This is a genomic window from Cronobacter sp. JZ38, from assembly GCF_008932145.1.
Lineage (GTDB): Bacteria > Pseudomonadota > Gammaproteobacteria > Enterobacterales > Enterobacteriaceae > Cronobacter > Cronobacter muytjensii.
Genome location: NZ_CP017662.1, coordinates 2,748,042 through 2,803,224, shown reverse-complemented (window position 1 = coordinate 2,803,224; position 55,183 = coordinate 2,748,042). Strand labels below are relative to the sequence as shown.

Sequence of the window (55,183 nt, the reverse complement as noted above, 5' to 3'; positions counted from 1 at the left end):
ATGAGCCACCACCCACGTACCTTTGAGGCAAATATGGATAACTTCCAGAAAGATATTGATGAGAGGGCGAATCTCGCTTTATCGAATAAATTCGAACTGCTGCTCTTCCGGCTGGGCTCTGCGAGCGACGAGGAAAAACCTGAGCTGTACGGTATTAACGTTTTTAAACTGCGCGAAATTGTGCCGATGCCGACCATTACCAAAGCGGCAGGTATGCAGGCGCCGCTGCTCGGCATGGCGAATATTCGCGGTCAGATCATTCCAGTGGTCGATCTTCCGGCGGTCACTGGCTGCAAACCCTCCACCGGGCTTAACCTGCTGCTGGTGACAGAATATGCGCGCAGTACTCAGGCCTTCGCGGTGGAGTCGGTAGAGAACATTATTCGCCTCGACTGGAGCCAGGTGCATACGGCGGAATCGGGCGTCAGTTCCCGTAATATCACCAGCATCGCGCGTCTCGACAGCGACAACCAGAGCAACGAACTGGCGCTGGTGCTTGATGTCGAACAGATCCTGTATGACATCATCCCGTCGGTGCGCGACGGCCAGCCAAACACGGTGGTCAAGGAGCGCAGCTTTAAACTCAAGCCGGGCGCGGTCGCCATTGTCGCAGAAGATTCCAAAGTGGCGCGCTCGATGCTGGAGCATGGTCTCAAGAGCATGGGTATTCCGGCCATCATGCACACGACGGGCCTTGAAGCCTGGGAAAAAATCAAGCTGATGGCGAAAGAGGCGCAGGCGGAAGGGCAGTCGATCACCGATAAAATCGCGATGGTACTGACCGACCTCGAAATGCCGGAGATGGACGGCTTTACCCTGACACGTAATATCAAAATGGACGCCACGCTGAAGAAAATTCCGGTTGTGATCCACTCGTCGCTCTCAGGCAGCGCTAACGAAGATCACGTGCGTAAAGTGGGCGCCGATGGTTACGTGGCGAAGTTTGAAATCAACGAACTCTCGTCGGCTATCGAGCGCGTGCTCGACAAAGCGGCAGGCTGACGGTCAGGCTCCGGCGCCGCCGGGGTCTGCATTTTTCAGACAGACGGTAAGCATACCGCGCCTGCGAAGGCTTTCTGGTCAGCTACACTTAATGTGTTAACTCTGATGGATACAGGAGGTCATCATGTTTTTTGGTTTCGGATACTTCGGTGAATCGCAAAAAGAGCAGGCTTTTCGCTTACAGGCTGAAGAGCAGGGGGGCGGCACGCCGGGCCCGGAAGGGGAAGTGACGCGCAAGCGTGACGACAGCGATGACGACGAAAAAGGGCCGTACCGCTCGGAAGATGACGCCAAATAAAAAAGCCGCCGCCAGGCGGTTTTTTAATGCGCGCAGTATTGCCGCCCGCACGGAGCGGCATACAAAGGCAGCCTGAAGGCCACCTGAGCATTACTGCGCGTTCAGCTCGCGCCACTGCTCTGCCAGCGAATCCAGCAGCTCGTAACGCTTGCGGTATTCGGAGCGTTTTTTACTGGCGACCTCTTCCAGCGGTTTGCGCGCGGCCACAAGCGGCAGGGCGAAACAGCGCGCGCCGCGACGCTCGCCGCCAATCGATTCCCAGAACTCATCGTAACTGGCAAAAAAGTGCCGCCCTTTGCTGAAGCGGTAGCGCAGCCCGCGGAAGACGTGGCCGTCGTTGCTCACCGCCTCGAAGTGGGTCATGCCGAACTGGCCTGTCATCAGCCACAGCACTTCCATCAAAAGACGTTTCGGGAAGACGCCGTAGCAGGCTTTGGTGGCATCGCGGATGGCGTCGTGCGGCACGCTGCGGCGCGGGCCCTGCAGGCCGCCGATGGCGATGCCGTAGCCCGTGGCGTCGCGCACAACGCTAAACGTCAGGCTCGCCAGCAGCACGTCATCGCAGTGCAGCCACAGCGTGCTTTCGCCTTCGCGCTCGGCTTTGTGGGCCGAGGAAACGCTGATAACCACCTGTTTGTCTTTCGCCGCCAGCCGGAACAGCGGCTGCGGGCGCGTAGCGCAAAGCGCGTCTGCCAGACGCGGCGAAGCCTGCTCGCTCACGAACTGATAGTGATTGATGATAGCGCTGGCGCGCTCGCCGGCGCTTAATCCGAGACGCAAATAGTGGCGATGAATTTTTCCCGGCAGCGTGTTCTGCACGCTCAACAGTTGCTCAAAGCGCGGGTTCGTCGCCAGCGAATCCATAAAACGCAGCGTGGCGGGCAGATAAAGACAGCTGCGCAGCGCGAATTTGAGCCGATAGCTTTTTTTCGCCCATAACCCGCCGGGCATCAGCGCGCCGGTGGAGAGAGCTTTAATAAGATCCATGCCGCTACGCGAGGGTTCGGCAGCGTGAGAGGTGATGACCGACATAAGAAAAACCTGAGATACCGCGAATTGACGAAGTATATCGATACGGCGAAACGGCTTTCTAAACGGCACCTCAATGCGACGTCATCAGGCAAATTCCAGGGTGGGGAGGCGCACAGAAGGAAAACACCCCGCCGATGCGAAGGAGTGCGGAAAGTACGACGATGCGTCGCGATACAGGCAGGGCAATTGCCGGTAGTGCGCTCAGCGAGCCGTGAGCCGCTCCTGCTGCGGGGTAAAGATGAGGCAAAAATGGCAGTTCTTCGGACAATCACGAGAACGACGGCAGCTTAACAAACAAGCGTGGCGGGATAATGAAGAAAATAAGGCGATTTGTGCGGGCGTCTGCCGATTTTTTGATTCAGAAATCTTTACATCGCGACATAAGAATGTTCTGATCTACACGTTTCATTTACTGTATTGCGAACGCGGAAAGACCCCATGCAACAACTCAAACCAGGCGCTCTCGCCATTATCATCGGCGCCCGTACCGCTGCCGGTCGGGGAAATATTGGTAAATCTGTTGAGCTTTTCAGCCTCTGCCAGCCTGGCGAGCGCTTTATCAACCCGGTGACCGGGTTTATGACCGAGCTGCCGACGGCCTGCGCCCGCCCGCTCTGGCTGGTGACCGGTAATGTCGTCGCCGCCGATGGCCAGACCGGCTTTGCGTTTGTGCGCGCCGAACACCTTATGCCGCTTGACGGCGAACTGCTGCCGCTCGAAGAGACGGCGCTGCTGCTCGACTGACGATTTAACGCCCGCCAGCCATTATCTCCCGGAGCCACGCGGCAAGCACCTGTGCGTGGTTCTGCTGCCTGTCTTTTGCGCCGTACAACAACGTCAGCGTCCCGTTACGGGCGATGGCCGCGAGACGTGCGCCTTCTTCCTGCTGCGCGGCTAACTCCTCACGGTAGCGCTCGCTGAAGTGCGCGAAGTCAATTACCTCGCCATGCAACGCTTTGCGAAGCGCGGTCGAGGGCGCGAGCGTTTTATTCCACTCATCCAGCGGCAGATCCGTTTTCTTAATGCCGCGTGGCCAGAGTCTGTCCACCAGCACCCGGTAGCCGTCCTGCGCGTCCGGCTCGTCGTAAACGCGTTTTAACGCAATCATCATTGCCTCCTGCATATGGTTATGACCGGAGGGATTATCTGCCTGCAACGGACGCCAGGCAAACGGCAAGACACCTTTGTCCGGGACGTCTCGCAAAATAGCAGGCAACAGGTTCCCTGCTGATTTTGGGTGTTGTTCGCGAGCGCGCCTGTCGGTATGCTGATGTTCCTTATGTTATGCTCAATCCGTTCATGCATAAGGAAAACCTCATGGAAACCTCTCCGCTCTCATCCACACTCCGTATCGCCCTGGTCGGCGACTATAATGCCGAAACCGTCGCGCATCAGGCTATTCCGCTTGCGATTGACGACGCTGCCGCCGTGCTGGAACTCACTGCCGATTACGACTGGCTCCCGACCAAAGAGATCGCAAGCGCGGAAGATCTTGTCGGCTATGATGCCGTCTGGGTCGTGCCCGGCAGCCCTTACGACAATGAAGATGGCGCGTTTATCGCCATTCGTTACGCGCGTGAAAATGCGATCCCGTTTCTCGGCACCTGCGGCGGTTTTCAGCATGCGGTCATAGAATACGCCCGCAACGTGCTGGGCTGGGAAGACGCCAGCCACGGCGAAACGGCGCAGGGCGGCAGGCTGGTGATTTCGCCGCTCAGCTGTTCACTGGTGGAGCAAACCGGCGAGATTGAACTGCGCCCGCATACGCTTATCGCGCGCGCTTACGGGCGAATGGAAATAGAAGAGGCGTATCGCTGTCGCTTCGGCGTAGCACCGGAATTCGTTGAGGCGCTGAACGGCGACGCGCTGAAAGTCACCGGCTGGGATAACGACGGCGACGTGCGCGCCGTCGAACTCACCACCCATCCGTTCTTCGTGGCGACGCTGTTCCAGCATGAGCGCGGCGCGCTTGACGGGCGTCCGGTACCGCTGGTGCGTGAATTCCTGCGCGCTGCCCGTCGCTAATCATTAAGGCGCGCCGATTTCCCGTGCGCGTCCGGCGAACCCGCCCGCGATGGCCATAACCACCGCCAGCGCGGCGCACAGCAGCAGCGGCAGGCTCCAGCTCTGCGTCAGATCGTGGAGCCTGCCAATAACCGGCGGCCCGCACGCCGCCAGCAGATATCCCACCGATTGCGCCATGCCGGAGAGCGCCGCCGCCTGATGCGCCGAGCTGGCGCGCAGGCCGATAAACGTCAGGCCGAGGATCATGGTCGCCCCCGAGCCGAACCCAAAAATTACTACCCAGCAGGCCGCCTGCCCAGGGAAAAGCCACAGCCCGATCGGGCTTAGCGCACAGAGCAGCGCCGTCAGTACGGCGATGGCGCGCTGATCCCGTAATTTTGCCAGCAACAGCGGCACCGCGATGCCCGGCACGGCGGTGGCGAGCTGCATCAGCCCGTGCAGCGAACCGGCCTGCGCCTCGCTATAACCGCGGCTTAGCAGAATCGACGGCAGCCAGCCGATGACGATGTAATAAATAAGCGAATTGACGCCGAGAAAGAGGGTGACCTGCCAGGCCAGAGCCGAGCGCCAGATGCCACGGTTATGCAGCGCCGCGCCGCCGACGGCATCGCCGCGCGCCGCGCGCAGCTGCGGCAGCCAGAGCAGCAGCGCGAGGAGCGGAAAGACCATGAGCGCCAGCAGCGCGCCGCGCCAGCCGCCGCTGAAGGCCGCTACCGGCACTACCAGCGCCGAGCCCGCCGCCGCCGCAAGCCCCATCGTCAGGGAATACGCGCCGGTGAGTTTCGCCACCTGGCCTGGAAAATCACGTTTGATCATGCCGGGCAGCAGGACGTTGCCAAAGGCAATGCCACAGCCGATAAGCGCGGTGCCGGTAAAGAGCGCCGCCGCGCCGCCCGACGAGCGCAGGGCAATACCGGCGCAGATAAAGAGCAGCGCGCCGCAGAGGCTGCGCTCCATACCGAAGCGCCTCGCGCTCCCCGCCGCCAGCGGAGATACCAGCGCGAAGGCGAGCAGCGGCAACGTGGTTAACAGACCTGTCGCGGCGGTGGAGAGGGTAAAGTCAAGGCGGATAGCGTCCAGCAGGGGAGCGGCACCGGTAAAAGTGACGCGAAGCGTAGTGGCAATCATCAGAATGCCTGCCAGCAGCAGCCAGCCGCCGCGACGCGAAGAAGTCAGGTTAGTCATGGGTTCCTCATGGGCGCGCGGCGTGGGGATACCGCGCGAATACTGCGGATGAAAAGATCAAAAACAAAACGCACGGCTACTGGCGGCCAATCAGCAGCGACACCAGGCCCGCGGCGATAAGCGGCCCGACCGGCACGCCGCGAAAGAGCGCCACGCCGAGCACCGTGCCAACCAGCAGACCGGCCACAATCGACGGCTGGCTGCCCATTAGCGCCACGCCCTTGCCGCCAAGCCAGGAAACAAAAATGCCGACGGCGATAGCCACCAGCGATTTCCAGTTAAGAAAAGCATGAAACAGCGTGGAGGTGGGCAGGGTGCCGCTGGCGATGGGGGCCATCACGCTGATGGTCAGAATGATGATGCCAGCGGTGACGCCCTGTTTTTCAACCCACGGAAACCAGGCGCTGAGCGGCGTCATCCGGATAACGATCAGTACAAGAACCGAGACCGTCACCGCCATGTTATGGCTGACAAATCCCAGACCGGCCAGCGCCAGCAGGATAAGCAGCGTAATATCGAACATCTTGAGTTCCTTGCCAAAAAGGGCCTGTCGGCCTGTCGTCATTATTTTGCAATCAAAAGCCGGTATCTGTGGAGCCTGCTTCCTGACAGGCGAGAGACCCGGAGAGACGATGAACGACTTGCTATCGCCCGACACACTCTGGATAACCACCTTCTTTTTCGCCGTCGCCGCTACGCTGATTGTTGCGGTGCGGTTTCTGGAGAAGCGCTGGTAGACGCCGCGCGGTGAAACGCAATCTGCGTGGGTTTCGCCAGGCGCAGATAGTCAGCAGTGTCCATGATAATCGATTTTTCAAGCAGACCGGCGTTAAAGGCGATCTCATCGTGACGCTCAAAGAGTAACGGGTCGGCGACGAGCCGGAGCGACGGGTGAAAACTGAACGGCGGGATAGCCCCGAAAACACAGCGGGTGAGTTCATCGACTTCCGCAGGGCTCGCAAGCGACGCTTTGGTGCCGCCAAGATGTTGCGCTAACTGCGTCAGGTCGGCCTGCAAATCGGCCCCGAGTACCGCCAGCACCACCTGTTTTACGCCGTTGCCTTTGATTTTGCATACCAGCGCTTTGGCCCCCTGGCTGAGTTGCGTGCCGCGAATTTCCGATACCGCCTCGCATTTGCCCATCGCCTCATGTTCCACCACGCGAAACCGCGCCTGGCCTGTGGTCAGTAAGTCCACCAGCATTTGATGAATATCCATGCCTTTCATTATCTCGCCTCGCTTATATTATGACGTTTCCACCATACTGACGGCTCGCTTATTTTGCAACGCCAGCAAATGTACACAAAATAAAATCCAGTAAAATAAAGGCCCTGGGGTTATTACCTGAAAAAAAGGCGGCGTGTCGTTTGGCTTACTCTGGAATGCTGTATTAGGATCATAAGAGTGCCTTATGAAAGCGGTGGTCGTAATAGCGCGAATGAAGGTTTCCGCACGGCGGATAAATAATCGCGGCACTGGATGGGAGTAATAATTTCGTCTTCGTGGTGCTGGTGGGAATATTCTCAGGCACGACATTTACGAAATGAGATACACACCAGTGCGCTCCGGCCGAACAACGTCATACTGCTTTCAGCAGGCGAACAGGTTTTAATGTAGTACTTTTTTTCTGGTAACACTAACCCAAACCCGGAGGTTGTTATGGCAGAGCATCGTGGTGGTTCCGGCAATTTTGCCGAAGATCGTGAAAAAGCATCTGAAGCGGGTAAAAAAGGCGGACAGCAGAGCGGCGGGAATTTTAAAAATGACCCGGAGCGTGCGTCTGAAGCAGGTAAAAAAGGCGGCCAGAACAGCCACGGCGGCGGACGTAAATAATTCGCCTCGCTGAATTTATCTGTGATACAGCAGCCTCAGGGCTGCTGTTTTTATTTTGCCTGCATGGTTAGTAATAAGCGCAGCGCCTGGCTGTCCACGGGGCGTGAAAACCACCAGCCCTGCCCATAACAGCCCGGAAAATTATCCTGTAAATAATCGACCTGCAACCGCTGTTCGAGCCCTTCAAAGACAATCTGCTGTGGCATCGCTTTGAGCATCAGAATTAAATTTACCAGCAGGGTTTTATTCAGCGAAGGCGTACCGATCGCATCGGTAATGCTTTTATCCACTTTTACTTCATCAATCGGCAGACGCGACAGCCAGGAGATAGTGGAATAACCGGTGCCGAAATCATCAAGCGCTATCAAAAAACCGTGCCGCTTAAAGAGTAATATCGCGGCTTCCATATGCGCAAGCGTAGCATTTTCCCGCTCGGTGATTTCGAGCATAATTCGGCTGGGTGGCAGCCCGATTTTTTGTGTCAGTTTCGTCAAAAAATCCAGATAATGATGAGAGAAAAGGTCGGCGAGGCTGATATTGATACTGAGCGTGAGGTCATACCGGTTTAATAACTCCGCCATTTCACCCACGGCCTGCGTCGTCACAAATTCTGTGATTTTTGCCATCAGCCCTTCTTTTTCCGCAAGTGGAATAAACAGATCCGGCGAAATAGCGTCCCCGTTATTATCATGCCAGCGCAGCAGCGCCTCCATGCCTTTCATCCGGCCGGTTTCTATTTCATAAATTGGCTGATAAACCACCCGCATCTCGCCGTTTTTTAAGGCATTTTCCAGCCGGGTCGGCAGCGAGGTTTTTTTCCTGCGATAAAAGACGAGGCTTGTACAGATCAAAATGCCGAGCCCCAGGCCCAGCGCGGTAAGTAGCGCGAGGGTATACCAGCGCGCCTGCAATAATCCATAAGGATGTGTGCCAGCAATTACGCAGAGATCGTATTGGCGGTTGCACTGTTCGCGGGTAATAAAATACCAGGCGTAATGGGTGGTGGCATCCGCTTCGGTTAATAGCGCCTGGGTTGGGCCGAGGGTAAACCAGCGGTGATTATGCTGAGAATTGGTGATAACGGCGCTGTAGTGCGCAGTCGCTGCGTCTTTTTCGAAGCGGGCAAAAATAAAAGGAGAAAATATCACCAGCAGATCGTTACGCCACCAGGCGCTGACGTTAATGTTATCGGTTAAGGGCAGATTTAATAACCAGCGAGCGCCGTTGCGGCCAACAAAACTTTCCGTTGCGGTCAACGGCTGCGCAATGGGAAGGCGCCCCCATAGCGCCGTACATAAAATCCCGCGCGCGCTGGTGCGGCCGACGTCTTTTATCAGCTGATAATTCCATAGCAGCGTGCGCAGCGCATTAAGATCGGCTTCACTACAGGAGGGATAATGCGCCATTTTCGCTTCGCGGGCGGCAATATCATTTGCCTGTTGCAGGAGCGTTACGCTACGCTCCAGCACCGCCTGACTATAATCGTTGATGCGGCTTGCTTCTGTCCGCCAGTACATAATTTGCGCAGCGGCCAGAACGGCAAATAGACTGGCGAGAATTATTCCCGCCATTCCGGCATTTTTATTCAAGCCCAATGAGACCCTGTTAGACATGATTCACGGTGGTCCTGCGACGGCGCCGCGTCGTTCTTATTTAATGCCGCCCACTATAACTGATAGCGAACCGGCTGTAAGTAAATTCTGTAGGGTTATTAATAATGAGATGGTGCGTTACTAAATAGTATGGGCGAAAATGCACGTTTAATTAAGTGAGGCTGATATAAAAGTTTAGTGGCGCTTTAATTGCGGATAAGTAAAAAAGAAATAACGGGGCCGACAGCGTCGGCCCGCAAGTTAGCTCCAGCTTTCGCTGGCCTGCTTATGAAACAGCTCGCGGAATACGGGATAAATATCATCCTGATCGCGAATATGCTGCATAGCGAAATTCTCATAGGTCGCCTGCAAATCTTCATATTCACGCCACAGGGTCTGGTGAGCGCGGCGGGTGATTTCGATATAACTGTAATAACGCACCACCGGCAGAATTTTCTTGGCCAGAATTTCATGGCACAGGGGGGAATCATCCGCCCAGTTATCGCCATCGGACGCCTGTGCGGCATAAATATTCCACTGCGCCGGGTCGTAACGCGCTTTGACCACTTCATCCATCAGCTTCAGCGCGCTGGAAACAATCGTCCCGCCGGTCTCCTGTGAATAGAAAAACTCGTGCTCATCCACCTCTTTGGCCTGTGTGTGATGGCGGATATAGACCACATCGACGTTTTTATAGGTCCGGCTCAGGAACAGATAGAGCAGAATATAAAAGCGCTTGGCCATATCTTTGGTGGCCTGATCCATCGAGCCGGAGACGTCCATCAGGCAGAACATAACCGCCTGGCTTGAGGGCTCCGGGCGTTTCTCGAAGTTTTTATAACGCAGATCGAATGTGTCGATAAACGGCACGCGTTCAATTTTGGCGCGCAGTTCGGCTATCTCCCGGCGCAAACGCTCTTCTTCAAGCAGCTGCGCCGGTTCGCTTTTCAGCGCCTCATCAAGATTCGCCTCCAGCTCGCGCAGCGCCCGACGTTTGCCCGCAGTCATCGCGGTGCGGCGCGCCAGCGAGTTTTGCAGCGAGCGCACCACGCTGATGTTGGCGGGCACCCCGTTTGAGGTGTAACCGGAGCGATGGGTTTTATATTCGTTTAGCTGACGATGCTGGTTTTTTTTCAGATTCGGCAGGGCGAGATCTTCAAACAGCAGGTCGAGATATTCATCTTTGGAGATTTGAAAGACGAATTCATCCTGGCCTTCGCCGTCGGCGCTCGCCTGGCCCTGACCACTGCCGGAACCGCCGCCGCCGCCCTGCGGGCGCTCGATGCGATCGTTTTGCACGAAATGATCGTTGCCCGGATGGACGCGATGGCGCAGGCCGCCGCGCCCCTGATGAAACATCGGTTCACTGATATCGTCGTTAGGAATGGAAACGGACTCGCCGCTCTGGATGTCGGTCACCGAGCGCTTGTTGATGGCCTCGGAAATCGACTGCTTGATTTGTGCTTTGTAACGGCGCAAAAAGCGCTGGCGGTTTACCGTGCTCTTGTTTTTGCCGTTAAGACGTCGGTCTATGAACCAGGTCATATGCCCCCCGTACTGCATTTGCCAACTTTCTGTGCGCCTGTTTCGCCGCAGGTTGCGGCATACGGTTCGCTTCGTTGTAAGCCCGGCCGCGCGAACGCCGCCGGGCGATGGTGTTAAGACGATTTACGCACGCGCAGATACCATTCGCACAGCAGACGTACTTGCTTGCGGGTATAGCCTTTTTCCATCATGCGATCGACGAAATCATCGTGTTTCTTCTGCTCGTCCGTGGAGGTTTTGGCGTTAAAGGAGATAACGGGCAGCAACTCCTCGGTGTTCGAGAACATTTTTTTCTCGATAACCGTGCGCAGCTTCTCATAGCTGGTCCAGTTCGGATTACGACCATTATGGTTAGCACGGGCACGCAGCACGAAGTTGACGATTTCGTTACGGAAATCTTTCGGGTTGCTGATGCCTGCCGGTTTCTCGATTTTCTCAAGCTCCGCGTTGAGCGATTCGCGGTCGAAGAGCTGACCGGTATCCGGATCGCGATACTCCTGATCCTGGATCCAGAAATCCGCATAGGTAACGTAGCGGTCAAAGATGTTCTGACCATATTCGGAGTAGGACTCCAGATACGCCGTCTGGATCTCTTTGCCAATAAACTCGGCATATTTCGGGATCAGATAGCCTTTGAGGAATTCGAGATAGCGCTCCGCGCTCTCCTGCGGGAACTGCTCGCGCTCAATCTGCTGCTCCAGCACATAAAAGAGATGTACCGGGTTCGCCGCCACTTCGGTGTGATCGAAGTTAAAGACGCGCGAGAGGATCTTGAACGCGAAACGGGTCGACAGGCCATTCATGCCTTCGTCGACGCCCGCGTAGTCGCGATACTCCTGATACGATTTCGCTTTCGGGTCGGTATCTTTCAGGCTTTCGCCGTCATAGACGCGCATTTTCGAGTAAATGCTGGAGTTTTCCGGCTCTTTCAGGCGCGACAGTATCGAGAAGCGGGCCAGGGTTTCCAGCGTGCCGGGCGCGCAAGGGGCATGTGAAAGCTCACTGTGGTTAAGCAGTTTCTCGTAGATTTTAATCTCTTCCGAGATACGCAGGCAGTAAGGCACCTTGACGATATAAACACGGTCAAGAAACGCCTCGTTGTTTTTATTGTTGCGGAAAGTCACCCATTCCGATTCGTTGGAGTGCGCCAGAATAATACCGTTAAAGGGCAGGGCGGAGATGCCTTCCGTCCCGTTATAGTTCCCTTCCTGCGTCGCGGTGAGCAGCGGATGCAGCACTTTAATCGGCGCTTTGAACATCTCGACGAATTCCATTACGCCCTGGTTGGCGCGGCAGAGCGCACCGGAGTAGCCGTAGGCATCGGGATCGTTTTGGGCGTGATGCTCAAGCTTACGGATATCCACTTTGCCGACCAGCGCTGAAATATCCTGATTATTTTCATCGCCCGGCTCGGTTTTAGCGATAGCAATTTGCTCAAGAATGGACGGCCAGACTTTAACCACGCGGAATTTGGTGATGTCGCCGCCGAATTCATGCAGGCGTTTCGCGGCCCACGGCGACATAATGGTGCCGAGATAGCGACGCGGCACGTTGTATTCTTTTTCAAGGATCTGCGCGTCTTCCTGCGGGTTAAAGAGGCACAGCGGATGATCGTTGACCGGGCTGCGCTCGCCGTTGGCGCTAAGCACATAAATGGGCACGCGCTGCATCAGCGATTTCAGGCGCTCGGCCAGCGATGATTTACCGCCGCCTACCGGGCCCAGCAGATAGAGGATCTGTTTTTTCTCTTCCAGACCCTGCGCCGCATGTTTCAGATACGACACAATCTGCTCGATGGCCTCTTCCATGCCATAGAACTCCTCAAACGCCGGATACCGGGCGACTACCCGGTTCGAAAAGAGACGGGAAAGCCGTGGCTCCTGGGCAGTATCCACCATCACTGGCTCACCGATGGCCATCAATAGCCGTTCTGCCGCATTGGCATAAGCACTGCGATCCTGCCGGCAAACGGTAAGAAATTCCTGCAGTGTGAACTCTTCGTCCTTGGCAGCTTCATAGCGCTGGCGATAGTGATCGAATATATTCATGGCATGCCGTCCTTTCGTTTTTTAGCACAGGTTTAAGAGCCGTTCATATGAATAGTGGAGGCTCCCGGAAGACGTATTCTGAGTACAGCAACCCTAATGCCAACTGAAGCATTTATTGCGCGTTGCACTGTGCTACTGCGGTCAGGGTAATGCACCTTCTTAATTTTAAGCGTAGATGGCATTTGAAAATCTTGCATGCGGCTGTTTCAGGGAACCAGTGATTTATCAAGCACTCATCCCGTTGTTTCTGCTAAAGCATTTGCGTACAAGACGCGGATTCACCGCAAAGTCATAAAATTGCAAGGCCGCTGTAACGCGAAAATGCGAGGCTGCGCGATCGAATGATGTAAAGATGTGCGAAAAAATTTGGGGTGAAGAGTACGAGGCGGTTACACTTCGCGAGCTGATCATTTGACTAAAGGACTTGATGCATTGTGAGCACATTCAAATTTCTGGCACTGGGTGCCCTCATGGCTTCAGCCGCTACTCTCGCGCATGCAGAAGGAAAGCTGTCAGTTGGCGCAGGTGCAGGATGGGTGGTGAACCCGTATAAGCAGTATGACCGTGACGTTTACCCTCTGCCGGTTATCAATTATGAAGGCGATAACTTCTGGGTACGCGGCCTGGGCGCAGGTTATTACCTGTGGAACGACACCGCCGATAAGCTCTCCATTATGGCGTACTATTCGCCGGATCATTTCAAACCAGGCGACAGCGACAACCGTGCGTTACGTCGTCTGGACGAGCGTAAAGCGACGCTGATGGCGGGTTTGTCTTACGTGCATAACACCGAATACGGCTTCCTGCGCACCTCTCTTGCCGCCGACACGCTGGATAACAGTAACGGCATCGTCTGGGATCTCGGCTGGCTCTATCGCTACACCAACGGCGGCCTGACGCTTATTCCGGGTATCGGCGTGGAGTGGAGCAGTGAAAACCAGAACGATTACTACTACGGCGTGAGCGGCAAAGAGTCGCGCCGCAGCGGCCTGAACCGCTACGATGCGGACGACGGCTGGGCGCCGTATGCGGAGCTGACCGCCAGCTATCGTCTTTCTGACAGCTGGAGCGTGTACGGCAGCGGCCGTTACACCCATCTGAGCGACGAAGCGAAAGACAGCCCGATGGTGGACCGCTCCTGGTCTGCGCTGCTGTCTACCGGCGTAACCTATACGTTCTGATAACGCGGACAGGGATTCACGGGGCGCCATGTGCGCCCCTTTTTTATGGCGAAAGGGCGAACCGTTAAGCGCAACAAAGGCGGAAAAGGGCAAAAAAGGGCAGGGAGAACGCGTGAGCGCAAAAAAACGGCCCCGTTTACGGGGCCGTCGATGATCAGGCTTTCTTCACGACGCGCAGCGTCTGGGAGAGGCGCGAAGGTTTGTCCTCACGAGTCTGCTGCGGGGCAGTGACGCAGGCCGTTTCAACACACACAAAGGTTTTATAGCCGTCGTCCGGCATATCGCCCATGCTGACGGAGAGCGCCGGGCCCGGGTTCCAGCCCACCACGTTGCTGTTATGGTGATGCACCACTTCAATCGTGCGGTTGAGCGCGCCGTCGTGGATCAGGCTGCACCCTTCCGGGTTCAGGTAGACGCGGTCGGTACGGTCCGGGAAGGTCTGCACGCCGTCTGTCAGCGCCCCTTGCTCGCCGCCCTTGACTTTATCGAGGTAGGTATCGCCAAGGCCGCTGACTTTGACGTCAGCGATATCGCCTACATTGAAATAGGTGTGCAGCGCGGAGGTGGTTTCAAATTCGCCGTGCGCTTCCAGTTCCATTTCGCAGGTTTTGCCAAGTTTGTAGCGTGCATAGAGCGTGAAATCGTGCGGCCAGTACTGGCGGCTCGCTTCGCTGGCGTGCAGTTCAAACGTCAGCACCACGCCATTATCGTCTTCGTTATGAGCGCTTAACGTCCACGGCAGATTACGGGCGAAACCGTGAGAAGGCAGATCTTTTTGCGCAGACGGACCGAACCACGGCCAGCAGATCGGCACGCCGCCACGCAGCGCGACGCCCTTTTTAAAAGGCGTATTGCCGCTCAGCCACAGCACGTCCTCTTCACCGGCGGGCTTCCAGCAGAGCAGATGCGCGCCCTGCAGCGCCACCGCGGCGCGTACCTGCGGATGGTCAACGACAACAATATCCAGCTCGTCATGCTGACGGCGGGAGAGATAAGGGGTTAACTGTTCAGACACCGGCAGGGCAAAAATCGTGTTAATCATTTCTGGCAATCCTCTGTCTTAAAAGCCAAATAAAAAGGGCGACCGAAGTCGCCCTTAAGATCAAAAACCCATCTCACTTATTTGGAGATGTGAGCGATCAGGTCCAGAACTTTGTTGGAGTAGCCAGTTTCGTTGTCGTACCAGGAAACCAGTTTCACAAAGTTGTCGTTCAGTGCGATACCTGCTTTAGCATCGAACACGGAAGTGCAGACTTCGCCGTTGAAGTCGGTGGAAACCACGTCATCTTCGGTGTAGCCCAGAACGCCTTTCATTTCGCCTTCAGCGGCTTTCTTGATAGCGTCTTTGATCTGCTCGTAAGTTGCTGCTTTTTCCAGACGAACGGTCAGGTCAACAACAGATACGTTCGGGGTCGGAACGCGGAACGCCATACCAGTCAGTTTGCCGTTCAGTTCCGGCAGGACTTTACCTACTGCTTTAGCAGCACCGGTAGAGGACGGGATGATGTTCTGCGCTGCGCCGCGGCCGCCGCGCCAGTCTTTGTGAGACGGGCCGTCAACGGTTTTCTGGGTAGCGGTGGTCGCGTGAACGGTGGTCATCAGACCTTCGATGATGCCGAAGTTGTCGTTGATAACTTTCGCCAGCGGAGCCAGGCAGTTGGTGGTGCAGGAAGCGTTGGACACGATGTCCTGGCCTGCATATTTATCAAAGTTAGCGCCACGAACGAACATCGGGGTGTTGTCTTTGGACGGGCCAGTCAGAACAACTTTTTTCGCGCCAGCGGTGATGTGTTTACGTGCGGTTTCGTCGGTCAGGAAGATACCGGTTGCTTCAGCAACCACGTCCACGCCCACTTCGTCCCACTTCAGGTTAGCCGGGTCTTTTTCAGCGGTAACGCGGATTTTTTTACCGTTAACGATCAGATGACCGTCTTTAACTTCAACGGTACCGTCGAAACGACCGTGAGTAGAGTCATACTTCAGCATGTAGGCCATGTAGTCAGCGTCTAACAGGTCGTTAATTGCAACGATCTCGATGTCAGAACGTTTCTGAGCGGCACGGAAAACAATGCGACCGATACGGCCAAAACCGTTGATACCTACTTTGATAGTCATATATTCCACCAGCTATTTGTTAGTGAATAAAAGGTTGGCTGTAAAATTACAAAAACCTTACGCAGCGTCAAGCGGAATCGTGTCAATCATTGCGACAAATCAATCCTGTGGACAAGCTTTGCGCGTCTGACTCGCCTGATTTTCCTTTTGGGCTTACGTCCATATGGGGACGCTGCCAGGAATTTAAAAGGCCATTGAAAATAAAAGTGTGACGCGAGTCACATTTGCCTCTCCGCTGCATTTTCAGTGCTAAGTTTAGACCAAAAGTGTACACGTCACTGTTAATGTTTTGTTAGAATATTGCAGGTAATGTAACTGCTTAAACCTCCCCCGAGATGTCACCTTATGGCCAATCAAAACTCCCATGACGATTTGAAAAACACCCTGACGGAAATGCAGTTCTACGTCACCCAGAATCACGGCACGGAACCGCCGTATACCGGGCGTCTGCTGCACAACAAACGTGATGGCGTCTACCACTGTCTGGTGTGCGATGCGCCGCTATTTAACTCACAAACCAAATACGACTCTGGCTGCGGCTGGCCGAGCTTTTACGAGCCGGTGAGTGAAGATTCAATCCGTTACCTCAATGACTACTCACACGGTATGCAGCGCATCGAAATCCGCTGTGGAAACTGTGACGCGCATCTGGGGCATGTTTTCCCTGACGGCCCGCAGCCGACCGGCGAACGCTATTGCGTTAATTCCGCCTCGCTCAGCTTTACCGATGACGACAACGGCGAGCAGATCAAAGGCTGAAGAATCGATTCAGCAAATTATTCCACTGGAGCGTGTTCTGATGAACCTTGAAGACCTGATTAGCAGCATGACGCCGGAAGTGTATGAGCGCCTGGCCACTGCGGTGGAGCTTGGAAAATGGCCGGACGGCGTGGCGTTAACCCCGGAGCAGAAAGAGAACAGCCTGCAACTGGTAATGCTCTGGCAGATGCGCCATAACACCAATCCGCAGCACATGACTATCGGCACCGACGGTCAGCTGGTGATGAAAAGCAAGCAGCAACTCAAAGCGGAGTTCGGCATTCATTCACAGCCCATCGCGACGCTGAAACCCGAATAAGCTGAAGCGTGCTGAAGCCAAAAAAAGGCCGCGGATAGTCCTGCGGCCTTTTTCTTTATGCGAGCCAGACGGTTTACGCCTGCGTTTCGCGCCAGTCGTCCAGCGTGAACAGTGTGGCGCCGCTTGCCGCCATCTCCTGAAACGCCAGCATGCTGGCCTGCGCAGTCAGATTAACGCCGCGACAGCCGTCGGTAATGACGTTCACCGTATACCCGAGGCTCAACGCGTCCAGCACCGTATATTTCACGCAGTAGTCGGTCGCAAGGCCCATCACGATAAGCTCGTTCACATTGTGCTCGCGCAGCCATGCATCCAGCGGCGTTTTCTGACGATGCCCGTTATCGAAAAACGCGCTGTAGCTGTCAATCGTCGGATTCTCGCCTTTATAAAAACGCTGCACGATAGCCTTGTGATTCAGCAACGGGTGGAGCGCGGCGCCGTCGCTCTCCTGAATGCAGTGATCGGGCCACCAGGTCTGCGGCAGGCCGTCAAGCGTGCCTTGCGTGAACGGCTCGGCATGTTGCACCGAGGCGAAGCTGCCGTGTCTGGCCGGATGCCAGTCCTGGCTTGCCAGCACCGGCACGCCGCGTGGCTGGCACCACTCGATCATCGCATTGGCAATGTCTACCGTGCTGTCGCCTTCCGCGACCGCCAGCGCGCCGCCGGCGCAAAAATCGTTTTGCAGATCCACCAGCAGCAGAGCGCGTGAAGTCATGAAAACCTCCTTATTCGTCCGGGGTCAGTTCGCCGCGCAGGTTACGCATCATCGCGTCGCGGATAGCCTGCGGCTCCAGCCCCTGGCTTAACAGATAATGCAGTTTCGTCAGCGTCGCCTCGACGGTCATGTCGAACCCGCTGATAACGCCCGCGTGCGCCAGCGCGTTGCCCGTGGCATAGCCGCCCATATTCACTTTGCCGGACATACACTGCGTCAGGTTCACCACCACAATCCCACGCGAGCACGCCGCCTGAAGCTCCTGGAGGAATTCGCCATTTTGCGGCGCGTTGCCCACGCCGTAGGAGCGCAGGATAAGCGCCCGCACCGGCTGGCGCAGGAAGTTGCGCACCACGTCGGCGGAGATACCCGGATAAATCGTCACCACGCCGATAGGCTGCGGCGTAATCGGATGGACGCGCAGCTCGCCGTGGCCGTGCGGCGCGGGCGGCGTATTCAGCCGGCGAATATGAATGCCCGCTTCGAGCAGCGGCGGCAGGTTAGGGGAGGCAAACGCGTCGAAGCCGTCAGCGTGCGCTTTTGTCGTGCGGTTGCCGCGATAGAGCCGGTTATTGAAAAATAGCGTCACTTCGCTGACAGGGTAGTTCGCCGCCACGTAGAGCGAGTTCAGCAGGTTTATCTGACCGTCAGAACGCAGCTCCGCCAGCGGGATCTGCGAGCCGGTGACGATAACCGGCTTGCTCAGGTTTTCCAGCATAAAAGAAAGCGCCGACGCGGTGAAGGCCATGGTGTCGGTGCCATGCAGGATCACGAAGCCGTCATACTCATCGTAATGCGCCTTGATATCCTCAGCGATATGCAGCCAGTCCTGCGGCGTCATATCAGAGGAGTCCATCAGGGGCGCATATTCATGGATAGTGAAATCCGGCATTTCGGGACGGTGGAATTCCGGCATCTGCGCGAGCTGCTGCTGGAGATGACCGGAAACCGGGATATAGCCGTGTTCGGAGCGTTGCATACCGATGGTGCCGCCGGTATAGGCAACGTAGATCGATTTCTTTTGCATAGGATAGCTTTCGTTGTGCATAAACCCGCGCAGTATAGAGGTGCGGCGGAAAAAAATCAGCCCGGCATTGGCCGGGCTGTGACAGAGACACGCAGGCGCGTTAGCGCACGTCGCCGCAGGTGAGGCAGAAGGCGTAACGGTTTTGCGGATCGTTAAAGGCGGCCAGCTTGTCGCCTTCTTTTTTCGCCGCCAGCGCCGCGTCTGCAACCGGCGCAGGGAGCCACGCCTGTAACGCCTGCGGCAGCATCGCGTGCACCGAGCCGGTCAGATTCGCCAGCACCATATCCATAAAGCCAGGCTCATCCTGATAAAAATCAAGGTGCCAGGTTTTCAGCTTCGCAAGCTCTGCGGCTTTTTTCACCGCGTCGTCAAAGTCGCCAAGGCTGTCCACCAGACCGTTTTGCTTCGCGTCTTCGCCCGTCCAGACGTGGCCCTGAGCAATCTGGTCAATCTGTTGCGGGGTCTTGTTACGCGACTGCGCCACCAGGCCGATAAAGCGCTGATAGCCATTCTCGATGGTTATCTGCATCAGCTTCTGCACTTCCGGCGGCAGCGCTTTGGTCACGGCGACATCCGCGAGCGGCGAGGTCGCCACGCCGTCCGTATGTACGCCTATCGCGTCCAGGCTGTTTTCCATGGTGTTGATAACACCAAAGATGCCGATGGAGCCGGTAAGTGTGCTTGGGTTCGCCACGATGTAGCTTGCAGGCGTGGAGATCCAGTAGCCGCCCGAGGCCGCCATCCCGCCCATCGAAACCACAACCGGTTTACCGGCTTCTTTGGCTGCCGCCAGCTCCTGACGGATGGTTTCAGAAGCGGTCACGCTGCCGCCAGGGCTGTTCACCCGCAGCACAATGGCTTTCACTTTCGGATCAAGACGCGCGTCGCGGATCTGCGCGGCAGTTGTGTCGCCGCCGACGTTCCCCGGCGTCTCTTCGCCATCCATGATGGCACCGTTCGCGAAGACCACAGCGATGCTCTCGCCCTCCCCGGACGGCTTATTCACCGGGTAGTCGTAAATGCTGACGCCGCGGAAATCTTTATCCTTGTCGCTCCAGCCGAACTGTTTCACCAGCGCTTTGTCGATAGCGGCGCTGCTTGCCAGCTCATCCACCAGCTTATTGTCGAGCGCGTACTTCGCCGTATCGCCGCCCGCCGCTTCAAGCCCTGCGATCATCGCCTGCGCGCCAGGGAAGATCTGGCTTGCCGGTACCTGGCGGTTGGCCGCGAGCGTGCCGAGGTAGTTTTGCCACAGCTCGCCAATCCAGCGGCTATCCGCCTCGCGGGCTTCCGGCGACATATCGTCGCGGATAAACGGCTCGACGGCCGATTTATAGGTGCCGACGCGGAACACATGGGTGGTCACTTTCAGCTTGTCGAGTAGCGACTTGTAGTAGAGGCCATTAGTGGCGAAACCGTGCAGATCGACCGTGCCCTGCGGCGAGAGCCAAATCTTGTTGGCGAAGCTCGCGAGATAATACTGGCTCTGGCTGTAGCTTTCGCCGATGGCGTACACCGGTTTGCCGGCGTCGCGGAATTCGCGCAGCGCCTTACCGATATACTGCATCGACGGCTGATCGGCACCCGCGAAATCCTTCAGATCCAGCACGATGCCGGTAATATTGCGGTCATCTTTCGCCTGGCGAATCGCGTTGACGATATCAAACAGCGAATTTTCCTGTAAGCGATCGGAGCTTGCGCCGAACAGCTGACGGCCCAGCGCGCCCAGCTTGTTATTAACCGACGGTTTATCCACTACCACGCCGCTGATATCGAGCAGCAGCGCGCCGCGCCCCGGCTCCGACGGGCCGCTGTTGAACTGCATCCAGACGCCGACGCCCACCAGCACCAGCACGAGAAACAGCAGATTCATCACCAGCTCTCTGATGAAGTTGAGCAGGCGCCAGGTCCACTTAAAGAATCCGGCAATAATTCGCCAAAGGGTACGCATTTACTCTCCCTAATCCGTGAATAACGGGGAACCCCGTAACCTCCCGCTACAGGCGGGACGCCGACAAAGTGTAAATACCCCGCGCGGCCTTGTCAGCAGGAAACGCCGGCAGGGTGTAACAAAACATACCGCTGTGTTAATTTTATGATTAAAAATCATCACAGGAGAGTTGAGATGGATGCAATAGATATGCTGGTCAACCGCCGCAGCGCCTCACGTCTCGCCGAGCCGGCGCCGACGGGCGACGCGCTGGAAAACATTCTGCGCGCGGGCCTGCGCGCGCCGGATCACGGCACGTTGCAGCCGTGGCGCTTCTTTATCATCGAAAGGGAAGGGCGCGAGCGCTTCAGCGCATTGCTGGAAAACGCCGCCATCGCCGACGGTCAGGATGAAAAGGCCATCGACAAAGCGCGCAACGCGCCGTTTCGCGCGCCTCTCATTATCACCGTCGTCGCCCACTGCGAGGAGCACCACAAAGTGCCGCGCTGGGAGCAGGTGGTCAGCGCCGGTTGCGCCGTCATGGCGATGCAGATGGCGGCGCTCGCCCAGGGCTTTAACGGCATCTGGCGCAGCGGCCCGTTCACCGACAACCCACTGGTGCGCGAGGCGTTCGACTGCCGCGAGCAGGATCAAATCGTCGGTTTCCTCTACCTCGGCACGCCGCAACTGAAGGCGTCCACCACCATTAACCTGCCCGACACCGCCCCCTTCGTGCGTTATTTCTGAAGCCCGCGCGCAAAACTGTCTGGATTGTGAGCAAAAGCGGCGCAATTCAGACAGCCATACTTACCACCCCGTCTTTCAGGCGCTACCATAAGCGCGCTTTATTTATCGAATGATAACGATCACCTGATTCTGACCAAACAAGGAGCGGTCCATGAGTGAGCAAGCGATTCGTCTGACCCAGTACAGCCACGGAGCAGGTTGCGGTTGTAAAATTTCCCCGAAAGTGCTGGAAACTATCCTGCACAGCGATCAGGCGAAGTTTATCGACCCCAACTTGCTTGTCGGCAATGAAACCCGCGACGACGCGGCGGTGTATGACCTGGGCAACGGCACGAGCGTTATCAGCACCACGGACTTCTTCATGCCTGTCGTGGACAACCCCTTTGATTTTGGCCGCATCGCTGCGACCAATGCCATCAGCGATATCTACGCGATGGGCGGCAAACCGGTTATGGCTATTGCGATACTCGGCTGGCCGGTCAACACGCTGGCGCCGGAGATCGCGCGCGAGGTGGTGGAAGGCGGGCGTTTCGCCTGCCAGCAGGCGGGCATCGCGCTCGCGGGCGGTCACTCTATCGACGCCCCGGAGCCGATTTTCGGCCTTGCAGTCACAGGCGTCGTGCCGACCGCGCGCGTGAAGAAAAACAGCACCGCCGAGGCGGGCTGCAAACTTTTTCTTACCAAACCGCTGGGTATCGGCGTGCTCACTACGGCTGAGAAGAAATCGCTGCTGCGCCCGGAGCATCAGGGGCTTGCCACGGAAGTGATGTGTATCATGAATAAAGCGGGCGCTGATTTCGCGCAGATTGACGGCGTGCGGGCGATGACTGACGTTACCGGCTTCGGGCTGCTGGGCCACCTCAGCGAAGTGTGTCAGGGCGCGGGCCTGCAGGCGGAGCTCTGGTATGAGGCCGTGCCGAAGCTGCCGGGCGTGGAAGAGTACATCGCCCAGGGCGCGGTGCCAGGCGGCACCAGCCGCAACTTTGCGAGCTACGGTCACCTGATGGGCGACATGCCGGACGCCTGGCGCAGCCTGCTGTTCGATCCGCAAACCTCCGGCGGTCTGCTGCTGGCGGTCGACCCGGCGGCGCAGGCGCAGGTGGAGGCCGTGGCGGCAGAGCATGGCATCACGCTCAGCGCGATTGGCGAGCTGAGAACCGCGCGCGGCGGCCGTCCGATGGTGGAGATTCGCTGATCGATGCGGTTGTTTATTGCCGAAAAGCCCAGCCTGGGGCGCGCCATCGCCGACGTGTTGCCGAAGCCGCATCGTCGCGGCGACGGGTTTATCGAATGCGGAAATGGCCAGGTCGTGACCTGGTGCGTTGGCCACCTGCTGGAGCAGGCGCAGCCGGACGCCTATGACAGCCGCTATGGCCGCTGGAATCTCGCCGACCTGCCCATCGTGCCGGAAAAATGGCAGCTTCAGCCGAAGCCGTCGGTGGCAAAGCAGCTGAACGTCATTAAAAAGCTGCTTGGCGAGGCGCAGGAAATCGTCCACGCAGGCGACCCGGACCGCGAAGGGCAACTGCTGGTGGACGAAGTCCTCGACTATCTGCAACTGCCCGCCGAAAAGCGCCAGCAGGTACGCCGCTGCCTGATTAACGATCTCAACCCGCAGGCGGTGGAGCGCGCCATTGAAAAACTGCGCGAGAACCGGGAATTTGTGCCGCTCAGCACCTCGGCGCTCGCCCGCGCCCGCGCCGACTGGCTTTACGGCATCAACATGACGCGCGCTTATACGCTGCTCGGGCAAAACGCGGGCTACCAGGGCGTGCTCTCGGTGGGCCGCGTCCAGACGCCGGTGCTCGGCCTGGTGGTGCGGCGTGATGAAGAGATTGAAAACTTCGTCGCCAAAGATTATTTCGACGTCAAAGCGCATATCGTCACGCCCGCGGATGAGCGCTTTACCGCGCTCTGGCAGCCAAGCGAGGCCTGCGAGCCGTATCAGGATGAAGAGGGGCGGCTGCTGAATCGCGCGCTGGCGGAGCATGTCGTTAAGCGTATCGATGGCCAGCCCGCGCTTGTCACCAGCTATAACGACAAGCGTGAAAGCGAGGCCGCGCCGCTGCCGTTCTCGCTCTCCACACTACAAATCGAGGCTTCAAAGCGCTTTAACTTAAGCGCCCAGACGGTGCTCGATATCTGCCAGAAGCTCTACGAAACCCACAAGCTCATCACCTATCCGCGTTCCGACTGCCGCTACCTGCCGGAAGAACACTTCGCGGGCCGCCACGCGGTGCTCAAAGCGATAGGCGTGCACGCGCCGGATCTGCTGCCGCAACCGGCGGTCGACCCGGCGCGCCGCAACCGCTGCTGGGACGATAAAAAAGTCGATGCCCACCACGCCATTATTCCGACCGCGCGCAGCGCGCCGGTGTCGCTCTCTGACGGCGAGGCGAAAATCTACGGGCTTATCGCGCGCCAGTATCTGATGCAGTTCTGTCAGGACGCGCAGTTTCGTAAATGTGTTATCGAGCTTGATATCGCAGGTGGCAAATTTATCGCCAAAGCGCGTTTTCTGGCGGATGCGGGCTGGCGTACGCTGCTCGGTGCCAAAGAGCGCGACGAGGAGAATGACGGCACGCCGCTGCCGATCGTTGCGAAGGGCGATGAACTGCTGTGCGAGCGCGGCGACGTTGTCGAGCGTCAGACCCAGCCGCCGCGCCACTTCACCGATGCCACGCTGCTGTCGGCCATGACCGGTATCGCGCGGTTCGTGCAGGATAAAGATCTGAAAAAAATCCTGCGCGCCACTGACGGGCTCGGCACCGAAGCCACCCGCGCAGGTATTATCGAGCTGCTGTTCAGGCGCGGTTTTCTGGAAAAGCAGGGGCGCTATATTCACTCGACGCCTGCCGGGAAAGCGCTGATCCACGCGCTGCCGGAGCTCGCTGCACGCCCCGACATGACCGCGCAGTGGGAATCAACGCTGACGCAAATCAGCGAGAAACAGTGTCGTTATCAGGATTTCATGCAGCCGCTGGTGCACACGCTCTATACGCTGATTGACCAGGCGCGCAGCGCGCCGGTGCGCCAGTTCCGCGGGCTGGTGGCGCCGCAGAAGGCGCAAAAAGGGCGCGGGGGCAAGGGCGGCAAAAAGCCCGCGTTCCGTAAACGCGGCGGCGCGCAGCCTGCTGCGGAGCAAACCTGACGCGCGCCATAAACCTTATGCCCGCCTGGCCGATATTCTTTCAGGGAAAGCGCGACGCGCTATAGTGAAAGCAGACGTCGCGCTGCGGCGTCATCACGCAACAAGAGGGGATACAGGGTGTCAGTGAAACAGAGCTTATTAGCGGCGCTGGCGCTGCTTGCGACGCTGCCGGCGGGTGCCGACAGGCTGCGCCCGGATGTGCAGGTCAACGTGCCGGAAGAGGTTTTCAGCACCGGCGGCCAGCGTCCGCAGCAGTGCATTCAGTGCTGCGTCTATCAGGATCAGAACTACTCGGAAGGGGCGGTGATCAAAGCCGATGGCGTGCTGTTGCAGTGCCAGCGCGACGAGAAAACCCTCAGTACGAATCCGCTGGTGTGGCGTCGCGTCCGGACATAAACGCCTCCAGCAGAGGAATATCCGCCGGGGCGAGCGCATAGCCGAACGCCTCGCGCGGTTCACACCACACCAGCGCGCTATGACACAGCGCCTGCGGTTCGCCATCGAAATCTTCCACCCGCCATGCATGCAGCCGGATAACCCGTCCTGACACCTCACGCGTGTGGCTTGCCACATACGCGCCGATGCGCGCCTCAATCGCCAGCTCTTCTGAAAGCTCGCGCGCCAGCGCCGCAGGCTGGCTTTCGCCGGGCTCCACTTTGCCGCCGGGGAATTCCCACAGGCCCGGCTGATCGCCCGTTGCCGGGCGCTGCGCCAGCAGCAGACGGCCCTCGCGCACAATAATCGCCGCCACAACGTCAATGATTTGCATGGTCAATGCCTGAAAGGGCGCCCCTTGCAGAAGGCGCCGTAAGAATCACAGCGAGAACGTCGCCCAGACGGGCGCGTGGTCGGAGGGTTTTTCCATCGCGCGGATCTCGTAATCGATGCCGGTCTCGACGAGGCGCGCCATCAGCGGGGCGCTGGCTAGCAGCAGATCGATGCGCAGGCCGCGGTTCTCGTCAAACCCTTTTGAGCGGTAGTCGAACCACGAGTAGCGGTCGTGGGTTTCCGGGTTAGCGTGACGGAACGTATCGGTCAGCCCCCAGTCCAGCAGGCGGCCCATCCACTCGCGCTCTTCCGGCAGGAAGGAGCATTTGCCGGTGCGCAGCCAGCGCTTGCGGCTCTCTTCGCCGATGCCGATATCCAGATCGGTCGGGCTGATATTCATATCGCCCATGATAAGCACCGGGTTGTCGTTCTTCAGCGCCGTGTCCAGGTAATGTTGCAGGTCCTGATAAAACTTCGCTTTAGCCGGGAATTTCACCTCGTGATCGCGGCTTTCGCCCTGCGGGAAATAGCCATTGATGACGGTAATATCGCCAATAGCGGACGGGATTTCCGCCATGATAATGCGCCGCTGCGCCTCTTCGCCGTCACCCGGAAAACCGCGACGCACGGACACCGGCGTGGCTTTGGTCAGCAGGGCCACGCCGTAATGGCCCTTCTGGCCGTGATAGAACACGTTGTAGCCCAGTTTCGCCACCTCTTCGAGGGGAAACATGTCGTCATGGACTTTGGTTTCCTGCAGGCCGATAACGTCCGGCTGATGCTGTTCCACCAGCGCAGCCAGCTGATGTGGGCGGGCGCGCAGGCCGTTGATGTTAAAAGAGATGAATTTCATAGTCGCGAACACACTGGATTAACAAGAGTGGCGCGATGGTATCAGAAAAAGCGTTCGCGCGTCTCCCGGACGGGCAAGGTTGTGACAATCGCTGTCAGCGGCAGCGTGTCGCCAGAGACGCACCATCATGGTGCCAGCGCCCTGAAAAGGGGCGCCGTTTCATGACAAATCCCGGCTACGATCACAAATCCAGAACAATATTTTATGAATGCATAATCGCGCGGATTTTTTTACCGCACACGCCGCTTTGACATAAAAGTATTCACTTTTTATGCAATTAAAGTGAATAACGTTACTCCGTAAGTTATTGATTTAGCGTTCATACCTGCCCGGTATGCATTTTCTCCTCTGGCTGGCACGAAGCGTGCAATCTACAGTAAGAGCGCAAACATCATTTCATTAACAAATACACAACCTTTTATTTACCGGACGAGGTCGCTATGTCGCAGTCAATTACCCGCCAGAATTTTGATGAGTGGATGCTCCCCGTATACGCGCCGGCAGCGTTTATCCCGGTGCGGGCCGAGGGGTCTACGCTGTGGGATCAGGAAGGCAAGGAGTATATCGATTTCGCGGGCGGCATCGCGGTAAATGCGCTGGGACACGCGCACCCGAAACTGCGTCAGGCGCTGGAAACGCAGGCGGCGAAACTCTGGCATACCGGCAACGGGTATACCAACGAGCCGGTGCTGCGCCTCGCCAAACGCCTGATTGATGCCACCTTCGCCGACCGCGTCTTCTTCTGTAACTCAGGGGCCGAAGCCAACGAGGCGGCGCTGAAGCTCGCCCGTAAATATGCACACGACCACTACGGTGCGCAGAAAAGCGGCATCGTGGCGTTCAAAAACGCCTTCCACGGCCGGACGCTCTTTACCGTCTCGGCGGGCGGTCAGCCTGCGTACTCACAGGATTTCGCGCCGCTGCCGCCGCAAATCAGCCATGCGGTCTTTAACGATGTAGACTCCGCCGCCGCGCTGATTAATGACGATACCTGCGCGGTGATCGTCGAGCCGGTGCAGGGCGAGGGCGGCGTGGTGCCCGCCACCAAAGCGTTCCTCCAGGGCCTGCGCGAGCTGTGCGACCGTCATAACGCGCTGTTGATTTTCGATGAAGTGCAGACGGGCGTGGGCCGCACCGGCTCGCTCTATGCCTACATGCACTACGGCGTGACGCCGGATGTGCTCTCCACCGCCAAAGCGCTGGGCGGAGGCTTCCCGATTGGCGCGATGCTGACCACCGAGCGCTGCGCCGCGGTGATGGGCGTTGGCACCCACGGCACTACCTACGGCGGCAACCCGCTGGCGGGCGCGGTGGCAGGCGAAGTGCTGGATCTCGTTAATACTTCTGAGATGCTCAACGGCGTGAAAGCGCGCCATGACGCGTTTGTCGAGCAACTCAACGCGATTAATCAGCGCCTCGGCCTGTTTAAAGAGATCCGCGGACTGGGGCTGCTGATTGGCTGCGTGCTGAAAGAGGAGTATGCGGGTAAAGCGAAGGCGATTTCGCTTGCTGCTGCGAAAGAAGGCGCGATGGTGCTGATTGCAGGCGCCAACGTGCTGCGTTTCGCGCCTGCGCTCAACATCAGCCATCAGGAGATTGAAACCGGGCTTTCGCGCGTCGCTCGCGCCTGCGAAAACTGGCTGAAGGAGGGCGCATCATGATGGTTATCCGCCCTGTAACCCACGAAGACGTACCGGCGCTGCTGGGGCTTGCCGCCAAAACCGGCGGCGGGCTCACCTCGCTGCCGGTCGATGAAAAAACCCTTAGCGCGCGCGTCGAACGCTCGCTGCAAACCTGGCGCAACGAACTGCCGCCGGGCGATCAGGGCTATGTGTTCGTGCTGGAAGAGACCGACAGCCGCACGGTCGCCGGGATCTGCGCCATTGAAGTGGCGGTTGGCCTGAGCGAGCCCTGGTATAACTACCGCGTCGGCACGCTGGTGCACGCCTCAAAAGAGCTGAACGTTTATAACGCGCTGCCGACGCTATTTCTCAGCAACGATCACACCGGCAGCAGTGAACTCTGCACGCTGTTTCTCGACCCGGACTGGCGCAAAAACGGCAACGGCTATCTGCTTTCCAAATCCCGCTTCATGTTTATGGCCGCGTTCCGCGAGCGTTTTAATGAAAAAGTCGTGGCGGAGATGCGCGGGGTGATTGACGAACACGGCTATTCGCCGTTCTGGGAGAGCCTCGGCCAGCGCTTCTTCTCGATGGAGTTCAGCCGCGCCGACTACCTGTGCGGCACCGGCCAGAAAGCGTTTATCGCCGAGCTGATGCCGAAACATCCCATCTATACCCAGTTCCTTTCCGAAGAGGCGCAGGCGGTGATAGGCCAGGTGCATAAAGACACCGCGCCCGCACGCTCGGTGCTGGAGGCCGAAGGCTTCCGCTATCGCAACTATGTCGACATTTTCGACGGCGGCCCGACGCTTGAGTGCGATATCGACCGCGTGCGCGCCATCCGTAAAAGCCGTCTTGTGGAGGTGGCGGAAGGCCAGCCGGCTACGGGTGACGATCTGCCGGCCTGCATGGTGTCGAACGAAAATTATGACCATTTCCGCGTGATGCTGATCCGCGCCAGACCTGACGCCGAACGGCTGATTCTGGATGCCGCCACGCTGGATGCCCTGAAATGCCAGCACGGCGACCAGGTCCGCCTGGTGCGCCTTTGCCCTGAGGAGAAAGCAGTATGAGCATATGGATTAACGGCGAGTGGAAAACCGGGCAGGGCGAGGCGCTGGAAAAACGCGATCCGGTCGGCGGCGCGCTGCTCTGGCAGGGCAACGCGGCTGACGAGGCGCAGGTGGCGCAAGCCTGCGCCGCCGCGCGCGCTGCGTTCCCGGCCTGGGCGAAACGACCTTTCGCGGAGCGTCAGGCTATAGCCGAAAAATTCGCGGCGCTGCTGGAGGCGAATAAAACCGACCTGACGCGCATTATTGCGCAGGAGACCAGCAAACCGCGCTGGGAAGCGGCCACAGAAGTGACCGCGATGATCAATAAAGTCGGCATTTCGCTGAAAGCGTATCAGGTGCGTACCGGCGAGCAGCAGACGCCGATGCCGGATGGCGCGGCAACGCTGCGTCACCGTCCGCACGGCGTGCTGGCGGTCTTCGGCCCGTACAATTTCCCGGGGCATCTGCCGAATGGTCATATCGTTCCGGCGCTGCTGGCGGGCAATACGCTGGTGTTTAAGCCAAGCGAGCTGACGCCGCAGACCGGCGAGGCGGTCATGAAGCTCTGGGAGCAGGCGGGGCTGCCCGCAGGCGTGCTCAATCTCGTACAGGGCGCGCGCGCCACCGGCCAGTCGCTCGCTTCGCAGCCGGAGCTTGACGGCCTGCTGTTTACCGGCAGCGCCAGCACCGGGTATCAGCTGCATCGCCAGCTTGCCGGGCAGCCGGAGAAGATCCTGGCGCTGGAGATGGGCGGTAATAACCCGCTTATCGTCGAAGATCCTGACGATATCGACGGGGCGGTGCATCTGGCGATCCAGTCGGCGTTTATTACCGCCGGGCAGCGCTGCACCTGCGCGCGCCGCCTGCTGGTGAAGCGCGGCGCGGCGGGCGACGCCTTCCTGGCACGTCTGGTAGAGATTGCCGGAAGGCTGCGCCCTGACCGCTGGGATGCCGAGCCGCAACCGTTTATGGGCGGGCTTATCAGCGTCCAGGCGGCGGAGCGGGTGCTGGAGGCCTGGCAGGGCCATCTGGCGCGCGGCGGCAAACCGCTACTGACGCCGGCGCTGGTGCAGGCGGGCAGCTCGCTGCTGACGCCGGGGATCGTCGAGCTGACCGGCGTGAGTAACGTGCCGGATGAAGAAATCTTCGGGCCGCTCCTGTGCGTCTGGCGCTACGATAATTTTGATGAGGCGATAACGCTTGCCAACGCCACCCGCTATGGGCTTTCCTGCGGGCTGATTTCGCCGGTGCGTGAAAAATTCGACCAGTTACTGCTGGAAGCGCGCGCAGGCATTGTGAACTGGAACAAACCGCTCACGGGCGCGGCCAGCACGGCGCCGTTTGGCGGCGTCGGGGCCTCCGGCAACCATCGCGCCAGCGCCTGGTACGCGGCGGACTATTGCGCCTGGCCAATGGCGTCGCTTGAAAGCCCGACGTTCGCGCTGCCGTCGTCGCTAAACCCCGGCCTCGATTTCGGCGCTAAGGAGCAGGCATGAAAGCACGCGAAGTTAACTTTGACGGACTGGTGGGGTTAACCCATCACTACGCCGGGCTGTCATTCGGCAACGAGGCCTCGACGAAGCATCGCTTTCAGGTGTCGAACCCGAAACTGGCGGCGCAGCAGGGGCTTGCAAAAATGAAAGCGCTGGCGGACGCGGGGTTTGCGCAGGCCGTTATCCCGCCGCAGGAGCGGCCGAATCTCGCCGCGTTGCGTCAGATTGGCTTTACCGGTCGCGACGAACAGGTGCTGGAAAAGGCCTGGCGCACTGCGCCGCATCTGCTCTCGGCCGCAAGCTCAGCCTCCTCGATGTGGGTGGCGAACGCCGCCACGGTCTGTCCTTCCGCCGATGCGCTGGATGGCAAAGTGCATCTGACGGTGGCGAATCTTAATAATAAATTTCACCGCGCCAGCGAAGCGCCCGGCACCGAACGGCTGCTGCGCGCTATCTTCCGCGATGCGTCCTGTTTTGAAGTTCACCCGGCGCTGCCGCAGGTGGCGATGTTTGGCGATGAAGGCGCGGCCAACCATAACCGTCTCGGCGGCGATTATGGGGAGCCGGGCGTTCAGCTCTTTATTTACGGGCGCGAAGAGAGCGGGGCGCTGGTGCCGGCCCGCTACCCGGCGCGCCAGACGCTGGAGGCCTCGCGCGCCGTGGCGCGGCTTAACCAGGTTTGTCCGGATCGTGTGGTGTTCGCGCAGCAGAACCCGGCGGTTATTGATCAGGGCGTATTCCATAATGACGTGATTGCCGTTTCTAACCGGCAGGTGCTGTTCTGCCACCAGCAGGCATTTTTACATCAGCAGGCGCTGCTGGAAGCGCTTGCTGATCGGGTGCCGGGCTTTACGCCGCTGGTGGTGCCCACGGACGCGGTCTCGGTGCAGGACGCGGTAGAAACGTATCTCTTCAACAGCCAGCTCCTGAGCCGCGACGACGGTACGATGATGCTGGTATTGCCGGAAGAATCACGCCGCCATGACGGCGTCTGGCGCTATCTGAATACGCTTCTGGCCGCAGATAATCCGATAAGCGAACTCACCGTCTTTGATCTGCGTGAAAGCATGGCGAACGGCGGCGGCCCGGCCTGCCTGCGGCTGCGCGTGGTGCTGACCGAGGCTGAACGCCAGGCGGTAAACCCGGCAGTGATGATGAATGACACGCTGTTTGAGCGCCTCAACGCGTGGGTGGAGCGACACTATCGCGACCGGTTGTCGCAGGAGGATCTGGTCGATCCGCAACTGCTGCGTGAAGGGCGCGAAGCGCTCGACGAGCTGACGCGCCTGCTCGACCTCGGCAATGTCTATCCGTTCCAGCAGTAAGGAGTCGCTATGGAGGATTTTATTGCGCAGACCCTGCGCGGCGTGACGCCTGAGCGCAACACGGAACAGCGCGGCGGCGTGCGCGTCGAATGGCTGGACGAGGGCCTTATGCAGCTTACGCCGCAAGGGCATACACGCGGCGCGCTGGTGGTGAGCGCGGGTATTCATGGCAACGAAACCGCGCCGGTGGAGATACTGGCCGGGCTGCTCGCGCCGCTTCTGCGCGGCGAGCAGCCGCTCGTCTGGCGACTGCTGGTGGTACTGGGCAGCCCGGCGGCGCTGCGGGCCGGACGGCGCTTTATCGATTACGATCTTAACCGTCTCTTCGGCGGGCGCTGGCAACACGCGACGCCTGGGTATGAAACTGCCCGCGCCGCGCGGCTTGAACAGGCGCTGGAGACGTTTTTCGCGGCGGGGAACGAACCGACGCGCTGGCATCTGGATCTGCATACCGCCATTCGCGGCTCGCAATTTCCGCGCTTCGGCGTGCTGCCGGCGCGTACCGCCGCCTGGCCGGAAGATTTTCTGACGTGGCTTGGCGATGCCGGATTAGAGGCGCTGGTGTTTCATCGCACGCCGGGCGGCACGTTCAGTCATTTTTCCTGCGAGCGTTTCGGGGCGCTGAGCTGCACGCTGGAGCTGGGTAAAGCGCTGCCGTTTGGTCATAACGATCTTAGCCAGTTCTCGCTTACTGGCCGGGCGCTGGCGGCGCTGCTTGACGGCTCGCCACTGCCTGCCGCCGAAGCACCGCCGCGGCGCTTCGAGGTGGCGCAGCAGCTCACGCGGCGCAGCGAGCGTTTTGTGCTGCATATGTCAGGCGATACGGAAAACTTCACAGCGTTTAAGGCGGGCACGCTGCTGGCGGAGGATGGCGAGGAGCGTTATTACGCGCAGGATGTGGAGAGAGTGCTGTTTCCTAACCCGTCGGTCGCGTTGGGTTTACGCGCCGGATTAATGCTGCGGGAAATTTAATATATTGCGGCGCCAGGCGAGGCCGCAAAATATTGCAGAAAATTCTTATCGGTTTGCTTTATTTTACAGCACGACCTCTTTATACTGCGCTCACGATATCTTCACAATCAAGTAATTGTGATATTCCGGAAAGTTTCTCCTCTCTTTTTCCTTATTTTCTTCATAATTGCACAATAATTGTTTTTTACGCTTTCACTGTTTTACTCAGACTCTGACTTATTGACGAATCTGCCCGTAGAATTAATCTCGTCAAGGCGACAATCTGTTGCTGAATTAACTGAAAGTAAGGACAACATTATGCGTAAATTAACGGCTATCTTCGTTGCTTCTACCCTGGCACTTGGCGCGGCAAACCTGGCTCATGCGGCGGACGCTCCGGCGCCTGACGCGAGCGGCAAGCCAATGATGCAGCATAAAGGTCCACGCGGCCCGCATCACGATATGATGTTCCAGGGGCTGAACCTGACCGATGCGCAGAAACAGCAGATCCGCGACATCCGTAAAGCCCAGCGCGAAAAATTCGAGCGTCCTTCGCTCGAAGAGCGCCGCGCGATGCATGAGCTGATTGCCAGCGATAGCTTCGATAAAGCCAAAGCCGAAGCGCAGATCGATAAAATGGAAGCGCAGCACAAAGCCCGTATGCTGATGCATATGGAAACGCAGAACAAAATTTATAACGTTCTGACCCCGGAGCAGAAAAAGCAGTTTAATGCCAATTTTGAGAAGCGTCTGACAGAACGTCCTGCGCCTGAAGGTAAAATGCCAGCAGATTCAGAATAACCTCTGACTGGCTTAAGACCGCCGGTTTTGATCAGTGTCCTTTGGGGGCGCTGGTCAGAACCGGCGGTTTTCTTTTCTGGCGCCTCTTGCCACGTAGTTTCTGTTAGTTATCATTCCCCTTTGCCGCCGCGCTGCGCTTTTTTACCCGCCGGCGGTTTTTAGTATCCGCTACAGCAATCCTCTGGCGCTGCCGATAACCGAGTCAGGGAATTTATACCGATAATTTTCGCCGCGGCCCGGCCGCAGTCGATTTACGCATTACGCGTTTTCCAGGAGTGGGGATGGAGTTTTTTGACGTCAAAAAAATGCCGGTGAACCTGTGGCGCAACGGCGCAGGCGAAACCCGGGAAATCTGCTGTTTCCCGCCGAGCCGGGATTTCAACTGGCGCGCCAGTATCGCCTCCCTCGCCAGCAACGGCGAGTTCAGCGTCGTACCTCAGGTTGACCGCGTCGTAACATTGCTGGATGGCGGCGAAGTGACGCTGCACGGCGGCGGCGCGTTTCGCCATACCTTAAAACGCCACCAGCCGTTTACGTTTGCAGGCGAGCATCCGGTCCGCGCGGAACTTACCGACGGGCGCATGTCGCTGGATTTTAACCTGATGACCCGCCGCGATCGCTGTCGCGCGCAGGTGCGCGTCGCCGACCGCACGTTCACCACCCGCCACAGGCGCGGCGGCATCGTCTATGTGCTGAGTGGCGCGTGGCAGCTTAACGATAAACTGCTGACGGCGGAGCAGGGCGCGTGGTGGCAGGAGGGGATGCATACCCTTCGGCTGCTGAAAACCGAAGGGCAACTGCTGTTTAGCGAAATTACCTATCTTTAAGGCGCGTTGGCGCCGATTTCGATAATGTCGTGCTCGCCGCTGATAAGCGGTTTGCAGAGGATGCGATAGCCGTCATTGTCAAAGCCCTGCGGCGCGCGTGAAATATTTGCGGCCTCGCTGAGCGACCCGACAGAGCCTAACCAGTACCAGTTATGGATGATATGGTACTGGGTCATCTCCCCGAACGTCTCCCGCAACCCCACCGGGCCGTTCCACGGCCAGCAGATAACCCGCATGCGATCGAGCGCGTCCATCAGGCGTGCGTTGTGCTCGTCCAGCGACTCTTTACCGCAGCAGGCGCCTGCGCAGCGCTTCAGCGCCGAGCGGAAACAGGCGCGGCCAGGACGCACCGATTCCAGCCCCAGCAGGCCGTAGCAGAGCTGTTGCTCATCGGCGATGGATTGCAGCGTACCGAGCGCCGCGCGACGGCTTGAAAAGAGACCATACAGCCCCGGCTGGTGGGAGAAATCAACGTCGCGGGCGTAGACCACTTCCGGCTTTTCGCCTTTGAACTGCAACGAACAGAGCTGCCGGTTGCGACGCAGACGTTTGTTGAACAGCGGCTGCTGCTCTTTAATCATCTGCGCTTCGAGGAGCAGCGCGCCAATTTCGCCCGCGGTGCGGATAAACGTGATGCGCCGCGACTGACGCAGCATCGAGGCTTCGTCGGGCGTGCGCAAGTGCGAGAGCACCCGGCTGCGAATATTGACGCTTTTGCCGATATAGAGCGGCATGGTTTCGCTTTCGCCATGAAACACATACACGCCAGGGTGTTTCGGCAGATCCTCAAGCCACGGACGCAGATGTTCGGGATATTCATAAATTGCCGCTTTTTCAAACTCCAGCCGCGGCGCGCCAGTACGCCTCACCACATCACTCTCCTGAATACTGTTTACTTATCCAGTCTATCAGGGAATGTGTGGTTGAAAAAGCGCCATTTTCAGTTCAGGTTGCGCGTCGCGAGCCAGCAGAGCAGGGAACCCGCCACGACCATCGCCACGCCCTGCCAGAACGCGATGCCCGGCGCGAGGCCAAGCCACAGGCTCGCCAGCAGCGCCGAGAGCACCGGCGTGAAGTAAGAGGCGGTGGCGAGCAGCGTCATATTGCCGCGCTGAAGGCTGTAGTTCCAGGCGGCGTAAGCGGTTGCGGTGGAAAGCCCCATAAACAGCAGCTGCGCGACGGCGGGCGCTGAGGGTTGCATTGGCGGCTGGGGCGACAGCGCGTATTTCAGCCACAGCGCCGCGGCGGTTGCGCAGAAAAAGAGCGCTACGCCGTTCTGGCCGTTGCTCCAGCGGCGCGTCAGGTTGCAGTAAAGCGCCCAGACGATGGCGGCGGTGAAGGCGAGCGTGTAGGCGGTGGGGTTATCCTGCATATTGTGCCAGAGCGTCGCGGGTGACCAGACGCCGTCGCCGTTGAGCACCTGAAACACGCCCGCCATGGCGAGCATCAGCCCCGGCCAGAGCCAGACACGGCTGCGCTGGCCGTTGATGAGCACCGCCAGCAGCACCGTCAGGCTCGGCCAGAGGTAGTTGATCATTCCAAGCTCCAGCGACTGCGCGCGGGTATGCGCCAGGCCAATCGCCAGCGCGAGGCAGATTTCATAACCGACAAACAGTAGCCCGCCGATAATTAAATAGCGGCGCGGCAGACGTTTTGGGTGAGTCAGCCCTGGCGACACCATCAGGCAGAGCGAGCTGACGGTATAGATAAGCGCCGCGCCGCCTACCGGGCCAAACGCTTCGCTGATGCTGCGAAATAACCCGACAGAAGTGCTCCAGAGCAGAATAGCCGCAAGGCCCGGCAAGGTGGCGCGCTGCGTTGAAACCGACATACGTCATCCGTGAAAAAGGCGCTTTGGCGCGAAAAAGAAGAAACGCGGGGATAACGCTCCCCGGCGGGCCGGAGAGCGTCTGAAGCGTGGTTATTGCTTCCAGAAGTCATCGAAAATAGTGATCGGCGGGCGACGTTTGTGCTCGGTCTTCGTATACCAGCCGTCAATGATCTGGCTGATTTTCTCATCGACAGGTTTGCCTTCCAGGTAGTCGTCGATGTTGTCATAGGTCACGCCCAGCGCCACTTCATCCGGCAGGGACGGACGATCGTCTTCGAGATCGGCGGTCGGTACTTTCAGGTACAGATGCTCAGGGCAGCCGAGCGTTTTCAGCAGCAGTTTGCCCTGGCGCTTGTTGAGGCGGAACAGCGGGTTGATATCGGTGCCGCCATCGCCGTATTTGGTGAAGAAGCCGGTCACCGCTTCGGCCGCGTGGTCGGTGCCAACCACCACCCCTTTGGTCATTCCCGCGATGCTGTATTGCGCTTTCATACGCTCGCGCGCTTTCTCGTTGCCGCGAACAAAATCGCTCAGCTCAATGCCTGCTTCGCGCAGCGCTTTTTCACTCGCCAGCACCGCTTCTTTGATGTTCACCGTCAGCACTTTATCCGGCTGGATAAACGCCAGCGCGTCCTGACAATCTTTTTCATCAAACTGTACGCCGAAGGGCAGGCGCACCGCGATAAACTGGTAGCTCTGGTCGCCGGTTTCATCGCGCAGTTCGCTGATAGCAAGCTGGCTCAGTTTGCCGGCGAGCGTGGAGTCCTGGCCGCCGCTGATGCCGAGCACCAGGGTTTTCAGGAACGGATAGGTTTTCAGATAGGACTTCAGAAAATCGACGCTGCGGCGGATCTCTTCACTGGCGTCAATCTGTGGTTTCACCCCAAGCGCCTGAATAATTTCTTGTTGCAATGCCATTTACCCCTCCAGTCTTGTTCGCCTGCAACGCGCAGGCATTGAAACAGTGATTTGTTAAAGCTAACCCGTTGTGGGCAAAACGACAAGTTACGGACGCGCCGCGCGGCACCACGCGGCGCGATCGGCGTTTTTTGCGTCATACGTCGCCGCGCGGAGAATTCTCTTAATTTGGGCGTGTTTTGGGTAAGAGGTTGAAAAAATGCCTTTTATATTCCAGGCTTATCTGCACACGCTGAAAAAAAGAGGATGACACAATGAACAAGAAGTTTGCAGGATTTCTGAGTGCAGCGGCTGTAATGACCATGCTGGCAGGGTGTACCGCTTACGATCGTACAGCCGATCAGTTTACCCAGCCGGTGGTTAAAGATGTGAAAAAAGGCATGAGCCGTCAGCAGGTGATGCAGATTGCGGGTAAACCGTCTTCTGAAGTTACCATGATCCATGCTCGCGGCACCTGCCAGACCTATATTCTGGGCAGCCGCAACGGCAAAACCGAGACCTATTTCGTCGCCCTGGACGAAACCGGTCACGTGCTGAATTCCGGCTACCAGACCTGTGCCGAGTACGACACCGACCCGCAGGCGCCGAAACAGCAGTAAGACGCCTCGCAGGCAAAGAAACCGGCTCCGGCCGGTTTTTTTGTCCCTGCGATTGGCGTCATAACGCCCATAAAAAACGCCGCGTCACGCGGCGTTTTGCTTGCCTGAAAGCGGTCAGGCCGGAATGGCGGCCACTTTCGGGGTGCGTGCCCAGACGCGGTGGCAGGCGAGCTGATGGATAAAATCATCCATAAAGCTTCCGGTGGCGTCATCGGCCTCCACAATGCCTTCTTCGCCGGTGTCCGGCACGTTCAGGCGGCTTTTCAGCGCACGCGCGTCGCCCATCAGGCCGATAGCCTTCAGATGTTTGTACGCCTCCAGCAGGTAGTATACCGCGTCGCCGTTATCGGAAAGGGCGCTTGCCGCACCGCCTGGCACCAGCACGGCGTCGACCGTTACTGACGGCGAGCCTGCGAAAGTCCCTGCGACTTCCAGCTGCGAACCGTCATCCGCCGTTACGCTGCCCATCCGGCTGTAAAGCAGTTTGGCGTGTACGCCGTGTGATTTCAGCGCCTGCAACATTGCGAGCAGATCGGCGGATTTCACCTGATCGTTAAGCAGTACCGCCACTACGCGCCCTTTCACGGTGCCGCCCGGCACGGCATACAGGCTCAGAGAGGGATCTTTTTTCAGCCCGTTCACATCTTTCGGCGGTGCCACATGCATCTGCTCTTCGGTAAGCGTGATACCGAGGTTACTGGCCACCGGATGCGCCAGCGAGATATCGATATGGCAGAGGTGATCCACCACGCGCTCGCGGATGTAGCTGCGCACGACTTTGCTGAGCTCAAAGCTGAAGGCATCAATGATATGTCGCTGCTCGACCGGCGTCTGGCTTTGCCAGAACAGGCGAGGCTGAGAGTAATATTCGCCGAACGACGGGCTACGCTCGCGGATCTTATGGCCTTCGACACGGACCTGATGGCTTTCGAACCCGCCAGCCTTCGGCGCAGGCGGCGTCTCGCGCGGCCAGTTGTCGTTAATCGAGTTCGGCTCGTAGTTGGCCGGGTTAGTGTCGATATCCATCCGGTGCATGCCGTCGCGCTGGAAGTTATGGTACGGACAGGTCGGGCGGTTAATCGGGATCTCGTGGAAGTTCGGCCCGCCGAGACGGCTTATCTGGGTGTCGGTATAGGAGAACAGACGCCCCTGCAACAGCGGATCGTTAGAGAAATCGAGCCCCGGCACGATATGGCCCGGATGGAATGCCGCCTGTTCATTTTCCGCAAAGAAGTTATCCGGGTTGCGGTTCAGCACCATTTTGCCAACCAGTTGCACCGGCACCAGCTCTTCCGGGATTAGCTTGGTGGCGTCGAGCAGGTCAAAATCAAATTTAAACTCATCTTCTTCCGGGATCAGCTGTACGCCGAGCTCATATTCCGGGTAGTCGCCCGCTTCGATAGCTTCCCACAGGTCGCGGCGGTGGAAGTCCGGGTCACGGCCGGTCAGCTTCTGCGATTCATCCCAGATAAGCGACGCTTTGCCCGCGACCGGTTTCCAGTGGAAACGCACGAACGTGCCTTTCCCTTCGGCATTGATAAAGCGGAAGGTATGGATGCCGAAGCCTTCCATGGTGCGGTAGCTGCGCGGGATGCCGCGATCGGACATCGCCCACATCACGTTATGCAGCGTCTCAGGTTGCAGCGAAACGTAATCCCAGAAGGTGTCATGCGCGCTCTGGCCCTGCGGTACGGCCCAGTGCGGCTCCGGTTTCACGGCGTGGACGAAATCCGGGAATTTATGGGCGTCCTGAATGAAAAAGACCGGAGTGTTGTTGCCCACCAGGTCGAAAATCCCTTCTTCGGTATAGAACTTGGTGGCGAAGCCGCGAATGTCGCGCACCGTATCCGCTGAGCCTGCGCCGCCCTGAACGGTCGAGAAGCGCACGAACACCGGCGTGATTTTTTGCGGGTCGCTTAAGAAGGCGGCTTTGGTCACGTCGCTCAGGCTTTTATACGGCTGGAAATAGCCGTGCGCGGCCGAGCCGCGGGCGTGGACGATGCGTTCGGGAATGCGTTCATGGTCGAAGTGCGTGATCTTTTCGCGCAGGATAAAGTCTTCGAGCAGTGTCGGGCCGCGGGTGCCCGCGCGCAGCGAGTTCTGATCGTCGGCGATACGCACGCCCTGATTGGTCGTCAGCGCCTCGTTCTCACCGCCCTTGCGGAAGGTTTCCAGCGCGCCGAGCTTATCGTTGGTTACCTGCGGGGCTTTAAGACTACCGGGCGCGGTGGGTTGCTCGCCAGGCGGGGTTGGTGCCGGAGCGGGGCGGTGGGAGCCGTCATCAGGCGCCAGCGATCCCATGCCCGGCTGGGACGACCGCGCGTCGTGGAACGGCGCTTCATGGTTAGGGCGTTTCTCATCGTTCGACATTGAACTCGTCTCCTTTCCTTTTTCTTAAGCAGTCGGATGGCTGCATGAAATGTAAGGTAACTATAGAACAGGCCTGAAGTTCTTGCGGAAAAGGCGACGGCGTAAAAACCGGCAAATGAACGGCGCAGCGCACGCAGGATGCGACGCAACGCCCTGCGATCCGCTATCATAGAGGTTTATCTTTTGTTTTCAGCCAGTGAATCCGACGCTTATGAAACCACTTCGTCATCAGAATCGTCCCGTTATCAGCTATGTCCCACGCGTAGAGCCGGCGCCGCCGGAGCATGCGGATCGCATGGAGGGATTCGACGATGTCTGGGTGCTGAAGGGCAAATATGTGGCGTTTGTGATGTCCGGGGATCGTTTTCGCCGCTCGCCCGCGTTCAGCACGCCAGAAGCTGCCCAGCGCTGGGCCAACCAGCTTAAACAGGATGAGGTATAGCGGGCGCAATGCATCGCCCGGCGCGACGCGCAAAAGAAAGATGTCGCCTGAGGCATAAAAAAGCCCGCCGTTGCGCGGGCTTTTTTGTGGCCTGAATGCGCCCCAGGCATAAAAAAACCGGCCACAGGGCCGGTTTTTGCGGGTATATCAATGACGCGATTAACGGTGCGCCAGTTCGGCTTCGTCGTCGCTGTTCAGAATGGTTTTATCCGTCTGCTTCAGCCACTGGCTGGTGAGCGTGCCGGCGGTCATGGAGCCGCTGACGTTGAGCGCGGTACGGCCCATATCGATGAGCGGTTCGACGGAGATCAGCAGTGCCACCAGGGTGACCGGCAGGCCCATCGCCGGCAGGACGATAAGTGCGGCGAAGGTCGCGCCGCCGCCCACGCCCGCCACGCCTGCGGAGCTTAAGGTCACGATACCGACGAGGGTGGCTATCCACACCGGGTCAAGCGGGTTGATGCCCACAGTCGGGGCGACCATCACGGCAAGCATAGTCGGGTAGAGGCCCGCGCAGCCGTTCTGGCCAATCGTCGCGCCAAAAGAAGCCGCGAAGGAGGCGATAGACTCCGGGACGCCCAGACGACGGGTCTGCGCTTCCACATTCAGCGGAATGCTGGCGGCACTGGAACGGCTGGTGAAGGCGAACGTCAGCACCGGCCAGACTTTGCGGAAATAGCGCAGCGGGCTGACGCCATTAACCGCCAGCAGCACGCCGTGCACCACGAACATAATGCCGAGACCCAGGTAAGAGGCGACCACAAAGCTGCCGAGCTTAATGATGTCTTGCAGGTTTGAGCTCGCCACCACTTTGGTCATCAACGCCAGAACGCCATACGGGGTCAGCTGCATCACCAGACGCACCAGCTTCATTACCCAGCTTTGCAGGGTGTCGATAGCCGCCAGCACGCGCTCGCCTTTCGGCGCGTCGTCTTTCAGCAGTTTCAGCGCCGCCACGCCCAGGAACGCCGCGAAAATCACCACGCTGATGATAGACGTCGGGCTCGCGCCGGTAAGATCGGCAAACGGGTTTTTCGGTACGAAGGAGAGCAGCAACTGCGGTACGGTGAGGTCGGCAACTTTACCGGCGTAGTTAGTCTGAATGGCGTTCAGACGCGCGGTTTCCGCGCTGCCCTGCACCAGACCTTCCGCCGTCAGGCCGAAGAGGTTTGTCACGAGCACGCCGACCAGGGCGGCGATAAGCGTCGTGAACAGCAGCGTGCCGATGGTCAGAACGCTGATTTTGCCCAGCGACGAGGCATTATGCAGACGCGCCACGGCGCTCAGAATCATCGCGAACACCAGCGGCATGACGATCATCTGTAGCAGTTGCACATAGCCGTTGCCGACAATGTTGAACCACTGGATAGAGGTTTTCAGCGTCTCGCTGTCGGAGCCATAAATCGTGTGCAGCGCCAGCCCGAAGACCACGCCCATCGCCAGACCGAGCAGTACTTTTTTCGCCAGGCTCCACTGGGTGTGGCGCGTGCGCGCCAGCAACAGCAGCAGAACCACGAACGCGATAACGTTCGCTATCAGTGGAAGATTCATCCCCGTTCTCCTGATTTTTTTATAACCGGCATGGCCGAAATGGCATGCCTTTATGCCGCAAAGGGTATCAGAATCAAAAGAGAGGGCCTTATATCCAAATGGAATGGTTTATATCAAAACGCAATTTCAGTTTATTTACTGTTCCATCTGGTGATGAATAAAGCGGTTGAAGGTGTTCTGGAGCGAATTAATCGCAGCCGACGACCACTTCATCGCGCTGCTGTCGGTCATGCTCTGCGGCATCCAGACCGCCCAGACGAACAGCGCCATGCACAGCACCCGCTCCAGCTGATTGCCCTTTTGCGGATAGAGCAGCGGCAGGCGAAAACGCCAGCGGCACGGCCACAACAGCGGGACGCCGGCAGGCGTTATCATATCGGCGAGAATATGGCTCAGGTAGCCAAGCACCAGGCCCTGTAACGCGTCGGCAGGCAGGATCCAGGTTTCCGGCACTTTTAAGAGAAACAGCGTCAGCCCGCCGAAGACCGCCAGCAGGCTGTGCGTAAAACCCCGGTGCCCGAACATACGCGCCACGGGCTTTGAGATCCATTTTAGCCGCTGACCGAGAAACGACTTCGGGTGGTCGATATCCGGCAGCAGGCAGGTGAGAATGGCGGAAGGGATAATATGCCACCAGTCACCCTGCGCCAGCACAGGGGTCAGCTCGGCATTTTTAGCAAATACCGCGCAGGCTATAGAAAAAAGCAGGTGGCCTTCCGCCGTCATGATAAAACCCTGTGACTGTCAATCTATCCAGTATAGGGTTTTTATACAGTAGAGAAAAGTGGTGACGGTGTAACACTTTGTCACCGCAGGCCCCGTGACGCCTCGTTTTGCGGCTAACGGGCGAGCCAGCCGCCGTCCACCGCCAGGGTGTAGCCGTTAACGTAATCGGACGCTGCCGAGGCGAGAAAAATCACCGGCCCCTGGAGATCCTCCGGTTTTCCCCAGCGTCCCGCCGGAATGCGCGCCAGAATTTCCTCATTACGGTCGGCATCTTCGCGCAGCGCCTGGGTGTTATTGGTTGCCATATACCCCGGCGCGATGCCGTTAACGTTAATCCCGTATGGCGCCCATTCGTTGGCGAGCAGGCGGGTGAGGCCAAGCACGCCGCTTTTCGATGCGGTGTAAGAGGGCACGCGGATGCCGCCCTGGAAAGAGAGCATTGAGGCGATATTAATGATTTTGCCGCCGCCACCCTGGGCGATGAACTGTTTCGCGACGGCCTGCGAGAGGAAAAATAGCGCTTTGAGATTGAGATCCATCACGTCATCCCAGTCCCGCTCGCTGAAATTCAGCGCGTCTTCGCGCCGGATAATCCCGGCGTTATTCACCAGAATATCGATCCGGCCGAGCGCGTCGAGCGTCTGTGTGACGAGCGCCTGCGGCGGTGCGCAGGCGAGATCCGCCTCGATGGCGACAAAGCGGCGGCCGAGCGCATGCACTTTGGCGGCGGTCTCAAGCGCCGGACGGCGGCTCACGCCCGCGATATCGCACCCGGCGGCGGCGAGCCCGAGCGCCATGCCCTGTCCCAGCCCGGTATTGCATCCGGTTACCATCGCCACTTTTCCGGCAAGCGAGAATTTATCCAGCATCTTCCGTTCCTCTTTGGCTCATCTACGCGCGCAGGGAGATCTCCCTTTCGCATTCACAGCAATGATAGGAGTCGGTGAACAAAAAGACAAAGCTGAATGAAACCCTGTTTTAAAAATATGACGGCGGGCGGTTTCTGGCGGGCATAAAGGGAAACCGCCGCCGGACGGCAGCGGTAAAAGAGGGTTAGCCAAGCAGATGCCAGGGTTCGAGTTCCGTCAGTGAATTGAGCCGCACGTTCGCCAGCGCCCAGCGCGCGTCGGCGCGGTTTTCTTCGGCGGGCACGACGATGGAGCGCATCCGCGCCGCTTTCGTGGCGATCATGCCGTTCACGGAGTCTTCCAGCGTCACGCAGCAGAGCGGATCGACGCCAAGCTTCGCCGCGGCGTCCAGATAAACCTGCGGGTGCGGCTTGCTGTAAGGCAGATGTTCGGCGGAGGCAAGCACGTCGAACTGCTCGTGCAGATCGAAAAGCGTGAGCACGCGCTCCAGCATATGCAGCGGCGAGGCGGAGGCGAGTCCCACTTTCAGCCCCTGCGCTTTACACAATGCGATGGCATCGGCCACGCCCGGCAGCAGCGGCCGTTTTTCTTCCACCAACGTTATCGCGCGGGTGATAATGCGCTGTGTCACTTCCGCAACCGACGGGCCATTCCACGGCTGCTGCGCGAACCACAGCTCAACCACCAGATCAATGCGCAGCCCCAGCGTGTCGGGCAGCTCATGGCGGCGGGAGGTGTCGACGCCAAGCGTCGCCATCACTTCAAGCTCGGCCTGATCCCAGAGCGGCTCGGAATCGATCAGTAAACCATCCATATCAAAAATAGCGGCGAGGATCTGTCGCGGTGAAGACATCGTCTGTCACTCCTTATTTTTCGCGGGAAAGGATAATCAATAGCCGGAAAAGCGCGTTATGGCTACCGCTTTCCTGTCACGCGCCGGAAAGTTCAGGCGAAAAGGCGCCTCACGGGGTAAACTTAGGCGAATCTGTCGCGTCGCTATCAAGGGGAAAGCATGACGTATCAACAAGCTGGACGCATTGGTGTCTTAAAACGCATCGCCGGGTGGGTGATTTTTATTCCTGCCACGCTCTCGACGATTATCTCCGTACTGAAGTTTATGTATGAGCACAGCGAAAAGCAGCCGGGTATTAACGCCGTAATGCTGGATTTCGCGCACGTGATGATAGAGATGGTGCGTTTTAACACGCCGTTCCTGAATTTCTTCTGGTACAACTCGCCGCAGCCCGATTTCGCGCGTCACGCCAATATCGGTTTCTGGGTTATCTATATTCTGATTTTTGTCGGTCTGGCGTTACAGGCGTCCGGCGCGCGGATGTGCCGTCAGGCGCGTTTTCTGCGCGAACATATCGAGGACAGCCTGATTCTTGAGCGCGCCAAAGGCGACGACGGCCTGAGCCGCGAGGCGCTGGAGTCGCGCGTTGTGGTGCCGCGCCACACGATTTTCCTGCAAATTTTCCCGCTGTATGTCCTGCCGGTGATTGTGCTGGTGTTGGGCTATCTGTTTTTCTCCCTTCTCGGGTTCCTGTAAGAGCTTACGCGCGCCGCGGCGCGCGTCTTTTATACTCCCACGACCTGTGTTAGCGCCTTTTGCGCGGCGACCAGATGCTGGCCGCCGAAGAGCGTCGCGCGGTTGAGCAGGGTGTAGAGCTGATAGAGCGGCTGGCGCTCCAGAAAACCGGCGGGCAGCGGCATCACTGACTGATAGCCGTCGTAAATTTGCGGCGGCTGTTCCGGATGGAGCGGCAGCATCGCCAGATCGCATTCGCGATCTCCCCAGTAACAGGCCGGATCGAAAATATAGGGGCCATCAGGCCCCAGCGCGCAGTTGCCGGACCATAAGTCGCCGTGAAGCAGCGAAGGCGCGGGCTGGTGGGAGACGAGCTGCTGATGGACGGCGTCGACGATGCGGTCGATATCGCCGAATTCCATGCCTTTTTCCGCCGCCAGCTCAAGCTGCCAGCCGATGCGCTGCTCTGCGAAAAAGCGCGCCCAGCGCCGCTGCCAGGCGTTGGGCTGCGGCGTGGTGGAGAGCGTGTTGTCGTAATCCAGACCGTACTGCGGCTGTTCGCTCCACTGGTGCAGGCGCGCCAGTTGCTGGCCGAGCAGAAAGGCGTTGTGGGCGTCGAGCGGTTTGGGCGGCAGATATTCCAGCAGCAGAAAACTGTATTCACGATCGCTGCCGACGCCGATAACGTCTGGCACCGTGACCGTTTTACTGCGCGCCAGCAGGTTAAGCTGATCGGCTTCTGCGGTGAAGCAGGGCAGCAGCGTGACATCATCGCATTTGACGAAAATATCGCGTCCGGCCCAGTGGATACGCCATGCGGCATGGATTTCGCCGCCCGGCAGTTCGGTTCGCTGGCGGATTTCACCGGCGCCCAGCTGTTCGTTTAACAAACGCGTAATGGCATGCCACATGATTACTCTCCCAGGTTTCCCGTCAAGAAAGTCAGCTTAACGCGCCCGCGCGTCTGAAAATCTGCGCGGACGCACAACCTGCCGTGTGCAATGGCGCTAAGAGAGGGCGCTGTCGCGCAGCCAGTCGTCGAATGTCACAACGCTCACTTCAGGCTGCTGGCCAAGCGCCGCTTCGCCAAGCCCCTGCGCGAGGTCATGCACGTCGTCTTTACTGAGCGCGCTCACCAGGCCGAATGTGTTGGTGCCGAGCTCGTGGATTTTCCCATCGTCGTCGGCGAGCGTCAGCAGAAAGCCGCCGCGCGTCAGGTGATTATTGAGCTCGTTAATATCGGTCAGGCTTTTTTCATGAAACTTTACGGTGACGACATAGCGGGTCACTTCTCCATTACTCATGGCGAACCTCATTGTCAGAGTGAAATGCCAGCCCGACGGGCTGGCCGGAATATCAGCGTGTAAGCCAGTGGTAGATGCGCTCGGTATTTTCCTGCGAGCAGAGCCGCGTGCCTTGATTGATGGTGGCGGCGCTGCCAGCGGCCACGCCGTAACGCACCATATCAAGCAGCGGCGCGTCCTGCGCGAGGCGCAGCGTCATCGCGCCGACCATGCTGTCGCCCGCACCGACGGTGCTCTGGCTTTTCATCGGCGGCGGCACGACCTGGACACAGTCGCTGCCGTCCACGCCGAGCGCGCCCTGCGGCCCCAGCGACACTACGACGCGGCGGGCTTTGCCCTGCTGCACCAGCTCCATCGCGGCCTGACGCACGTCATCCGGCGCGCTCAGTGAACGCTTCACGAGCGCCGCCAGCTCTTTCTGGTTCGGTTTCACCAGCTCGATATCGCCCACCTCCAGCGCGGCGGCCAGCGCATCGCCGGAACTGTCGATAATCAGGCGAATGCCCTGCTGGCGGGCCGCTTTAATCAGTTGCTGGAGTTTCTCGACGCTGACGCCGGGCGGCAGACTGCCGCTGATGACCAGGATAGCCCCGGCCTCAATGGCCAACACTTTTTCTTCAAGCTGACGGAATTCGTCATCGGTGATCGTGGCGCCCGGCATAACGAAGCGGTACTGCTCGCCGCTCGACTCCACGTGCACATGAAGGTTCTGGCGCGTCCAGTCTCGGGCAGAGACCGTGTCTGCCGCGACCTGTTCGTCGTTAAGGAGCGCAACCAGATGCTCGCCCGTCGCCCCGCCAGCCGGGAAGAGGGCGGTCGCGCTGCCGCCCAGATGAACAATAGCGCGCGCGACGTTAATGCCGCCGCCGCCCGGCTCAAACACCGGGGCGCTACAGCGCAGCTTCCCTTCCGGGTAAATTTGCGGCGTGAGCGTAGCGCTGTCGAGCGAGGGCGCCAGCGTCAGCGTATAAATACGTACCATATCGCCTCCATTTTTTATGAGCTGCCCTAAGCGTAGCACCCGTCAGCCAGACGGTGGGTGAATAACGTGCTGATTTTACATATCTCCCGATTTAAATCGGACGGGCGGTCTTTATAAATAAAAAGGTATTTTTCAGAGTGCGCTTATTCTTAAATGTCGAAAGGAATTCATTGCTAAGCCAGAAGGCTCTTTTTATAATTCGTTACCTTTCTGTGGGCGGATTTTATTGATCCAGAGAAAAAGTTACGGGACCGTAATGGTCCTTTTTTTTGTTGTATGGACCTGAAAATCAACATGAAGCTTTTTAAGACAGTACCCCTGGCAATGCTGCTGGCGGGTGGCGCGCTGCTGAGCCAGCACGCGATGGCTGATAATTCCGTTTTTACTGTCATGGACGATCCTTCCACCGCGAAAAAACCGTTCGAAGGTAATCTGAACGCGGGTTACCTGGCGCAAACCGGTAATACCAAAAGTTCTTCCTTAACGGCTGACAGCAACCTGACCTGGTATGGCAACACTACGGCATGGTCGCTGTGGGGCAACGCCAGCAATACCTCTTCTAACGACGAACGCTCTTCCGAGAAATATGCGGTGGGCGGACGTAGCCGTGTGAACGTTACCGATTATGACTATCTATTTGGCCAGGCGAGCTGGCTGACGGACCGTTATAACGGCTATCGCGAGCGCGACGTGGCGACCATCGGTTATGGTCGCCAGTTCCTGAACGGGCCGGTTCATAGCCTGCGCGTGGAATTTGGTCCGGGTATCCGTTATGACGAGTACACCAACGGCGAAACCAAAACCCAGGGCCTGGGCTACGCGTCCGGCATCTACACCTGGCAGCTGACCGACAACACGAAGTTCACGCAGGGTGTTTCCGTGTTCGGCTCCGAAGATACCAACGTCAACTCCGAAACGGCGCTGGACGTGGCTATCAACGAGCATTTTGGGCTGAAAGTCGCCTATAACGTGACCTGGAACTCCAATCCGCCGTCTAGCGCACCGGATCATACCGATACCCGCACCTCTGTGACGCTGGGTTACCGCATGTAAGGGCGCTTACGCAGATAATGCTAAAGGCTGGCGCTGCCAGCCTTTTTTATTCCTCGCTTTCTTTCTCGTTTTTTAGCAATGCGTGTCTTTACATCCTCGCGCACCTTTTTCAGCAATCGCTTTTCATTCAGCGCTTTACGTGTCACTTCAGTTTCTTTGACGTCGGTCGACAAATAATTTGACTGTTCGTAAGTGTGATCTGGATCTACTATTTGCATACCGGTGGTGAATAAATCGTCACCCCATTTTTATGCTGCGATAAAGAGATAATAAAGATGAAGACAATCAAAACGACTGCCGCCGCGCTGGCGTTGAGCGTGCTTTCCTTCAGCGTTTTTGCTGCCCCGACTACCCCGGTCACGCACGATGATGCACCTTATGCCGGGTGGCGCGTAAGCGATATCGAAGCGGGCTCGAACATCCAGCCGGGCGCGGCCTCTACTGGCCAGTCAATGAATGACGCGTTTAACGCGCAAACGCTGGTCGCGGGCGACTGGTCCTGATGGCGAATTGTTTAACTCGCACGCGATAAAACCGGATCCTGCGATCCGGTTTTTATTTTTTTCATTTCTTTCTTTTATATATGACGCTCGGCGGTTTTATTGATAAACCGATTGCGTTCATTCTTATGTAAATACCATGCTGCGCCTGCCTGTGTGTTCACGCACTGGCTCCTCATGCTTACTGCTGAAAATATCCCCACCCAAATCAGGCATTTTTATCTGGCATTGCTTAGTTGGCTAAGGAAATATGCCGATTTACACACCATAAACGCGATAAAATAAACGTGTGAAGTTGATCACGAATTTGTTCGCTGTTAGGGTAAAGAAGAGTCAGGCATCTGAAAACGCAGGTAAGCACATTCAGATGTGTCATTACTAACGGCGGGAAGAGATCCTGCTACGCTCTTAAAGGAAGTCTCAGAAAGATAAGTCTTCTTTATCGCTAAGGAAGCGGACTGTGGGCGGCGTGTGGCGCATTTGCCATCTCCCGAGTCAAAGAGCGAATTCAATGAGGATGGATATGAAGCTTAAAAGAAAAAAAGTAGAACCGATCTCTTTGAGTGACGTTACGATTATTGATGATGCAAAACTTCGGAAAGCAATTACCGCAGCCTCGCTCGGTAATGCTATGGAGTGGTTTGATTTTGGCGTATATGGCTTTGTGGCGTATGCGCTTGGCAAGGTCTTTTTCCCCGATGCAAACCCCAGCGTGCAGATGATCGCCGCGCTGGCGACGTTCTCGGTTCCCTTTCTTATCCGTCCGCTTGGCGGGCTGTTCTTCGGTATGCTCGGCGATAAATATGGTCGCCAGAAAATCCTCGCCATTACCATTGTGATAATGTCCGTCAGTACATTCTGTATCGGGCTTATTCCATCCTATGCTTCAATTGGCATCTGGGCGCCGATTCTGCTGTTGCTGTGTAAAATGGCGCAGGGGTTCTCGGTGGGGGGCGAATATACCGGCGCGTCGATTTTCGTCGCGGAATATTCGCCTGACCGTAAGCGCGGCTTTATGGGCAGCTGGCTGGACTTCGGCTCCATTGCGGGCTTCGTGCTCGGCGCGGGCGTCGTGGTACTGATCACCGCAATTCTTGGCGAAGAGAACTTCCTGAACTGGGGCTGGCGTCTGCCGTTCTTCCTGGCGCTGCCGCTCGGCCTGATTGGTCTCTACCTGCGTCATGCGCTGGAAGAAACCCCGGCTTTTCAGCAGCATGTTGAAAAGCTGGAGCAGGGCGATCGTGAAGGTCTCCAGCACGGCCCGAAAGTCTCGTTTAAAGAGATCGCGACGAAACACTGGCGCAGCCTGCTGGCGTGTATCGGTCTGGTGATTTCCACCAACGTGACCTATTACATGCTGCTCACCTATATGCCAAGCTACCTGTCGCATAACCTGCACTATTCGGAAGCGCACGGCGTCCTGATTATTATCGCGATTATGATGGGTATGCTGTTTGTCCAGCCGGTCATGGGCCTGCTGAGCGACCGGTTTGGCCGCCGTCCGTTCGTGATTTTCGGCAGTATCGCGCTGATGGTGCTGGCGATCCCGGCCTTTGTGCTGATTAACAGCAATGTGCTTGGCCTGATTTTCTCCGGCCTGCTGATGCTGGCGGTGATCCTCAACTGCTTTACCGGCGTGATGGCCTCGTCGCTGCCTGCGATGTTCCCGACGCACATTCGTTACAGCGCGCTGGCGAGCGCCTTTAACATCTCGGTACTGATCGCAGGTCTTACGCCGACCGTGGCCGCCTGGCTGGTGGAAGGCACTGAAAACCTGATGATGCCGGCATACTACCTGATGGTTGTCGCAGTGGTTGGCCTGATCACCGGTCTGACCATGAAAGAGACCGCTAATCGCCCGCTGAAAGGCGCGACGCCTGCGGCATCGGATATTCAGGAGGCGCGCGAAATCCTGCGTGAGCACCACGACAATATCGAACAGAAAATCGAAGATATTGATAAAGAGATAGCCGAGCTGCAGGAAAAACGAACCCGTCTCGTCGACCAGCATCCACGCATTAACCAGTAATCCAAAGCCCCTCCGGGGGCTTTTCTTTTTTAGCGTGGCGTGAAGCGCGCTGCGTCACTTCTTTTACCCGTTGCCCGATAAATAATTTCGGCGCGTTATTTTCAGAATAGTTCCAAAACTTTACGGATGCGCCTTTCTGCGTGTCGCCTTGTCTTTGTTTATCCTGCTGAATGCACTGTTATTCGCTTTCCTGAAAGCGGTGCGGCTAACGCGGCGGCTACGTCAGCGCGGGGCTGTGTCTGGCCGCTTCGTTGTTGCAATTTATTCTCATTTGCATTTGCGCGCTACGGAAAAGCCTTCCAGGCTTGTTGGGGTCATCACTATTCGTTCCTTCACCCTGACAGGAGACATGCATGTTCCATCATTCCTCAAAGCTGCAATACCCGGTACGCGTCGAGAAGCCCGATCCCGAGTTCGCCATGCTGTTGCAACAGGCCATTGGCGGCGTGGAAGGAGAAATCCGCGTGGCGATGCAGTACTTTTTCCAGGCGATGGGCGCACGCGGCGATGTGCGTATTAAAGACCTGTTAATTTCCACTGCGACCGAAGAACTGGCGCATATTGAAATGCTCGCTTACGCCGTTGCCATCAATCTGGAAGGCGCGCCGCTTTCTTATCAGGAAGCGTCGGCGAAAGACCCGGTGGTTAACGCGATTCTGGGCGGGATGAATCCGCGGCATATTCTCTCCTCCGGCCTGGCGGCGCTACCGGAAAATGCCAACGGCAAGCCCTTCGATATGAGCCATATTTACGCCTCGGGTAACGTGGCGGCGGATATGCTGGCGAACGTCACCGCGGAAGCCTCCGGGCGCGTGCTGGCCACCCGGCTGTATAACCTCACCGAAGATAAAGGGATGAAGGATTTTCTCTCTTTCCTGATAGCCCGCGACACCATGCATCAGCAGCAGTGGCTGGCGGTGCTTGAAGAGATGGGCGGGCTGAGCGCTTCGCTGCCTATCCCGAATAGCTTCCCGCAGGAGAACGAAGCCAGTGAACATTCTTACTACTGCCTGAATACGTCGCTGGATAAACCGCTGCCGAAAGGGCGCTGGAGCGAAGGTCCGGCATATGACGGTAAAGGACAGTTTACCGCCAAAGAAGAGCCAGAAATTCTGGGGCAGGAGCCGGTGCTCGGCAATGCGCGTCCGGGCTCCGGCGCGCAGAATGAGCAGATCCTTGGCAAATAAGGCCGCGTCAGGGCAGGGAGCCCTGACATTTCCTCTCTTTTTAACCTTCCGACTGCTTTCCTCCCGTAGCTAAGGAAAATCTTAATAGCTTGCTTCTGCAGGCCAGATTGTGAATGATCGCCGCAAGCACACCAGCAATGAATAACAATGAAAAGAGCTCTTATTATTTCCTGCTGCTATATCAGCAGCCTGGGGTCGGCCTGCGCGATGGTTCAGGGCCGCGAATATAATACCTGGTATGAAAAAGACGCGGTGTTATATGACATGACGCAAACGCCGGACGGTAATCCCGTCATGTTGAGCATTTCCCAGGCGGGTCGTCGTACGGCCAATATGGTGATTTCCTCTCTGACCGCCGGAAAATGTCCGGTGCAGGCGAAAACGCTCGCAATTAATAATGATATCGTTCCCGCTGAATACGTTTGCACGGAACAGGGCAGCGATAAAATTGAACACTATCTGGTTCGCGACGCGGACAGAGTAAATGCCATGGTGGAGCGGCTGCGTTCAGATTTCACGGTTATGAGTCAGCAAGAGATAAAAATTTGGGCGGCAAATATTAAAACGCCGAAATTTGGAATGACGCCGCGTCTGTGACGCTGGCAGAGCGTCTTTATTTACACTATGTAAAATAAATCGTACAGCCAAATATTAGCGCCAGTTTGCATCTGGGTGACATAAAATTCTGCCTGTGAATAATAAGGTAGTGATTGTCACGGTTATTGGAATTGAGTTCAGTTTTTACCGTGAAGATAAAACCAGATGGAGAAAATCAATAATGAACAAAATTTCAGCGCTAATGTTTAGCCTGGCGGTAGCCGGATGCATGTCCACCAGCACGTTCGCCGCTAAAAAATCCGCTGAACCTCTTGCGGCATATCCTGCGGCGGAAAAGGGCATGGTTCGTCAGGTGATCACATTGCCTGCGCGGTCTGATGAGTCGTCTTATAAAGTTGAACTGGTGATTGGGCAGACGCTTGAGGTCGACTGTAATCATCATCAGCTGGGCGGTAAATTCGAGCGTAAGACGCTGGAAGGCTGGGGATACGACTATTACGTGTTTGAGGCAGCGAAAAACGCCGACGGTTCCCCGATGTACACCTCGACCATGATGGCCTGCCCGGATAGCAAAAAAGAGAAAAAATTTGTTACTTCACACCCCGGCGACGCCGGCATGCTGAACTACAACAGTAAACTGCCGGTGGTGGTTTATACCTCAGAAAATATCGACGTGAAGTATCGGCTCTGGAAAGCCGATGAAACTCTCGGCGCCGCTGAAAAGCGATAAACCTGCACAGAGGATTTTCTGAGCCGTAAGGCCGTCAATTACGCGCGGCCTTGCGGTTGGGTTTATCTGGCACCCGTAAAGCTGGCGCGTTTACTCTCTCACCAGCCCATAGCAGCGCGATAGTCAGACGCGCTGCATTGTAGCCTGTCCATAAGCCGCCAGCCCTACCAGAATTGGCAATAAACCCCGTTTGAAGCCCTGCCGAAAATTATTTACTCTCGCAACGTTTGTATCTTCCCGACGGGTATTCTGGCTGACCGCTGCCTTATTATGCTTTTCTGCGGCGCTCTGAATGACGCATGATGTTTGACCGTTTGGGTGATAACACTTGCGCCGGCGTAAAAAGTGAAGGTCAGAAAATGAAAAGCAGTGATTACCGCTGGGAAGCTTGTTTCGGTTTGAACAGTCTGCTATTCATCAAACTCGTCCTGGTACTGCTTCTTGTTCTCTGCTGTCGTGATGTCTTGCGAAAAAGAAAAAAGAAACAGCAGCCTTTAGCCGATGCCATCGCCGATGCCGATGCACGGGAGCAGCGCGAGTGGCGCTATGCGCGCTGGGCGCTGAAGTGCGGACAGATAATCGCTACCGTGTATCTGTTGTGGTCTTTTGTCAGGGCGCTGTTGACGTAACCCTCTACCGCCGACGCGATTTTATTTATCCATGCATTAATGTCTTTGCGCAGGGCTCAGAATGAAAACTGTTTTTTCCGTTCTTAACGAATCTCATATCAACGCATGCGCGCATCTGTATTGTAAGGTCTACAAAGAGGCCCCCTGGTTCGAAACGCCTGAATTGCAGCCCGTGTGCAGCTTTATCCAGGAGCATCTGCGAAATAACTTTTTCAGGGGCTACCTTGCATGTTGTGACGATAACATCGTTGCGGTGAGTATCGGTTTCAGAAAGCCGTGGCCCGGCGGGGTTGAATATTATATTGATGAGTTTTTTGTCGATCCGGAATATCAGGGGAGGGGTGTCGGTACACAGTTGATGGATTTCATTAAAGCGCAGTCTTTAAACGAAGGGCTGAACGCGATTATTCTCAATACCCATAAAGCGTATCCATCCGATTTCTTCTACAGAAAAAATGGCTTCGATGAGCATGCGGGGTTAATTGTTCTCTCCACAACGCTCGGCTGACATTATCAGAACGCGCCATTGAGCATATCCCCGTGATGTGGCCCGTTACCCGCAGAGGCACTTCCTTCTGGCGCTGAGCAGGCTGACGCAGATGTATCGTCCGCCATGAAAACCTGGCGCGCCAACAGGGTTATGGGTATTGATTAACGAGGCGGTTGTTTCATGGAAACCCGCTCCGTGGCCAACGCTTGCAGCACTGTTTTAAGCCAGTCGGTCGCGCCTCGCTTGCCGCTTCGTTGATGCGAATAAATCTTTACTTCAAATGAGGGTATTTTGAAAGGTAATTCAAATAGCCTGATAGCTAATGCGGGGATCAGCTTCTCTGCGGCAATGCGGGGGATTGCCATAAGCAAATCGCTTTCTGCGACGATGAACGGCGCGCTAAGCATCGAGGGGGTTTTGATCGCTATCTGGCGTGAATACCCCATCTGTTCAAGCTGAGAATCCAGCACGCCTCGCTTTTCATTCCAGGGCGTCACCACCAGATGTCGGGCAGTCAGATAATCCTCAAACGTCAGTTGTGTCCTGCTGGCGTTGCTGATAACGACATACTCATCTTCGAGCCAGTTGATCTCCTCCAGCTCCGGATGACGGATATCCTCCGGTGTGCTGAACCCAAGCGCCAGATCCATCTCGCCTGCCAGTAGTTCATTCAGCGCCGGACTGTGTGGTA

Annotated in this window: 57 protein-coding genes (1 of these 57 running past the window's edge); 30 read left to right on the top strand and 27 right to left on the bottom strand. The window is 57.6% G+C overall.

Translation table 11 applies throughout. The annotated features are described in order from the left end of the window. The first annotated feature begins 33 nt into the window (after positions 1–33). Both BJP61_RS13350 and BJP61_RS13345 read left to right on the top strand, forming a co-directional pair. Positions 34–1,002, top strand: a complete 969-nt coding sequence (locus tag BJP61_RS13350) for a chemotaxis protein (RefSeq protein WP_038863440.1) — start codon at positions 34–36, stop codon at positions 1,000–1,002. A gap of 124 nt (positions 1,003–1,126) precedes the next feature. Beyond that, complete coding sequence (locus tag BJP61_RS13345) at positions 1,127–1,300, top strand: hypothetical protein (protein WP_007670864.1); 174 nt, start codon at positions 1,127–1,129, stop codon at positions 1,298–1,300. Between the two features lie 90 nt (positions 1,301–1,390). Here BJP61_RS13345 and BJP61_RS13340 read toward each other — a convergent pair whose 3' ends face one another. Next, positions 1,391–2,332: a VirK/YbjX family protein gene (locus BJP61_RS13340; RefSeq protein WP_075192651.1), complete on the bottom strand. Its 942-nt coding sequence runs from the start codon at positions 2,330–2,332 to the stop codon at positions 1,391–1,393. A 438-nt stretch (positions 2,333–2,770) separates the two neighbouring features. On the opposite strand from BJP61_RS13340, the gene BJP61_RS13335 reads away from it, so the two are divergent. After that, the gene (locus tag BJP61_RS13335) at positions 2,771–3,076 is read left to right on the top strand and encodes a hypothetical protein (protein WP_038863436.1); all 306 of its coding nucleotides are present in this window, start codon (positions 2,771–2,773) and stop codon (positions 3,074–3,076) included. 4 nt (positions 3,077–3,080) lie between these two features. Here the strand turns inward: BJP61_RS13335 and BJP61_RS13330 are convergent, their stop codons facing one another. Then, entirely contained in the window at positions 3,081–3,440 is a 360-nt protein-coding gene (locus BJP61_RS13330) for a DUF488 domain-containing protein (RefSeq protein ID WP_171999329.1), read from the bottom strand. A gap of 209 nt (positions 3,441–3,649) precedes the next feature. On the opposite strand from BJP61_RS13330, the gene BJP61_RS13325 reads away from it, so the two are divergent. After that, complete coding sequence (locus tag BJP61_RS13325) at positions 3,650–4,357, top strand: CTP synthase (protein ID WP_171998529.1); 708 nt, start codon at positions 3,650–3,652, stop codon at positions 4,355–4,357. Between the two features lie 3 nt (positions 4,358–4,360). On the opposite strand, the gene BJP61_RS13320 is transcribed toward BJP61_RS13325, so the two are convergent. The 3 genes from BJP61_RS13320 to BJP61_RS13310 form a co-directional block, all read right to left on the bottom strand. After that, on the bottom strand, positions 4,361–5,542 hold the full coding sequence (locus BJP61_RS13320) for a CynX/NimT family MFS transporter (RefSeq protein ID WP_075192649.1): 1,182 nt from the start codon (positions 5,540–5,542) through the stop codon (positions 4,361–4,363). 76 nt (positions 5,543–5,618) lie between these two features. Next, positions 5,619–6,065, bottom strand: a complete 447-nt coding sequence (locus BJP61_RS13315) for a DUF441 domain-containing protein (protein ID WP_171998528.1) — start codon at positions 6,063–6,065, stop codon at positions 5,619–5,621. Between the two features lie 170 nt (positions 6,066–6,235). After that, positions 6,236–6,769: a YbaK/prolyl-tRNA synthetase associated domain-containing protein gene (locus BJP61_RS13310; RefSeq protein ID WP_161579391.1), complete on the bottom strand. Its 534-nt coding sequence runs from the start codon at positions 6,767–6,769 to the stop codon at positions 6,236–6,238. 432 nt (positions 6,770–7,201) lie between these two features. Here BJP61_RS13310 and BJP61_RS13305 point away from each other — a divergent pair, with 432 nt between their 5' ends. After that, positions 7,202–7,375: a general stress protein gene (locus BJP61_RS13305; protein ID WP_071603689.1), complete on the top strand. Its 174-nt coding sequence runs from the start codon at positions 7,202–7,204 to the stop codon at positions 7,373–7,375. A gap of 50 nt (positions 7,376–7,425) precedes the next feature. Here the strand turns inward: BJP61_RS13305 and BJP61_RS13300 are convergent, their stop codons facing one another. From BJP61_RS13300 to yeaG, 3 genes are all read right to left on the bottom strand, one after another. Continuing rightward, positions 7,426–8,946 (bottom strand): EAL domain-containing protein, encoded by a 1,521-nt coding sequence (locus tag BJP61_RS13300; protein WP_171998527.1) that lies wholly within the window; start codon positions 8,944–8,946, stop codon positions 7,426–7,428. 282 nt (positions 8,947–9,228) lie between these two features. Beyond that, positions 9,229–10,512, bottom strand: a complete 1,284-nt coding sequence (locus BJP61_RS13295) for a YeaH/YhbH family protein (RefSeq protein WP_075192697.1) — start codon at positions 10,510–10,512, stop codon at positions 9,229–9,231. Between the two features lie 113 nt (positions 10,513–10,625). Continuing rightward, a complete protein-coding gene (gene yeaG, locus BJP61_RS13290) occupies positions 10,626–12,560 on the bottom strand; it encodes a protein kinase YeaG (protein WP_038863426.1) in 1,935 nt (644 codons plus the stop codon). 434 nt (positions 12,561–12,994) lie between these two features. On the opposite strand from yeaG, the gene BJP61_RS13285 reads away from it, so the two are divergent. Further along, a complete protein-coding gene (locus BJP61_RS13285; protein WP_038863424.1) occupies positions 12,995–13,741 on the top strand; it encodes a MipA/OmpV family protein in 747 nt (248 codons plus the stop codon). Between the two features lie 154 nt (positions 13,742–13,895). On the opposite strand, the gene BJP61_RS13280 is transcribed toward BJP61_RS13285, so the two are convergent. Further along, complete coding sequence (locus tag BJP61_RS13280; RefSeq protein WP_171998526.1) at positions 13,896–14,783, bottom strand: D-hexose-6-phosphate mutarotase; 888 nt, start codon at positions 14,781–14,783, stop codon at positions 13,896–13,898. 77 nt (positions 14,784–14,860) lie between these two features. Beyond that, a complete protein-coding gene (gene gapA / locus BJP61_RS13275; RefSeq protein ID WP_004386625.1) occupies positions 14,861–15,856 on the bottom strand; it encodes a glyceraldehyde-3-phosphate dehydrogenase in 996 nt (331 codons plus the stop codon). Between the two features lie 345 nt (positions 15,857–16,201). On the opposite strand from gapA, the gene msrB reads away from it, so the two are divergent. Beyond that, entirely contained in the window at positions 16,202–16,615 is a 414-nt protein-coding gene (msrB, locus tag BJP61_RS13270) for a peptide-methionine (R)-S-oxide reductase MsrB (protein ID WP_171998525.1), read from the top strand. 40 nt (positions 16,616–16,655) lie between these two features. After that, positions 16,656–16,934, top strand: a complete 279-nt coding sequence (locus BJP61_RS13265; protein ID WP_038863418.1) for a YeaC family protein — start codon at positions 16,656–16,658, stop codon at positions 16,932–16,934. Between the two features lie 73 nt (positions 16,935–17,007). Here the strand turns inward: BJP61_RS13265 and pncA are convergent, their stop codons facing one another. The 3 genes from pncA to sppA form a co-directional block, all read right to left on the bottom strand. Then, positions 17,008–17,649, bottom strand: coding sequence for a bifunctional nicotinamidase/pyrazinamidase (gene pncA / locus BJP61_RS13260; protein WP_038863415.1), 642 nt, complete (start codon positions 17,647–17,649; stop codon positions 17,008–17,010). Between the two features lie 10 nt (positions 17,650–17,659). Further along, on the bottom strand, positions 17,660–18,676 hold the full coding sequence (gene ansA, locus BJP61_RS13255) for an asparaginase (protein WP_038863716.1): 1,017 nt from the start codon (positions 18,674–18,676) through the stop codon (positions 17,660–17,662). Between the two features lie 100 nt (positions 18,677–18,776). After that, complete coding sequence (gene sppA, locus BJP61_RS13250; protein ID WP_038863414.1) at positions 18,777–20,627, bottom strand: signal peptide peptidase SppA; 1,851 nt, start codon at positions 20,625–20,627, stop codon at positions 18,777–18,779. A gap of 174 nt (positions 20,628–20,801) precedes the next feature. On the opposite strand from sppA, the gene BJP61_RS13245 reads away from it, so the two are divergent. The 4 genes from BJP61_RS13245 (at position 20,802) to BJP61_RS13230 (ending at position 24,900) form a co-directional block, all read left to right on the top strand. Continuing rightward, the gene (locus tag BJP61_RS13245) at positions 20,802–21,353 is read left to right on the top strand and encodes an NAD(P)H nitroreductase (RefSeq protein ID WP_171998524.1); all 552 of its coding nucleotides are present in this window, start codon (positions 20,802–20,804) and stop codon (positions 21,351–21,353) included. 151 nt (positions 21,354–21,504) lie between these two features. After that, positions 21,505–22,548, top strand: coding sequence for a selenide, water dikinase SelD (selD, locus tag BJP61_RS13240; protein WP_171998523.1), 1,044 nt, complete (start codon positions 21,505–21,507; stop codon positions 22,546–22,548). Between the two features lie 3 nt (positions 22,549–22,551). Beyond that, positions 22,552–24,504: a DNA topoisomerase III gene (locus tag BJP61_RS13235; RefSeq protein ID WP_171998522.1), complete on the top strand. Its 1,953-nt coding sequence runs from the start codon at positions 22,552–22,554 to the stop codon at positions 24,502–24,504. 117 nt (positions 24,505–24,621) lie between these two features. Next, positions 24,622–24,900 carry a DUF1496 domain-containing protein gene (locus tag BJP61_RS13230; protein ID WP_007748161.1) on the top strand — a complete coding sequence of 93 codons (279 nt, stop codon included), beginning with the start codon at positions 24,622–24,624 and terminating at the stop codon, positions 24,898–24,900. On the opposite strand, the gene BJP61_RS13225 is transcribed toward BJP61_RS13230, so the two are convergent. Together BJP61_RS13225 and xthA are read right to left on the bottom strand one after the other, a co-directional pair. Then, positions 24,860–25,273, bottom strand: a complete 414-nt coding sequence (locus BJP61_RS13225) for a pyrimidine (deoxy)nucleoside triphosphate diphosphatase (protein WP_161581312.1) — start codon at positions 25,271–25,273, stop codon at positions 24,860–24,862. The genes BJP61_RS13230 and BJP61_RS13225 overlap by 41 nt on opposite strands. Positions 25,274–25,318: 45 nt before the next feature. Beyond that, the gene (xthA, locus tag BJP61_RS13220) at positions 25,319–26,125 is read right to left on the bottom strand and encodes an exodeoxyribonuclease III (protein ID WP_038863404.1); all 807 of its coding nucleotides are present in this window, start codon (positions 26,123–26,125) and stop codon (positions 25,319–25,321) included. 440 nt (positions 26,126–26,565) lie between these two features. Here xthA and BJP61_RS13215 point away from each other — a divergent pair, with 440 nt between their 5' ends. From BJP61_RS13215 to ves, 7 genes are all read left to right on the top strand, one after another. Then, the gene (locus tag BJP61_RS13215) at positions 26,566–27,786 is read left to right on the top strand and encodes an aspartate aminotransferase family protein (RefSeq protein WP_171998521.1); all 1,221 of its coding nucleotides are present in this window, start codon (positions 26,566–26,568) and stop codon (positions 27,784–27,786) included. Continuing rightward, positions 27,783–28,820 carry an arginine N-succinyltransferase gene (gene astA / locus BJP61_RS13210; protein WP_171998520.1) on the top strand — a complete coding sequence of 346 codons (1,038 nt, stop codon included), beginning with the start codon at positions 27,783–27,785 and terminating at the stop codon, positions 28,818–28,820. Before BJP61_RS13215 ends, astA begins: the two co-directional genes overlap by 4 nt. Continuing rightward, positions 28,817–30,295: a succinylglutamate-semialdehyde dehydrogenase gene (gene astD, locus BJP61_RS13205; protein WP_171998519.1), complete on the top strand. Its 1,479-nt coding sequence runs from the start codon at positions 28,817–28,819 to the stop codon at positions 30,293–30,295. Before astA ends, astD begins: the two co-directional genes overlap by 4 nt. Then, positions 30,292–31,617 (top strand): N-succinylarginine dihydrolase, encoded by a 1,326-nt coding sequence (astB, locus tag BJP61_RS13200; RefSeq protein ID WP_171998518.1) that lies wholly within the window; start codon positions 30,292–30,294, stop codon positions 31,615–31,617. Before astD ends, astB begins: the two co-directional genes overlap by 4 nt. 9 nt (positions 31,618–31,626) lie before the next feature. Next, positions 31,627–32,589, top strand: coding sequence for a succinylglutamate desuccinylase (gene astE / locus BJP61_RS13195; protein ID WP_171998517.1), 963 nt, complete (start codon positions 31,627–31,629; stop codon positions 32,587–32,589). Between the two features lie 297 nt (positions 32,590–32,886). Continuing rightward, positions 32,887–33,369 (top strand): ATP-independent periplasmic protein-refolding chaperone Spy, encoded by a 483-nt coding sequence (gene spy / locus BJP61_RS13190; RefSeq protein ID WP_075193343.1) that lies wholly within the window; start codon positions 32,887–32,889, stop codon positions 33,367–33,369. Positions 33,370–33,650: 281 nt separating this feature from the next. Then, on the top strand, positions 33,651–34,196 hold the full coding sequence (gene ves, locus BJP61_RS13185; RefSeq protein WP_038863379.1) for an environmental stress-induced protein Ves: 546 nt from the start codon (positions 33,651–33,653) through the stop codon (positions 34,194–34,196). On the opposite strand, the gene cho is transcribed toward ves, so the two are convergent. The 3 genes from cho to nadE form a co-directional block, all read right to left on the bottom strand. Further along, positions 34,193–35,068, bottom strand: a complete 876-nt coding sequence (cho, locus tag BJP61_RS13180) for an excinuclease Cho (protein WP_038863378.1) — start codon at positions 35,066–35,068, stop codon at positions 34,193–34,195. The genes ves and cho overlap by 4 nt on opposite strands. 68 nt (positions 35,069–35,136) lie before the next feature. Beyond that, positions 35,137–36,027: an aromatic amino acid DMT transporter YddG gene (gene yddG, locus BJP61_RS13175; RefSeq protein ID WP_171998516.1), complete on the bottom strand. Its 891-nt coding sequence runs from the start codon at positions 36,025–36,027 to the stop codon at positions 35,137–35,139. A gap of 90 nt (positions 36,028–36,117) precedes the next feature. Next, complete coding sequence (nadE, locus tag BJP61_RS13170; protein WP_075193345.1) at positions 36,118–36,945, bottom strand: ammonia-dependent NAD(+) synthetase; 828 nt, start codon at positions 36,943–36,945, stop codon at positions 36,118–36,120. Positions 36,946–37,199: 254 nt separating this feature from the next. On the opposite strand from nadE, the gene osmE reads away from it, so the two are divergent. Then, positions 37,200–37,544, top strand: a complete 345-nt coding sequence (osmE, locus tag BJP61_RS13165) for an osmotically-inducible lipoprotein OsmE (RefSeq protein WP_038863374.1) — start codon at positions 37,200–37,202, stop codon at positions 37,542–37,544. Positions 37,545–37,658: 114 nt separating this feature from the next. On the opposite strand, the gene katE is transcribed toward osmE, so the two are convergent. Continuing rightward, on the bottom strand, positions 37,659–39,914 hold the full coding sequence (katE, locus tag BJP61_RS13160; protein WP_075193346.1) for a catalase HPII: 2,256 nt from the start codon (positions 39,912–39,914) through the stop codon (positions 37,659–37,661). 196 nt (positions 39,915–40,110) lie between these two features. Between katE and cedA the strand changes: the two genes are divergently transcribed. After that, positions 40,111–40,356 (top strand): cell division activator CedA, encoded by a 246-nt coding sequence (gene cedA, locus BJP61_RS13155; RefSeq protein WP_255485325.1) that lies wholly within the window; start codon positions 40,111–40,113, stop codon positions 40,354–40,356. Positions 40,357–40,515: 159 nt separating this feature from the next. On the opposite strand, the gene BJP61_RS13150 is transcribed toward cedA, so the two are convergent. The 4 genes from BJP61_RS13150 to hxpB form a co-directional block, all read right to left on the bottom strand. Continuing rightward, on the bottom strand, positions 40,516–41,907 hold the full coding sequence (locus BJP61_RS13150; protein ID WP_038863370.1) for an L-cystine transporter: 1,392 nt from the start codon (positions 41,905–41,907) through the stop codon (positions 40,516–40,518). 135 nt (positions 41,908–42,042) lie between these two features. Then, complete coding sequence (locus BJP61_RS13145; protein ID WP_007792738.1) at positions 42,043–42,633, bottom strand: metal-dependent hydrolase; 591 nt, start codon at positions 42,631–42,633, stop codon at positions 42,043–42,045. A gap of 113 nt (positions 42,634–42,746) precedes the next feature. Further along, positions 42,747–43,502 carry a 2-dehydro-3-deoxy-D-gluconate 5-dehydrogenase KduD gene (gene kduD, locus BJP61_RS13140; protein WP_075193347.1) on the bottom strand — a complete coding sequence of 252 codons (756 nt, stop codon included), beginning with the start codon at positions 43,500–43,502 and terminating at the stop codon, positions 42,747–42,749. A gap of 184 nt (positions 43,503–43,686) precedes the next feature. Continuing rightward, positions 43,687–44,355 (bottom strand): hexitol phosphatase HxpB, encoded by a 669-nt coding sequence (hxpB, locus tag BJP61_RS13135; protein ID WP_171998515.1) that lies wholly within the window; start codon positions 44,353–44,355, stop codon positions 43,687–43,689. 159 nt (positions 44,356–44,514) lie between these two features. Here hxpB and BJP61_RS13130 point away from each other — a divergent pair, with 159 nt between their 5' ends. Further along, entirely contained in the window at positions 44,515–45,051 is a 537-nt protein-coding gene (locus BJP61_RS13130; protein WP_038863365.1) for a YniB family protein, read from the top strand. Positions 45,052–45,080: 29 nt separating this feature from the next. Here the strand turns inward: BJP61_RS13130 and BJP61_RS13125 are convergent, their stop codons facing one another. From BJP61_RS13125 to pfkB, 3 genes are all read right to left on the bottom strand, one after another. After that, positions 45,081–45,941 (bottom strand): fructosamine kinase family protein, encoded by an 861-nt coding sequence (locus tag BJP61_RS13125; protein ID WP_038863364.1) that lies wholly within the window; start codon positions 45,939–45,941, stop codon positions 45,081–45,083. Positions 45,942–46,037: 96 nt separating this feature from the next. Beyond that, positions 46,038–46,334: a type V toxin-antitoxin system endoribonuclease antitoxin GhoS gene (gene ghoS / locus BJP61_RS13120; RefSeq protein WP_075193349.1), complete on the bottom strand. Its 297-nt coding sequence runs from the start codon at positions 46,332–46,334 to the stop codon at positions 46,038–46,040. 52 nt (positions 46,335–46,386) lie between these two features. Further along, on the bottom strand, positions 46,387–47,316 hold the full coding sequence (gene pfkB, locus BJP61_RS13115; protein WP_038863362.1) for a 6-phosphofructokinase II: 930 nt from the start codon (positions 47,314–47,316) through the stop codon (positions 46,387–46,389). A 294-nt stretch (positions 47,317–47,610) separates the two neighbouring features. Here pfkB and BJP61_RS13110 point away from each other — a divergent pair, with 294 nt between their 5' ends. From BJP61_RS13110 to BJP61_RS13075, 8 genes are all read left to right on the top strand, one after another. Continuing rightward, on the top strand, positions 47,611–48,369 hold the full coding sequence (locus BJP61_RS13110) for a DUF481 domain-containing protein (RefSeq protein ID WP_038863385.1): 759 nt from the start codon (positions 47,611–47,613) through the stop codon (positions 48,367–48,369). A 275-nt stretch (positions 48,370–48,644) separates the two neighbouring features. Further along, positions 48,645–48,872: a hypothetical protein gene (locus tag BJP61_RS13105; protein ID WP_161581321.1), complete on the top strand. Its 228-nt coding sequence runs from the start codon at positions 48,645–48,647 to the stop codon at positions 48,870–48,872. 520 nt (positions 48,873–49,392) lie between these two features. Further along, positions 49,393–50,898 (top strand): glycine betaine/L-proline transporter ProP, encoded by a 1,506-nt coding sequence (gene proP, locus BJP61_RS13100; protein WP_038863360.1) that lies wholly within the window; start codon positions 49,393–49,395, stop codon positions 50,896–50,898. Between the two features lie 353 nt (positions 50,899–51,251). Beyond that, a complete protein-coding gene (locus tag BJP61_RS13095; RefSeq protein ID WP_075193350.1) occupies positions 51,252–52,085 on the top strand; it encodes a manganese catalase family protein in 834 nt (277 codons plus the stop codon). Between the two features lie 147 nt (positions 52,086–52,232). Beyond that, positions 52,233–52,682 (top strand): hypothetical protein, encoded by a 450-nt coding sequence (locus BJP61_RS13090; protein WP_161581322.1) that lies wholly within the window; start codon positions 52,233–52,235, stop codon positions 52,680–52,682. A 181-nt stretch (positions 52,683–52,863) separates the two neighbouring features. Then, positions 52,864–53,373: a serine protease inhibitor ecotin gene (gene eco, locus BJP61_RS13085; protein WP_038863356.1), complete on the top strand. Its 510-nt coding sequence runs from the start codon at positions 52,864–52,866 to the stop codon at positions 53,371–53,373. A gap of 299 nt (positions 53,374–53,672) precedes the next feature. Further along, a complete protein-coding gene (locus BJP61_RS13080; protein WP_171998514.1) occupies positions 53,673–54,002 on the top strand; it encodes a hypothetical protein in 330 nt (109 codons plus the stop codon). 61 nt (positions 54,003–54,063) lie between these two features. After that, positions 54,064–54,510, top strand: a complete 447-nt coding sequence (locus BJP61_RS13075) for a GNAT family N-acetyltransferase (RefSeq protein WP_038863355.1) — start codon at positions 54,064–54,066, stop codon at positions 54,508–54,510. A 143-nt stretch (positions 54,511–54,653) separates the two neighbouring features. Here the strand turns inward: BJP61_RS13075 and BJP61_RS13070 are convergent, their stop codons facing one another. After that, positions 54,654–55,183: the 3' portion of a LysR family transcriptional regulator gene (locus BJP61_RS13070; RefSeq protein WP_038863350.1), read on the bottom strand. The gene runs 412 nt beyond the window's last position; only the last 530 of its 942 coding nucleotides appear in the window; its start codon lies beyond the right edge, outside the window; it ends in the stop codon at positions 54,654–54,656.

Coding starts and splice junctions, on each gene's coding strand:
- BJP61_RS13350 (WP_038863440.1), top strand. CDS start 34: ATGGATAACTTCCAGAAAGATATTGATGAGAGGGCGAATCTCGCTTTA.
- BJP61_RS13345 (WP_007670864.1), top strand. CDS start 1,127: ATGTTTTTTGGTTTCGGATACTTCGGTGAATCGCAAAAAGAGCAGGCT.
- BJP61_RS13340 (WP_075192651.1), bottom strand. CDS start 2,332: ATGTCGGTCATCACCTCTCACGCTGCCGAACCCTCGCGTAGCGGCATG.
- BJP61_RS13335 (WP_038863436.1), top strand. CDS start 2,771: ATGCAACAACTCAAACCAGGCGCTCTCGCCATTATCATCGGCGCCCGT.
- BJP61_RS13330 (WP_171999329.1), bottom strand. CDS start 3,440: ATGATTGCGTTAAAACGCGTTTACGACGAGCCGGACGCGCAGGACGGC.
- BJP61_RS13325 (WP_171998529.1), top strand. CDS start 3,650: ATGGAAACCTCTCCGCTCTCATCCACACTCCGTATCGCCCTGGTCGGC.
- BJP61_RS13320 (WP_075192649.1), bottom strand. CDS start 5,542: ATGACTAACCTGACTTCTTCGCGTCGCGGCGGCTGGCTGCTGCTGGCA.
- BJP61_RS13315 (WP_171998528.1), bottom strand. CDS start 6,065: ATGTTCGATATTACGCTGCTTATCCTGCTGGCGCTGGCCGGTCTGGGA.
- BJP61_RS13310 (WP_161579391.1), bottom strand. CDS start 6,769: ATGAAAGGCATGGATATTCATCAAATGCTGGTGGACTTACTGACCACA.
- BJP61_RS13305 (WP_071603689.1), top strand. CDS start 7,202: ATGGCAGAGCATCGTGGTGGTTCCGGCAATTTTGCCGAAGATCGTGAA.
- BJP61_RS13300 (WP_171998527.1), bottom strand. CDS start 8,946: ATGGCGGGAATAATTCTCGCCAGTCTATTTGCCGTTCTGGCCGCTGCG.
- BJP61_RS13295 (WP_075192697.1), bottom strand. CDS start 10,512: ATGACCTGGTTCATAGACCGACGTCTTAACGGCAAAAACAAGAGCACG.
- yeaG (WP_038863426.1), bottom strand. CDS start 12,560: ATGAATATATTCGATCACTATCGCCAGCGCTATGAAGCTGCCAAGGAC.
- BJP61_RS13280 (WP_171998526.1), bottom strand. CDS start 14,783: ATGATTAACACGATTTTTGCCCTGCCGGTGTCTGAACAGTTAACCCCT.
- gapA (WP_004386625.1), bottom strand. CDS start 15,856: ATGACTATCAAAGTAGGTATCAACGGTTTTGGCCGTATCGGTCGCATT.
- msrB (WP_171998525.1), top strand. CDS start 16,202: ATGGCCAATCAAAACTCCCATGACGATTTGAAAAACACCCTGACGGAA.
- BJP61_RS13265 (WP_038863418.1), top strand. CDS start 16,656: ATGAACCTTGAAGACCTGATTAGCAGCATGACGCCGGAAGTGTATGAG.
- pncA (WP_038863415.1), bottom strand. CDS start 17,649: ATGACTTCACGCGCTCTGCTGCTGGTGGATCTGCAAAACGATTTTTGC.
- ansA (WP_038863716.1), bottom strand. CDS start 18,676: ATGCAAAAGAAATCGATCTACGTTGCCTATACCGGCGGCACCATCGGT.
- sppA (WP_038863414.1), bottom strand. CDS start 20,627: ATGCGTACCCTTTGGCGAATTATTGCCGGATTCTTTAAGTGGACCTGG.
- BJP61_RS13245 (WP_171998524.1), top strand. CDS start 20,802: ATGGATGCAATAGATATGCTGGTCAACCGCCGCAGCGCCTCACGTCTC.
- selD (WP_171998523.1), top strand. CDS start 21,505: ATGAGTGAGCAAGCGATTCGTCTGACCCAGTACAGCCACGGAGCAGGT.
- BJP61_RS13235 (WP_171998522.1), top strand. CDS start 22,552: ATGCGGTTGTTTATTGCCGAAAAGCCCAGCCTGGGGCGCGCCATCGCC.
- BJP61_RS13225 (WP_161581312.1), bottom strand. CDS start 25,273: ATGCAAATCATTGACGTTGTGGCGGCGATTATTGTGCGCGAGGGCCGT.
- xthA (WP_038863404.1), bottom strand. CDS start 26,125: ATGAAATTCATCTCTTTTAACATCAACGGCCTGCGCGCCCGCCCACAT.
- BJP61_RS13215 (WP_171998521.1), top strand. CDS start 26,566: ATGTCGCAGTCAATTACCCGCCAGAATTTTGATGAGTGGATGCTCCCC.
- astA (WP_171998520.1), top strand. CDS start 27,783: ATGATGGTTATCCGCCCTGTAACCCACGAAGACGTACCGGCGCTGCTG.
- astD (WP_171998519.1), top strand. CDS start 28,817: ATGAGCATATGGATTAACGGCGAGTGGAAAACCGGGCAGGGCGAGGCG.
- astB (WP_171998518.1), top strand. CDS start 30,292: ATGAAAGCACGCGAAGTTAACTTTGACGGACTGGTGGGGTTAACCCAT.
- astE (WP_171998517.1), top strand. CDS start 31,627: ATGGAGGATTTTATTGCGCAGACCCTGCGCGGCGTGACGCCTGAGCGC.
- spy (WP_075193343.1), top strand. CDS start 32,887: ATGCGTAAATTAACGGCTATCTTCGTTGCTTCTACCCTGGCACTTGGC.
- ves (WP_038863379.1), top strand. CDS start 33,651: ATGGAGTTTTTTGACGTCAAAAAAATGCCGGTGAACCTGTGGCGCAAC.
- yddG (WP_171998516.1), bottom strand. CDS start 36,027: ATGTCGGTTTCAACGCAGCGCGCCACCTTGCCGGGCCTTGCGGCTATT.
- nadE (WP_075193345.1), bottom strand. CDS start 36,945: ATGGCATTGCAACAAGAAATTATTCAGGCGCTTGGGGTGAAACCACAG.
- osmE (WP_038863374.1), top strand. CDS start 37,200: ATGAACAAGAAGTTTGCAGGATTTCTGAGTGCAGCGGCTGTAATGACC.
- katE (WP_075193346.1), bottom strand. CDS start 39,914: ATGTCGAACGATGAGAAACGCCCTAACCATGAAGCGCCGTTCCACGAC.
- BJP61_RS13150 (WP_038863370.1), bottom strand. CDS start 41,907: ATGAATCTTCCACTGATAGCGAACGTTATCGCGTTCGTGGTTCTGCTG.
- BJP61_RS13145 (WP_007792738.1), bottom strand. CDS start 42,633: ATGACGGCGGAAGGCCACCTGCTTTTTTCTATAGCCTGCGCGGTATTT.
- kduD (WP_075193347.1), bottom strand. CDS start 43,502: ATGCTGGATAAATTCTCGCTTGCCGGAAAAGTGGCGATGGTAACCGGA.
- hxpB (WP_171998515.1), bottom strand. CDS start 44,355: ATGTCTTCACCGCGACAGATCCTCGCCGCTATTTTTGATATGGATGGT.
- BJP61_RS13130 (WP_038863365.1), top strand. CDS start 44,515: ATGACGTATCAACAAGCTGGACGCATTGGTGTCTTAAAACGCATCGCC.
- BJP61_RS13125 (WP_038863364.1), bottom strand. CDS start 45,941: ATGTGGCATGCCATTACGCGTTTGTTAAACGAACAGCTGGGCGCCGGT.
- ghoS (WP_075193349.1), bottom strand. CDS start 46,334: ATGAGTAATGGAGAAGTGACCCGCTATGTCGTCACCGTAAAGTTTCAT.
- pfkB (WP_038863362.1), bottom strand. CDS start 47,316: ATGGTACGTATTTATACGCTGACGCTGGCGCCCTCGCTCGACAGCGCT.
- BJP61_RS13110 (WP_038863385.1), top strand. CDS start 47,611: ATGAAGCTTTTTAAGACAGTACCCCTGGCAATGCTGCTGGCGGGTGGC.
- BJP61_RS13105 (WP_161581321.1), top strand. CDS start 48,645: ATGAAGACAATCAAAACGACTGCCGCCGCGCTGGCGTTGAGCGTGCTT.
- proP (WP_038863360.1), top strand. CDS start 49,393: ATGAAGCTTAAAAGAAAAAAAGTAGAACCGATCTCTTTGAGTGACGTT.
- BJP61_RS13095 (WP_075193350.1), top strand. CDS start 51,252: ATGTTCCATCATTCCTCAAAGCTGCAATACCCGGTACGCGTCGAGAAG.
- BJP61_RS13090 (WP_161581322.1), top strand. CDS start 52,233: ATGAAAAGAGCTCTTATTATTTCCTGCTGCTATATCAGCAGCCTGGGG.
- eco (WP_038863356.1), top strand. CDS start 52,864: ATGAACAAAATTTCAGCGCTAATGTTTAGCCTGGCGGTAGCCGGATGC.
- BJP61_RS13080 (WP_171998514.1), top strand. CDS start 53,673: ATGATGTTTGACCGTTTGGGTGATAACACTTGCGCCGGCGTAAAAAGT.
- BJP61_RS13075 (WP_038863355.1), top strand. CDS start 54,064: ATGAAAACTGTTTTTTCCGTTCTTAACGAATCTCATATCAACGCATGC.